This window comes from Solibacillus sp. FSL W7-1472, assembly GCF_037969775.1.
In the GTDB taxonomy this organism is placed as follows: domain Bacteria; phylum Bacillota; class Bacilli; order Bacillales_A; family Planococcaceae; genus Solibacillus; species Solibacillus silvestris.
Window position 1 is genome coordinate 385,514 of sequence record NZ_CP150208.1, and the last position, 51,987, is coordinate 437,500.

The 51,987-nt window shown below is 38.4% G+C and carries 51 protein-coding genes and 1 pseudogene (2 of these 52 only partly in view); 31 read left to right on the forward strand and 21 right to left on the reverse strand.

Annotation, left to right across the window (positions count from 1 at the left end; translation table 11 throughout):
- Positions 1-1,001 carry the 3' portion of a V4R domain-containing protein gene (locus tag MKY07_RS01885; RefSeq protein ID WP_339263625.1) on the forward strand. The gene continues 805 nt to the left of window position 1, outside the view, so only the last 1,001 of its 1,806 coding nucleotides appear in the window; the start codon falls outside the window, past its left edge; its stop codon occupies positions 999-1,001.
- Between the two features lie 105 nt (positions 1,002-1,106).
- Here MKY07_RS01885 and MKY07_RS01890 read toward each other — a convergent pair whose 3' ends face one another.
- Positions 1,107-2,399 (reverse strand): MFS transporter, encoded by a 1,293-nt coding sequence (locus MKY07_RS01890; RefSeq protein ID WP_339263626.1) that lies wholly within the window; start codon positions 2,397-2,399, stop codon positions 1,107-1,109.
- Between the two features lie 557 nt (positions 2,400-2,956).
- Here MKY07_RS01890 and MKY07_RS01895 point away from each other — a divergent pair.
- Genes MKY07_RS01895 through MKY07_RS01915 form a run of 5 tightly spaced genes read left to right on the forward strand, consistent with a single transcriptional unit; the run spans position 2,957 to position 6,931 of the window.
- Positions 2,957-3,430, forward strand: coding sequence for a flavin reductase family protein (locus MKY07_RS01895; RefSeq protein ID WP_251690594.1), 474 nt, complete (start codon positions 2,957-2,959; stop codon positions 3,428-3,430).
- A gap of 14 nt (positions 3,431-3,444) precedes the next feature.
- Positions 3,445-4,239 (forward strand): 2-keto-4-pentenoate hydratase, encoded by a 795-nt coding sequence (locus MKY07_RS01900; protein WP_339263627.1) that lies wholly within the window; start codon positions 3,445-3,447, stop codon positions 4,237-4,239.
- The gene (locus MKY07_RS01905; protein ID WP_339263628.1) at positions 4,236-5,126 is read left to right on the forward strand and encodes an acetaldehyde dehydrogenase (acetylating); all 891 of its coding nucleotides are present in this window, start codon (positions 4,236-4,238) and stop codon (positions 5,124-5,126) included. Before MKY07_RS01900 ends, MKY07_RS01905 begins: the two co-directional genes overlap by 4 nt.
- Positions 5,123-6,115, forward strand: a complete 993-nt coding sequence (dmpG, locus tag MKY07_RS01910) for a 4-hydroxy-2-oxovalerate aldolase (protein ID WP_339263629.1) — start codon at positions 5,123-5,125, stop codon at positions 6,113-6,115. The genes MKY07_RS01905 and dmpG overlap by 4 nt, the downstream gene beginning before the upstream one ends.
- 18 nt (positions 6,116-6,133) lie before the next feature.
- Positions 6,134-6,931 (forward strand): FAD synthetase family protein, encoded by a 798-nt coding sequence (locus MKY07_RS01915; RefSeq protein WP_339263630.1) that lies wholly within the window; start codon positions 6,134-6,136, stop codon positions 6,929-6,931.
- A 329-nt stretch (positions 6,932-7,260) separates the two neighbouring features.
- On the opposite strand, the gene MKY07_RS01920 is transcribed toward MKY07_RS01915, so the two are convergent.
- The 3 genes from MKY07_RS01920 to MKY07_RS01930 are packed head-to-tail and all read right to left on the reverse strand — an operon-like array spanning position 7,261 to position 9,501.
- Positions 7,261-8,004: an amino acid ABC transporter ATP-binding protein gene (locus MKY07_RS01920; RefSeq protein WP_014824863.1), complete on the reverse strand. Its 744-nt coding sequence runs from the start codon at positions 8,002-8,004 to the stop codon at positions 7,261-7,263.
- Positions 8,005-8,016: 12 nt separating this feature from the next.
- The gene (locus MKY07_RS01925; RefSeq protein WP_008406276.1) at positions 8,017-8,682 is read right to left on the reverse strand and encodes an amino acid ABC transporter permease; all 666 of its coding nucleotides are present in this window, start codon (positions 8,680-8,682) and stop codon (positions 8,017-8,019) included.
- 33 nt (positions 8,683-8,715) lie between these two features.
- The gene (locus MKY07_RS01930; RefSeq protein WP_008406278.1) at positions 8,716-9,501 is read right to left on the reverse strand and encodes a transporter substrate-binding domain-containing protein; all 786 of its coding nucleotides are present in this window, start codon (positions 9,499-9,501) and stop codon (positions 8,716-8,718) included.
- A gap of 199 nt (positions 9,502-9,700) precedes the next feature.
- Here MKY07_RS01930 and MKY07_RS01935 point away from each other — a divergent pair, with 199 nt between their 5' ends.
- Entirely contained in the window at positions 9,701-10,564 is an 864-nt protein-coding gene (locus MKY07_RS01935; RefSeq protein ID WP_339263631.1) for an AraC family transcriptional regulator, read from the forward strand.
- Between the two features lie 61 nt (positions 10,565-10,625).
- Positions 10,626-10,799, forward strand: coding sequence for a Fe3+ hydroxamate ABC transporter substrate-binding protein (locus tag MKY07_RS01940; RefSeq protein WP_065217465.1), 174 nt, complete (start codon positions 10,626-10,628; stop codon positions 10,797-10,799).
- 57 nt (positions 10,800-10,856) lie between these two features.
- Here the strand turns inward: MKY07_RS01940 and MKY07_RS01945 are convergent, their stop codons facing one another.
- Positions 10,857-11,183: a four-helix bundle copper-binding protein gene (locus MKY07_RS01945; RefSeq protein WP_339263632.1), complete on the reverse strand. Its 327-nt coding sequence runs from the start codon at positions 11,181-11,183 to the stop codon at positions 10,857-10,859.
- Between the two features lie 160 nt (positions 11,184-11,343).
- On the opposite strand from MKY07_RS01945, the gene MKY07_RS01950 reads away from it, so the two are divergent.
- Both MKY07_RS01950 and MKY07_RS01955 read left to right on the forward strand, forming a co-directional pair.
- Positions 11,344-11,913 carry a YdhK family protein gene (locus tag MKY07_RS01950; protein ID WP_339263634.1) on the forward strand — a complete coding sequence of 190 codons (570 nt, stop codon included), beginning with the start codon at positions 11,344-11,346 and terminating at the stop codon, positions 11,911-11,913.
- 245 nt (positions 11,914-12,158) lie between these two features.
- On the forward strand, positions 12,159-12,833 hold the full coding sequence (locus MKY07_RS01955) for a serine/threonine protein kinase (protein ID WP_339263635.1): 675 nt from the start codon (positions 12,159-12,161) through the stop codon (positions 12,831-12,833).
- A gap of 54 nt (positions 12,834-12,887) precedes the next feature.
- Here MKY07_RS01955 and MKY07_RS01960 read toward each other — a convergent pair whose 3' ends face one another.
- A complete protein-coding gene (locus MKY07_RS01960) occupies positions 12,888-13,427 on the reverse strand; it encodes a PadR family transcriptional regulator (protein ID WP_008406284.1) in 540 nt (179 codons plus the stop codon).
- 98 nt (positions 13,428-13,525) lie between these two features.
- On the reverse strand, positions 13,526-14,710 hold the full coding sequence (locus MKY07_RS01965; protein WP_339263636.1) for an ABC transporter permease: 1,185 nt from the start codon (positions 14,708-14,710) through the stop codon (positions 13,526-13,528).
- Between the two features lie 255 nt (positions 14,711-14,965).
- Here MKY07_RS01965 and MKY07_RS01970 point away from each other — a divergent pair, with 255 nt between their 5' ends.
- The 3 genes from MKY07_RS01970 to MKY07_RS01980 all read left to right on the forward strand — a co-directional run bounded on the left by MKY07_RS01970 (position 14,966) and on the right by MKY07_RS01980 (position 19,284).
- On the forward strand, positions 14,966-17,098 hold the full coding sequence (locus MKY07_RS01970) for a beta-propeller domain-containing protein (protein ID WP_339263637.1): 2,133 nt from the start codon (positions 14,966-14,968) through the stop codon (positions 17,096-17,098).
- Positions 17,099-17,267: 169 nt separating this feature from the next.
- Complete coding sequence (locus MKY07_RS01975; RefSeq protein ID WP_065217462.1) at positions 17,268-17,966, forward strand: ABC transporter ATP-binding protein; 699 nt, start codon at positions 17,268-17,270, stop codon at positions 17,964-17,966.
- On the forward strand, positions 17,956-19,284 hold the full coding sequence (locus tag MKY07_RS01980; RefSeq protein WP_014824853.1) for an FtsX-like permease family protein: 1,329 nt from the start codon (positions 17,956-17,958) through the stop codon (positions 19,282-19,284). The genes MKY07_RS01975 and MKY07_RS01980 overlap by 11 nt, the downstream gene beginning before the upstream one ends.
- A 174-nt stretch (positions 19,285-19,458) precedes the next feature.
- On the opposite strand, the gene MKY07_RS01985 is transcribed toward MKY07_RS01980, so the two are convergent.
- Positions 19,459-20,241 (reverse strand): helix-turn-helix transcriptional regulator, encoded by a 783-nt coding sequence (locus MKY07_RS01985; protein ID WP_339263638.1) that lies wholly within the window; start codon positions 20,239-20,241, stop codon positions 19,459-19,461.
- Between the two features lie 365 nt (positions 20,242-20,606).
- A complete protein-coding gene (locus MKY07_RS01990) occupies positions 20,607-20,867 on the reverse strand; it encodes a histidine kinase (protein ID WP_082990900.1) in 261 nt (86 codons plus the stop codon).
- 410 nt (positions 20,868-21,277) lie between these two features.
- Here MKY07_RS01990 and MKY07_RS01995 point away from each other — a divergent pair, with 410 nt between their 5' ends.
- Positions 21,278-21,805, forward strand: a complete 528-nt coding sequence (locus tag MKY07_RS01995; protein ID WP_014824850.1) for a DUF3841 domain-containing protein — start codon at positions 21,278-21,280, stop codon at positions 21,803-21,805.
- A 162-nt stretch (positions 21,806-21,967) separates the two neighbouring features.
- On the opposite strand, the gene MKY07_RS02000 is transcribed toward MKY07_RS01995, so the two are convergent.
- Positions 21,968-22,222: a GlsB/YeaQ/YmgE family stress response membrane protein gene (locus MKY07_RS02000; RefSeq protein WP_008406295.1), complete on the reverse strand. Its 255-nt coding sequence runs from the start codon at positions 22,220-22,222 to the stop codon at positions 21,968-21,970.
- Positions 22,223-22,363: 141 nt separating this feature from the next.
- Between MKY07_RS02000 and MKY07_RS02005 the strand changes: the two are divergent.
- Positions 22,364-22,746 (forward strand): annotated as a pseudogene (locus tag MKY07_RS02005) (LamB/YcsF family protein).
- Positions 22,747-22,981: 235 nt separating this feature from the next.
- Here the strand turns inward: MKY07_RS02005 and MKY07_RS02010 are convergent.
- The gene (locus MKY07_RS02010; RefSeq protein ID WP_339263640.1) at positions 22,982-24,376 is read right to left on the reverse strand and encodes a polysaccharide deacetylase family protein; all 1,395 of its coding nucleotides are present in this window, start codon (positions 24,374-24,376) and stop codon (positions 22,982-22,984) included.
- A gap of 175 nt (positions 24,377-24,551) precedes the next feature.
- Between MKY07_RS02010 and MKY07_RS02015 the strand changes: the two genes are divergently transcribed.
- Both MKY07_RS02015 and MKY07_RS02020 read left to right on the forward strand, forming a co-directional pair.
- Complete coding sequence (locus tag MKY07_RS02015) at positions 24,552-25,298, forward strand: threonine/serine exporter family protein (RefSeq protein ID WP_008406301.1); 747 nt, start codon at positions 24,552-24,554, stop codon at positions 25,296-25,298.
- 64 nt (positions 25,299-25,362) lie between these two features.
- Positions 25,363-25,848 (forward strand): threonine/serine exporter family protein, encoded by a 486-nt coding sequence (locus tag MKY07_RS02020; protein WP_008406303.1) that lies wholly within the window; start codon positions 25,363-25,365, stop codon positions 25,846-25,848.
- Between the two features lie 35 nt (positions 25,849-25,883).
- Here MKY07_RS02020 and MKY07_RS02025 read toward each other — a convergent pair whose 3' ends face one another.
- On the reverse strand, positions 25,884-27,887 hold the full coding sequence (locus MKY07_RS02025) for an EAL domain-containing protein (protein WP_339263641.1): 2,004 nt from the start codon (positions 27,885-27,887) through the stop codon (positions 25,884-25,886).
- A 310-nt stretch (positions 27,888-28,197) separates the two neighbouring features.
- Here MKY07_RS02025 and MKY07_RS02030 point away from each other — a divergent pair, with 310 nt between their 5' ends.
- Complete coding sequence (locus tag MKY07_RS02030; protein WP_339263642.1) at positions 28,198-29,073, forward strand: GNAT family N-acetyltransferase; 876 nt, start codon at positions 28,198-28,200, stop codon at positions 29,071-29,073.
- A gap of 146 nt (positions 29,074-29,219) precedes the next feature.
- Here MKY07_RS02030 and helD read toward each other — a convergent pair whose 3' ends face one another.
- Positions 29,220-31,442 carry an RNA polymerase recycling motor HelD gene (helD, locus tag MKY07_RS02035; RefSeq protein WP_339263643.1) on the reverse strand — a complete coding sequence of 741 codons (2,223 nt, stop codon included), beginning with the start codon at positions 31,440-31,442 and terminating at the stop codon, positions 29,220-29,222.
- A 19-nt stretch (positions 31,443-31,461) separates the two neighbouring features.
- On the reverse strand, positions 31,462-32,484 hold the full coding sequence (locus tag MKY07_RS02040) for a DUF2804 domain-containing protein (RefSeq protein ID WP_008406312.1): 1,023 nt from the start codon (positions 32,482-32,484) through the stop codon (positions 31,462-31,464).
- A 140-nt stretch (positions 32,485-32,624) separates the two neighbouring features.
- Between MKY07_RS02040 and MKY07_RS02045 the strand changes: the two genes are divergently transcribed.
- The 5 genes from MKY07_RS02045 to MKY07_RS02065 all read left to right on the forward strand — a co-directional run bounded on the left by MKY07_RS02045 (position 32,625) and on the right by MKY07_RS02065 (position 37,436).
- A complete protein-coding gene (locus MKY07_RS02045; RefSeq protein WP_339263644.1) occupies positions 32,625-33,122 on the forward strand; it encodes an amidase domain-containing protein in 498 nt (165 codons plus the stop codon).
- A gap of 187 nt (positions 33,123-33,309) precedes the next feature.
- Complete coding sequence (locus tag MKY07_RS02050; protein WP_014824839.1) at positions 33,310-33,873, forward strand: nitroreductase; 564 nt, start codon at positions 33,310-33,312, stop codon at positions 33,871-33,873.
- A 210-nt stretch (positions 33,874-34,083) separates the two neighbouring features.
- On the forward strand, positions 34,084-36,057 hold the full coding sequence (locus MKY07_RS02055) for a methyl-accepting chemotaxis protein (protein ID WP_339263645.1): 1,974 nt from the start codon (positions 34,084-34,086) through the stop codon (positions 36,055-36,057).
- A 125-nt stretch (positions 36,058-36,182) separates the two neighbouring features.
- Positions 36,183-36,710: a hypothetical protein gene (locus MKY07_RS02060; RefSeq protein ID WP_339263646.1), complete on the forward strand. Its 528-nt coding sequence runs from the start codon at positions 36,183-36,185 to the stop codon at positions 36,708-36,710.
- Positions 36,711-36,809: 99 nt separating this feature from the next.
- On the forward strand, positions 36,810-37,436 hold the full coding sequence (locus MKY07_RS02065) for a general stress protein (RefSeq protein ID WP_339263647.1): 627 nt from the start codon (positions 36,810-36,812) through the stop codon (positions 37,434-37,436).
- Positions 37,437-37,867: 431 nt separating this feature from the next.
- Here the strand turns inward: MKY07_RS02065 and MKY07_RS02070 are convergent, their stop codons facing one another.
- Positions 37,868-38,758, reverse strand: a complete 891-nt coding sequence (locus MKY07_RS02070; protein WP_339263328.1) for an IS3 family transposase — start codon at positions 38,756-38,758, stop codon at positions 37,868-37,870.
- Positions 38,755-39,057 carry a transposase gene (locus tag MKY07_RS02075; RefSeq protein WP_014822792.1) on the reverse strand — a complete coding sequence of 101 codons (303 nt, stop codon included), beginning with the start codon at positions 39,055-39,057 and terminating at the stop codon, positions 38,755-38,757. Before MKY07_RS02075 ends, MKY07_RS02070 begins: the two co-directional genes overlap by 4 nt.
- 260 nt (positions 39,058-39,317) lie before the next feature.
- On the opposite strand from MKY07_RS02075, the gene MKY07_RS02080 reads away from it, so the two are divergent.
- The 3 genes from MKY07_RS02080 (at position 39,318) to MKY07_RS02090 (ending at position 41,947) form a co-directional block, all read left to right on the forward strand.
- Positions 39,318-40,016, forward strand: coding sequence for a CoA transferase subunit A (locus MKY07_RS02080; protein WP_008406321.1), 699 nt, complete (start codon positions 39,318-39,320; stop codon positions 40,014-40,016).
- On the forward strand, positions 40,013-40,648 hold the full coding sequence (locus tag MKY07_RS02085; protein ID WP_339264614.1) for a 3-oxoacid CoA-transferase subunit B: 636 nt from the start codon (positions 40,013-40,015) through the stop codon (positions 40,646-40,648). Before MKY07_RS02080 ends, MKY07_RS02085 begins: the two co-directional genes overlap by 4 nt.
- Positions 40,649-40,921: 273 nt before the next feature.
- The gene (locus MKY07_RS02090; protein ID WP_339263648.1) at positions 40,922-41,947 is read left to right on the forward strand and encodes a M14 family zinc carboxypeptidase; all 1,026 of its coding nucleotides are present in this window, start codon (positions 40,922-40,924) and stop codon (positions 41,945-41,947) included.
- Positions 41,948-42,064: 117 nt separating this feature from the next.
- On the opposite strand, the gene MKY07_RS02095 is transcribed toward MKY07_RS02090, so the two are convergent.
- The gene (locus MKY07_RS02095) at positions 42,065-42,466 is read right to left on the reverse strand and encodes a DoxX family protein (protein ID WP_339263649.1); all 402 of its coding nucleotides are present in this window, start codon (positions 42,464-42,466) and stop codon (positions 42,065-42,067) included.
- Positions 42,467-42,829: 363 nt separating this feature from the next.
- On the opposite strand from MKY07_RS02095, the gene MKY07_RS02100 reads away from it, so the two are divergent.
- The 4 genes from MKY07_RS02100 (at position 42,830) to MKY07_RS02115 (ending at position 46,007) form a co-directional block, all read left to right on the forward strand.
- On the forward strand, positions 42,830-43,531 hold the full coding sequence (locus MKY07_RS02100; protein ID WP_339263650.1) for a hypothetical protein: 702 nt from the start codon (positions 42,830-42,832) through the stop codon (positions 43,529-43,531).
- 117 nt (positions 43,532-43,648) lie between these two features.
- Positions 43,649-44,404, forward strand: a complete 756-nt coding sequence (sigI, locus tag MKY07_RS02105) for an RNA polymerase sigma-I factor (RefSeq protein WP_339263651.1) — start codon at positions 43,649-43,651, stop codon at positions 44,402-44,404.
- Positions 44,404-45,465 (forward strand): anti-sigma factor domain-containing protein, encoded by a 1,062-nt coding sequence (locus tag MKY07_RS02110; RefSeq protein ID WP_339263652.1) that lies wholly within the window; start codon positions 44,404-44,406, stop codon positions 45,463-45,465. The genes sigI and MKY07_RS02110 overlap by 1 nt, the downstream gene beginning before the upstream one ends.
- A gap of 188 nt (positions 45,466-45,653) precedes the next feature.
- A complete protein-coding gene (locus MKY07_RS02115; RefSeq protein ID WP_339263653.1) occupies positions 45,654-46,007 on the forward strand; it encodes a VOC family protein in 354 nt (117 codons plus the stop codon).
- A 175-nt stretch (positions 46,008-46,182) separates the two neighbouring features.
- Here MKY07_RS02115 and MKY07_RS02120 read toward each other — a convergent pair whose 3' ends face one another.
- From MKY07_RS02120 to MKY07_RS02130, 3 genes are all read right to left on the reverse strand, one after another.
- Entirely contained in the window at positions 46,183-46,380 is a 198-nt protein-coding gene (locus MKY07_RS02120; protein WP_014824828.1) for a YwbE family protein, read from the reverse strand.
- A 70-nt stretch (positions 46,381-46,450) separates the two neighbouring features.
- Positions 46,451-47,368 carry a dipeptidase gene (locus MKY07_RS02125; protein ID WP_339263654.1) on the reverse strand — a complete coding sequence of 306 codons (918 nt, stop codon included), beginning with the start codon at positions 47,366-47,368 and terminating at the stop codon, positions 46,451-46,453.
- 73 nt (positions 47,369-47,441) lie between these two features.
- Complete coding sequence (locus MKY07_RS02130; RefSeq protein ID WP_339263655.1) at positions 47,442-49,145, reverse strand: ABC transporter ATP-binding protein; 1,704 nt, start codon at positions 49,143-49,145, stop codon at positions 47,442-47,444.
- Between the two features lie 264 nt (positions 49,146-49,409).
- Here MKY07_RS02130 and MKY07_RS02135 point away from each other — a divergent pair, with 264 nt between their 5' ends.
- Complete coding sequence (locus MKY07_RS02135; protein ID WP_339263656.1) at positions 49,410-50,321, forward strand: HNH endonuclease; 912 nt, start codon at positions 49,410-49,412, stop codon at positions 50,319-50,321.
- 55 nt (positions 50,322-50,376) lie between these two features.
- Here the strand turns inward: MKY07_RS02135 and MKY07_RS02140 are convergent, their stop codons facing one another.
- On the reverse strand, positions 50,377-51,987 hold the 3' portion of the coding sequence (locus tag MKY07_RS02140; protein ID WP_339263657.1) for a DEAD/DEAH box helicase. 1,260 nt of this gene lie beyond the right edge of the window; only the last 1,611 of its 2,871 coding nucleotides appear in the window; its start codon lies off the right edge, out of view; its stop codon occupies positions 50,377-50,379.

The following is a 51,987-nucleotide window of genomic DNA, read 5'->3' on the forward strand; positions in this document are numbered from 1 at the left end:
TCAATAGTAAACACAATATTTCACAGTATAAAGGGGATCAATACTGGAAGCTGACAGCGCCTGTTCTGATAAATAAAAGAAACTATGCTACTTGTTCACTTTTTTACTTTGGTGAAAATCATATAGAGGAGAATGACCATTTATTTTTAGAACGTATTTCCACAGTTGTAGCATTATGCATTTTATACGAAGAGGCACAGTTTGAAGAACAGCAACGTATGCGCAGTTCGTTATTGGAACGCTTAATCCACAATCGTAATATTAAGGATATTGAATCTTACTATAAATTCTTACCCTTTAAATTTCAGCCACCATTTTCAACAGGGATTATTAGTGTAAAAAAGAAAAAGAAAAACAATGAGATTATTGACATTCATGATCAGCTAACACAGCTGTCAATGCTGGCAAAAGAGTGGGATTTGCCTTGTATTTTTGCAGTACTTGGAGAAGATATTGCAATCCTCAATTCGCTAAGTAGTGACAAGCAGGGCTGGGAAAAGAAAATAACAAAAATATTTAATAAAATGGAAAAACAAAATAGTGAGTATAAATACTCAATAGGTCTTAGTAGAACATTCAGTAACTTTAAAGATTTCGAAGGCTCTTTGCAAGAAGCACGTACAGCACAGCGCTTCCCAAACCAAAAGCTACTAACAACATACGAGCATTTAGGAATGCTTGGTGATATTGTAAAACATATGAGCGTTGAGCAGTTACATGAAATGGCGAAAAAGACGTTGAAAGAGTTATATAATTTTGAGGATTCCCGCAAAAAGGAATTATTGCATACTCTTTACGTTTATTTATTAAACAGTCAACGCTTAAAGGAAACAATGGATGAATTGGCATTATCGATTGGTGGTATTCAATATCGTATAAAACAAATCGAGGATCAACTACAAATTTCCCTGAAAAATGCTTCAACTGCAGCCTATACTTTATTAGTCATTCAGGCTTTAATACTGTCAGATTCCTTGAATTTTGAAGAATTTGAACGATAAAAACGAAATCAATTATTTAGTAACTGTTCAGTAAAAAAGACTGTAAATGAAACTCATTTTTGAGTTTATTAACAGTCTTTTTTTATCTGATAGGTCTAGAATACTTTATTGATCTATAGCGACTTCCAATTTTGCCTGTTCTTCAGCAATTCGGCTTTCATTTTCTTTTTCGGTAGCTGTAATTTTTAATTTACGTGTAGCTAGCAGCACGATTGCAGTAGCAACATATAAACTAACGATAACAATTACCCCTGCATTAAAGCCAGAGCGGACATCATCCCCTGCAATTGTAATTAAGTAGCCAGTTATCCATGGTCCTATGATTCCTGCCATACTAGAGATAGACAATGAAATACCAGTTATAGATCCTACTAAATTTTTCGGAATGATTAGTGTCTTAATCGCAGCATTCAATGGCAGTAAACTTGTATTCATAATTAAACCAATGCCTAAGAAAACGCATGCTAAAATGGGAGAAGATACAATAGTTGTCATCGCGTATGCAGCTGCACCAACAATTAATACGGTAACTAATACACGGTCATATGATTTAATGAGACTTTTGTTTCTCTTAAATAAAAAGTCTGTAAATTTACCTGCGCAAATTGCAAATATTGTCCCTGCAATACCCATCCCAGCGAATATTAGACTCATATCTTGCGGCTTAAGACCAACAATCTGAGTTAGGTAAGTAGGTGCCCATGTAAGTACCCAAGTAGTAATCCACATTGATACGAAACCTACAACTAAAATTGATAATACATAAGGGTTAACGAATACTTTTAAAATATGCTTAAAGGGTACCTCTTTGTTTGAAGCTAAAGATTTAACATCTTCTACTAATGGTTGCTTTGGCTCGTCTCTCATAAAGAAGAAGGAGATTGCCCATATCAAGCTTGCTACCCCTAACAATGCGAATGTATGTTGCCAGCCAAAGTTTGTAATCCCCATAACTAAAAGGGGTGCAGCTAAATACGTACCAACTGTTGTACCAGAAGTCATAATAGCAGTAGCGAGCCCTCGTTGTGAACTATTAAACCATCGTGCAAGATGGACGAGACACATACTAAGCGTACTACCTTCAAAGAAACCTAAAACAACACGAAGAATAATTAATTGTGTTAATGTTTCTACAAAATAAGCACTTGCTAATGAAACCGTCCATCCAGCAGCAATCATCATTAGAAGGTATTTCGAGTTGAAGCGATACGTTAATGTACCTAAAACAATACTTCCGATAGCATATGCAGCAAAGAAGCTGCTTCCGACTAGTCCAAACTGATCGTAAGTTAAATTTAGCTCGGACATTATTGGTTCCGCAGCTAATCCTAGAACAGATTTATCCGTATAGTTTAAAACAGAGAGTAAGAATAAAAATCCTAATACAACCCAACGCATGTTAAATCCCCCTTGTATTGTCTTATTTTCCATCACCTTGTTAACAGACAAAACACTAGTAAATCCGATAAACTGCTAGGATAATTTCCCACCTCCATTCGCCCTCATATTAAACTAAAAATGAGGTCATTTTTATCTTTCCGGTTAATACTAGACAAGTGATAGCGTTTACAAAACACTTCAAATGCTTGTACTTTCTTCAAAAATTTCGGGCACCTCTATATGTGTCCAAAAGAAAAATCCGGATCCGAACCTTCCATGAAAAGAATTTTATTTGAAAAAAAATAGTTTTACAAGATAAAAAAATAACGCCGAAATGTATTTTCGAGAAAATAAGAAACAATATTTAGAGAAAAATGAATAATATTTTCTCGGTTAATGAACGCATCAAATACTGATAAAGCTGAAATTTTAACTAAAATTATCCATAAACCTTACTAATGGAGCAACATGTAATTTTTATTGTTTTTATCAGAATTTTCAATAAAAAACGTAATGATAATTTTAAATTGACTCCTTTATGATTGAATTAATCAGTTATGGATGGAGGAATGGAGATGGATGATCGTCTATTTAGAGATGCAATGGGGAAGTTTGCTACAGGAGTAACAGTTTTATTGACAGAAAATGATGGAGAAATTCATGGTATGACAGCGAACGGTTTCATGTCAGTTTCATTGAGCCCAAAGCTTGTTGTAATTTCAATTGGTGAGAAGGCGAAATTTTTAGAGAAAGTATCACAATCGAAAAAATATACAGTAAACATATTAGCTGAAGATCAAGAGCATTATTCACGCCATTTTGCCGGCAGACCGGGAGAAGCAGTTGAATTTGAAATATTAGCTGAGCAACCGGTATTGAAAGGAGCTATTGCTCAACTCACATGTGAAGTTGTATCGGAGCACGTTGAAGGGGACCATACATTATTCATCGGTAAAGTAGTAGATTTACGCCTTGAAGAAAAAGATCCTTTGTTATTCTTTGGTGGCAAGTATCGCAAACTAACTGAATTGGAAACGGTAGAGTCATAAAGGGGGAGTAATCTATGAATATACAAACAATGGCTAAAGCATTGGCAGGGGCGGAACATACAAAACAGCCGATTGCACCATTAACGGAAACTTATGGAAATATTACAGTGGCTGATGCGTATTCGGTACAATTAACGCAAATTCGCCAAAAAGTTAACGACGGCGCGAAGATAGAAGGACTGAAAATTGGTCTAACAAGTAAAGCAATGCAGGAAATGTTAAATGTCTATACGCCAGATTACGGTTTTATTCTAGATACGATGCTTTATGATGAGTTCGAAGGTTTATCTACTGACTCATTTATTCAGCCAAAAGTAGAGTTTGAGGTTGCTTTTATTTTAAATAAAGAATTAAAAGGACCGAATGTGACGGTGCAAGATGTAATTGATGCAACTGCTTATGTTGTACCAGCGATAGAAGTAATCGATAGTCGTATTGTGGAGTGGAAAATAAAATTTGAAGATACAGTAGCAGACAATGGCTCATCGGCAGGTGCAATTTTAGGGAAAAAGCGTACTTTGCTTGAAGATATAGAGGATATTGCAAATATACGAATGGTTGTAAAGAAAAATGGAGAATTTCTAGATGAAGCTACAAGTTCGGCTGTATTAGGAAATCCGCTCAATGCAGTAGTATGGTTAGCAAATGAACTGAGTGAATATGATATTTCTGTTAAGCCAGGCATGTTTGTTTTATCAGGAGCTTTGTCGAAAGCTGTTCCCTTCGAAGCAGGCGATGAATTTGAGGCTGATTTTGGTGTACTTGGAAAAGTAAACGCTATCATTTCGAAGGAAGTGGTGAAAAAATGAAAAAACTCAAAGTAGGAATTCTGGGATCTGGAAATATCGGAACAGATTTGATGTATAAAATTGAGCGCAGTCCATTATTGGAAATGAGTGTTATGGTAGGAATCGATCCGGAATCTGATGGATTAAAACGTGCGGAAAATCGCGGCTACAATATTATTTCAAATGGAATTGAAGGCTTAATGGAACGCCTTGAATTAGTTGATATCGTATATGATGCAACAAGTGCATATGCCCATAAGAATAATAGCGATTTATTAACGGCTAAAGGTAAGAAAGTGATCGATTTAACACCAGCTGCAATTGGACCATTTACTGTTCCGCCAGTAAATTTAAAAGAACACATCGAAAAATCAAATGTGAATATGGTTACTTGCGGCGGTCAAGCTACTATTCCGATAATTCATGCTATCAGCCGTATTGTACCGGTAGACTATGCAGAAATTGTCGCAACGATTGCGAGCCTTTCTGCAGGTCCAGGTACAAGAGCAAATATTAATGAATTCACAAGTACAACATCAAAAGCAATTGAAGTAGTTGGAGGCGCTAAAAGAGGGAAAGCCATTATCATATTAAACCCTGCAGAACCGCCGATTATTATGCGTGATGCAATTCATGTTTTAGTAGAAAAAGAAGGCCATGAAGAAGCAATTCTAAAATCGATTCTGGAAATGGTAAAGGAAGTACAGTCTTATGTACCGGGATATACATTAAAAGCATCACCAATTTTTGAAGGCAAAAAAGTATCTGTATTTGTTGAAGTAAATGGTGCAGCTGACTATTTGCCTGCATACGCTGGTAACTTGGACATTATGACGGCAGCTGCAGTCCAAGTTGGCAATGAAATGGCACGTCACCATTTACAACGTGAAAAGGAGGTCATCTTATGACCTTAAATATATTAGATGTATCATTAAGAGATGGAAGTCATTCTGTGCGTCACTCATTTACAGAAGAACAGGTCCGGGCCGCAGCAAAAGGTTTAAATGCAGCGGGTGTTCGCTATTTTGAAGTATCCCATGGAGATGGACTAGGTGGTTCTTCATTACAGTATGGTTTGTCTAAAACAGATGAATTGAAGCTTATAGAAGTTGCTGTATCAGAGTGTACGACATCGGAAGTTGCTGTGTTATTAATTCCAGGAATCGGTACAAAAAAAGATTTGGAAAATGCATCAAAATTAGGTGCGAAAATGGTTCGTGTAGCAACTCATGTAACCGAAGCAGATGTAGCTGCACAACATATCGAACTAGCACGGAACCTAGGATTGAAAACTGCCGGATTTTTAATGATGAGCCATATGGCAAGTGTTGAAAAAGTTGTAGAGCAAGCAAAGTTATTTGAAAGCTATGGAGCAGAAATTGTGTATGTAACGGATTCTGCAGGAGCGATGTTGCCTAATGATGTAACGGAAAAAATTAAGGCGCTTAAGCAAAATTTACAGTGTGATATTGGTTTTCATGCCCATAATAATTTATCGATGGCAATGGCGAACACAGTTGCAGCGGTAGAAGCTGGAGCAACTTATGTTGATGGAAGTCTTCGTGCATTAGGTGCTGGTGCAGGTAATACGCAAACAGAAGTGATGGTAGCGGTTTTAGAACGACTAGGTTATGAGACGGGTATTGATTTGTATAAATTAATGGATTTAGCAAATGATGTAATTGCACCGCTCATGCAACAACCGCAAGAAATAACTAGTAGTAGTTTAACTTTAGGGTATGCAGGTGTTTATTCAAGCTTCCTGTTACATGCACAAAAGGCCGCAAAACAATTCGGTGTCGATGAGCGGGATCTTTTAATGAAAATTGGACAGATGAAAGCAGTCGGTGGTCAAGAAGATTTAATTTATGAAGTAGCACAAAATCTAACAAGATAAGAAAAAGGAGAGAATCGCATGAAGGTAGTCTATGTGAATGCTAATAACTTACAAGAGATTAAACAACAAGCTCCCAATGTTGCAATGGCACTTGGTTATTTTGATGGTGTGCACTTAGGGCATCAAAAAGTAATACAAACAGCTAAAGAAAAAGCAAATGCACAGAATCTATCATTGGCGGTTCTCTCTTTTTTTCCGCATCCTAAAAGTGTGATATTTTCTGACGTAGAAGTTTCCTATCTCGAACCACTAGATCAAAAGATTGAAAAACTTAAAAATCTTGGAGTAGACATTTTTTATATTGTAGAATTTACAAAAAAATTAGCAAAAGTTGAAGCTAACGATTTTTTAAATGATTATATTATAGGTTTAAATGCAAAAGAGATTATTTGTGGTTTTGACTACACATATGGAACAAAAGCCAGTGGTACGGTGGAAACCTTAGCAGTGTATGCGTCTGAACAGCAAATAGGACTTACTGTTGTAGAAGAACTGAAATGGAATAATCAAAAAATCAGTTCATCTTTAATACGAAAACACTTAAAAGAACGGAAACTTAGCGAATTGCCAAGCCTTTTAGGCAACTTTTATCAAACTAAGTATTGTAAGAATACTGGTTTATTACCGAATTATTCGCTGCCCGATATTGGTAATTATAAAGTATTGATTGAAGATAGCCATTCTTATATTGAATGTGTCGCAACTGTAAAGTGTAAAAAATATATTCAGATTCACCATGAAATATCCGCATTGCCTAATTTATTAACGATACAGTGGATTGATCATTTCAGTTCTAAGCTGACTATTTCTCGCTAATTATAATAGAAGTAATCCACATCCGTCGCAGACTATTTTGCGAAACTACAGAACATGAAATTAATAATGTAAAAAACAGTTGGGAAATTTCTTTTAAAACCAATAAAGAAACCGCCAATACGTTATTAAAATTCCGAGATGAACTCAATATTTTTTATGTAGAAGAAGATAACCAATATCAAAAAACATGGTTCTATTCATCAGAAGGGGATGTCCATTTCTTGGAGGATGAAAGTAAATGTATAATTATATGTGATCATAAGACTGTTTACCCGGTATAATTATAAAAAGAGGGTCCTGTCTAATAGTTAGACAGGACCCTCTTTCGTTTATTTCAGCATTGTCGTTTTTAAAAATTCTTGAGTTCGCTCTTGTTTCGGATGGTTGAAAAATTGATCAGGGTTGCCGCGCTCGATAATTTTCCCATCATGCATATACACGATCCAGTCAGCCACTTCTCTGGCAAATCCCATTTCATGGGTTACAACAACCATTGTCATTCCTTCTTGAGCCAATTCTTTCATCGTTGTTAAAACCTCTCCCACAAGCTCTGGATCAAGTGCAGATGTCGGTTCATCAAATAGCATAATGTCTGGTTCCATTGCAAGTGCTCTAGCAATTGCTACCCGTTGCTTTTGCCCGCCGGATAGTTTATTAGGGTAGACATCGGCCTTATCTTCCAAGCCGACTTTTTCCAGAAGTTGTTTTGCTTTGGAGATTGCCTCCTTTTTGTCAATGCCCTTAACCATAACTGGGGCCTCAATAATATTTTCCAAAACAGTTTTGTGAGGGAATAAATTGAAATGTTGAAACACCATTCCTACCTTTTCCCTTATGTTGTTAAGGTTATCATTTTTAGGGTCGACTTCTTTTCCACCTATAGTAATACTACCGCTATCTTTTCTTTCTAAAAAATTCAGACATCGAAGGAGAGTACTTTTCCCTGAGCCACTCGATCCTATTAAACAAACAACATCGCTTTCGTAAACGGTCATATCGATATTTTTTAATACATGCAAGTCGCCAAATGACTTATTCAATTGATTAATTTTAATCATTTCTTTTGCTTCCATTGCTTACGCCTCCTACCTGTCGCTAATTGCTAATCTCTTTTCGAAACGGTTTACTATCAATGTTAACAACGCCACTAATACTAAGTAGTAGATTGCAACAATCAGTAAATAGGTCATTTCGTCAAAGTTATTAGATCCTAGCGTTGTCGCTACATTAAAGAGTTCATTCATCGAAATAAATGCGGCTAACGAAGAATCTTTCAAACCGATAATAAATTGGTTACCCAATGGAGGGAGCGCACGGCGGAATGCCTGCGGAAGAATAATTCTTCTTAATGTCAGAACTTTGGTCATCCCTAAAGAGCGTCCAGCCTCCATCTGACCTTTATCGACTCCTTGGATAGTACCTCGAAGAATTTCAGAAATGTATGCGCCATTATGAAGCGCCAAAGCAAGTGAAGCAGCCCAAAAATCGGGAAGAAGGAAAAGCCCGCTAAGTCCGAAGTAGAGGATAAAGATTTGAACAATTAGCGGTGTTCCGCGAACTAAAAAGACATATATATCTGAAATGAGTTCTAATACTTTTATTTTAGAAATTTTCATCAGGGCAAAGAAAAGCCCGATTACAATACCTATTAAGATGGATACAACCGTCAGCTCCAATGTTAAGAGCATGGCTTTAAGAAAAACATCTTTTGTATCGATTAATACTTCTATAAAATGTGAAAAACTTGGCACTGTACCTACTTCCTTTCTTATTAGAGGATTGAATTATTCAGGTTTTTTTGTGATGTCCTCACCAAAATACTCCATGCTAATCCGAGAAAGTGTTCCATCTTCCCGGAGTTTATCCAGCGCCTCGTTAACTCGCTTCAATAGGTTGGGGTTATCTTTAGGCAGTACAATTGCTTGTTCACTGCGTTCGATTAATTGCTGCCCTTCAACTTTAAATCCTTCTTTTGCAGCGTTTTTTCCGGTAACAAAATCGGTGATGACCGCATCATGACGACCACTGTTTAACGCCTGTAAAGCTGTGATGTCGCTGTCATAGGTTTTAACATTGTCGGTATATCTGGAGGCTGTATCAGCATAGGTTGACCCTTTTGCTACAGCTACTTCTTTTCCGGCTAAATCATCGACAGTTTTAATATCACTATCAGGTCGGGTAAAAATTTGCGGTCCGGAATAATAATAGGGGGTAGAGAAAGCAACATGTTTGCTTCGCTGTGGATTAATCGTGTGGCTGGCAACAGCTACATCTGCACGGCCAGTTTTGACTCCTTCTACAATTCCTTTAAATTTAATCCGCTTTTGAACCGGTTCCAGACCGAGTTCTTTTGCGATCGCTTCGCCAACTTCGATGTCAAATCCTGACATCGTAAGATCCTCATTATTTACATAGCTAAATGGCTTAAACTCGCCAGAAGCAGCAAAAACAAACTGATCTTTATGTATCAATTCTGATCCGTCGGCAAGCTTTTCCTTTTCCGCACAAGCAGATAAGAAGCAAGCCGCGATAAAACTGAAAATCAATATTAACTTCTTTTCCAACCGCATATTACGTATCAACTCCTCTCATGTATTTCTACAATCTGTTTGGTTAAATATCTTACTAAAAAAGTGAATACCCCTTTTACACGTTATATAAACAAAAGGTGCCAGGGGATGAACCATATTAATACGATTTTTTTGGGTTGTAAATGTCGAGTATTTTTATAATTGCTTTGCTAATATGTATCCATGAAGGAGGGATATGTTGTTAAAAGAATTAAATCAAGTGATTGAATATATTGAAGATCATTTAACCGATGACTTGTCTCTTGAAAGCATTGCACATTATGCCGGGTGTTCCGACTATCACTTTAGAACCGTATTTTTTCATCTTTCTGGGATGACGTTAAATGAATATGTAAAGAACAGAAAACTATCGGAAGCGAATAAGGAATTATTGAATGGCGAAAAGGTAACGAATGTAGCATTTAAATATGGTTACCAGTCCGTCGACGGTTTTACAAGAGCATTTAAAAAATGGTGTGATTGCTTACCTTCAGATGTCATCAAAAAGAAAATAAGCAAATCATTTCCTAAACTCACATTTGTAATAACTGTAAAAGGAGGAGTTTCGATGGAATGGAGAATAGAAGATAAACAAGCGTTCAGTTTAGCAGGGGTAAGTAAGCGTGTGCCTATGCAATTTGAAGGTGTTAATCAGGAAATCGTAGAGCTGGCCAAAAGTATAACGGAAGAGCAGAGAAAAGAAATGCGTGCACTTAAAAATATAGAGCCATTTGAAATTGTGAATGCATCTTATCATGCTGATGCGAATTTCCTGAAAGAAGAAGGGGAGTTAACGCACTTGATCGGTGTCTTAACGACTAAAAATGAGGTTAGTGATCAATTAGAGAAAGTGCAAGTTGAAGCATGTATGTGGGCGGTATTTCCAAATGAAGGTCCGTTTCCATCTACGTTACAAGAAACAATGGCCAAAACATACTCGGAGTGGCTTCCTACTTCTGATTATGAAATTATCAAAGCACCTACGTTTTCGTTTACTAAAATGGATGAAAATAAAAAGGATTATGCTTACAGTGAAATTTGGCTCCCTGTTCGGAAAAAATAAAAGGCAGGATATCCTTGCAGTAAGGCAGAACAAGGCTAACAATTAGAAGGAGGGGATTAGAGTGGCCCTAATAACTCCAAAATGTATGAAATGTAATAATGAAATTAAAGATGATGAAAAAATATTGGTTGAAATGCGTTACCCGAAGCGAAAAGGATTTACAGAAATCAAAGCTTTTTTGAATGTGGAAGGCAAATTTATTTGTGAAGAGTGTTCAGCTGAAATTAAAATTTAATCATATTAAAAAGTTGCTCCATTGGTGAAGGAACCAATGGAGCAACTTTTCGTATGTTTAGGCAACATTTTTACATGCTTCTGCACATTTAAAGCACGCTTCCGCACATTTTTGGCAATGGTCATGATCGTGCTTTTTGCATTCATTTCCACACGCTTCACAAATTTTGGCACAAACGGCAGCCAGTTCGGAAATAAAGGGTGTACCTCTAGAAATCGCCTGTTCCAAGTAGTTGCAAATATCTGCGCACTCTCTGTCCAAACGGATACATTCCGTCATCATCTGAACGTGATCTTCTTTTAAGCAGGCGTCAAAACAGTGGTTGCATGCTGCCATACACTCATGTAAAGTTTGCAGCAATTGTTGATGTTGTTCATGTGACATTTCCCATTCCTCCTCGTTAAGTTTATACATTTCTAATTTTCCCGTTATTTTGTCCAGTAAACTAACCTCAATAGATTCTTAAAAATTTGTAAGGTTATTAAATACCTTGTAGGGGTATAATGAATTGGGGGAGAAAATTAAAAAAAGGAGAAATGCAGCGATGAAAAAAAAGAGATTAGTAACAGGTGCGCTCGTTTTAAGTACAGCGCTCGTTTTAGCGGCTTGTGGTGGAAATGAAGAAGAGTCAAACTCTACAGAAGAAATGGATCATTCAAATATGGAACACGCCCAAATGGACCATTCAAGTTCAGGTGAAGTACCTGAAGGATTGGCGAATGCGGAAAGCCCTACATATCCAGTTGGCAGCGAAGCAATAATTAATGCCGATCATATGGGCGGTATGAATGGCGCAAAGGCAACCATTACCGGAGCATTTGATACAACTGTTTATATGGTTACGTATACTCCAACAACGGGTGGCGAGCCAGTTGAAGATCACAAATGGGTTATTCATGAAGAGCTTGAAGACGCTGGAGAAGCACCATTCAATTCCGGTGAAGAGGTCGTATTAAATGCGGAACATATGGACGGGATGGATGGCGCGGCCGCTACAATTGATTCGGCTGAGCAAACGACCGTATATATGGTGAGCTATAAAGATACTGAAACAGGTGAGGAAGTAACGCATCATAAATGGGTTACAGAAAGTGAACTTTCCCCTGTGGAATAAAGCCCAAAAAATAATTAAGCCTTAGTTAATAAATAGGTAAGGTCCTTCACATAATGGAGTGAAGGGCTTTTTACATATTGAATAAAGCTGTAAATTACATGAACTAGTGTTATTAAATGTTAAAATCAATAAATAAACATATAGTGAATATAAAAAGACGAATTTTATTATGATCGATATAGAATCCCTTTAAAAGTAATTTGATCTTGTATTTTTCTTTTAACACTGATGAAGGGAAAGATGATATGGTAAAAGACTTCGAAAAAGTAATGGAAACTCTCTCAAAAATAAATGTATTATCCAATCCGAATAATGAGCCAGTTACGATTATTGGTGAAGCAGAGAATTTGAAATGTGTAGGAATCGGGACGGACGCGGCAGTTTTTTGGTCCGAACACACCCCGGCTTATGCATTCAAACTATATGCGAAAGACAAATCAGCTAAAGTAATGGTGGAAGAAAGTGTTTATCGGAAGTTAGGCAATTCGCCTTTCTTTTCAACCTGTTTTGGTTCGAACGACAGTTGCCTCGTATTAAGTTACGAGGAAGGGAAGACGCTATTTGAGTGTATCCTTGAAGGCATCCATATTCCGGAACAGGCGATAAATGATGTCGAAGAGGCAAGAGAATATGCGCGCAGTAAGGGCCTGAATCCGCGTGATATTCATTTGAAAAATATACTGCTGCAAAACGGCAGAGCTAAAATAATCGATGTTTCCGAATATACGATGTCAGGAAATGATTGTCGATGGGAACATTTAAAAAAAGGGTATGAGCAATACTATCATTTAATAGATGGGAAATCCGTGCCGATTGGGGTAGTTGAAACCGTTCGAAAGTGGTATAACAGGCGAGGGAAGAAATCATTGTCATTTGAAGAAATTACAACACCTATATTAAAACTTTTCTTTAAAAATTGATAAGTTAAAAAGCCTCGCATTTTAATGATATATTCATCTGAATGCGTGGCTTATTTAAATAGATCCATTTCGTACTTTTTCGATCAGTGAAGAAATCCATTCACCTTCGTTATTAAAACGACTTGTAAAATAGCCGGTTAAAAAATCCCCACCTTCTTTTTTAGAACCTTCCAGCTTAACTTGCATATTCAAGCTTGTAATATAATCTATTTTCTTTTCAAGCTTTTTTAATTTCTCTTCAAGAATCATAATGATTTTTGCACGATCTACAAAGTCCAGATTCATTAATCCAACAATTGTATCTGAGAGAGAATCAGCTTTTTCAAAAAGCTGATAAATTTTTTGTGGAAGTAATGCTAGGCCCTGTTCGGTAATGGCGAAAACTTGCTTATCGGGCCGATTCTCTTCTTTAATGATCTCTGTTGGTTCGATAAGGCCCTGCTTTGTCAAAGATTCAAAATGATAATAGAGCTTGCTTTCCGTCAGGTGCGCCAATTTATCAAAAGGAATCGGTTCTGACAGCTCTTTTTTTAGTTTATATGGATAGCTACTTTCTTTCGCTAACTTGCTCAATATATAAATTTGGATGGACATAGTATTCTCCTATACTTTATACATTTTAATCTCCGCTTATATAAATACAACTCGTGCTAAAAATAGCACGAGTTGTATTTTTCCTTAGTTTAACAAAGTTATGCCATAACTTCATCCGCTTTTTTTAAAGAAGCTGGTTGTTCAGCTGGTGCATCAACTGGAAGCGGCTTATGGAAAACCCAAACAATGATAATATTAATAAGCATTGCTCCGGCTCCCACTGCAGCTAATCCCCATAGGTATGGGGCAGGGCTGATCGAACCAAACATAATCGCTAAATACGATTGAACAGAATGGTACATCGGCGTAATATAGCTAAACCATTCATATGGTGCGTACATCATATCACGTGGAATCGTAGCACCGTTCGCCAATGTTTGCATAAGCAGAATCGGAATGTTAAGAATCATACCGCCTTCACCAAGGATAAAGATTGGAATTGCACACACATTAAATGCAGCCATATATAATAAAATCTGCTGTCCGGCAACAGGTAACAATACCGATGTGTCGACATCTGCAATTAGAAAGGCAACAGTTAATGAAGCGATAGTTGAAAGTATCGCAATTATTAAAGCAGTCAACTGTACATAAAAAAATAATTTTGTTTTACTCGCCTTACCACGGCTCGCTTTAAATGAACCGACTAACTGCATTCCTGCAATCATTGCACCTACATAACAAGCCATTGTTAAAAACATTGGCAGCATACTATTATGCATTCCCGTTGGCACATCATTCATAATGACATAGTTACCAGTGTAGCTATTTTCGATTTGCTCAGCCATTTCGGCAGCGTGTTCTTTCGGAAGGTTGAAGTTCATTAAAATTCCTTGAGCTGTTTGTTGTGAGAAATTTGCACTTAACTCATTATTAATTTGAGTAACTACAGATGACATAGAAGAGGAAACCATTGTAGATGAGGCTTCATTTACTGTGAAATCAATGTTTGTTCCTTTACCGCTTTGTGCATCCGCTGAGAAGTTTTCAGGGATATGAATAACTAATGCAAGTTCATTGTGCTCTAAATCTTTCAGAGCTTGTTTATTTGTTAAGTCTGTTTCGATTGTCTTAAATGGTAAGCTTTCGCCTAGTTGCCCAGCAATCTGATTACCTGATTCGCCTTTGTCTTCATTTACAATGGCAATTTTTAATTCATCCATATTGCCAGGGATTGCTGTGTACCCAGGTAAAAAGATTCCAAGCATCGCTACCGCATAAAATATTCCCATAAAAATAGAAGCAATTGCCCCTTTTGATTTTAAAAACTGTTTAAATTTCACGTATTGTTTCCTCTCTTATACAATCTTAAATTTAAGTACTCTAATTAAAGTACTTTGTTTTTAGTATTCTATATTATTAGTGATTTACATGTAAAGTAATAAGTAGGTCATAAATATTACGATAATGTGAACGGTTAGAAATACAAAATATGATTTATAAAGAGAAGATTCCTTTATAAAAATTGAAAAATTCTGTAACTTTTACACTTTTCCTAAGTCTAATTAAATACAAAGTATGGAAAAGGAGGATTTAACATGAATAAAGGCAAACTTTTTGGAATGGCGCTTGTCGCTTCACTTGTTGCTGTTTTAGCACTCGGTTACTTTATGCTCGCTAAAAACACGGAAGTGCAGGCAACGGGTATTTTATTTGAAGGGGAAACGTATTCCATTACGTTAAAGCAGCCAATTACTGAAAAAAGTTTAACAGATGGGTCCATTCTAGTAGCCGATGAAAATGATAAAAGCGCAAAGGCGAAATTGTCGGTTGATAAAGCCGGGACTACTATATCTGTAGATGGACTGAGTGTAGGGAAATATACGCTCCAAATTAAGCAAACAGCATACGCAAAGAAAGCAAAGTCGCAGCAGGAACAATCTGTTGCACTTGAAGTTGTAAGGAAAGTGGAAAAACTTACGTCAACGGAAGATTTAAAAGATTATTTTAGGGCGTTTGTAGCGCAAGAAAATGCGGCATCTAGTCTCTCTAATGATATGGTAAAAGAGGAATCGGCAATGTCGATGGAAAAAAGTGATTTAAGTAGTGGCGGACCGAGTTATTCTACTACAAACAACCAGGTGGAGGGTATTGAAGAAGGGGACATTACAATAACGGACGGTCAGTCCATTTATACGATTGTCGACAATAAAGTAGTCATTGTTGATGCCAAAAATTTGCAGGTGATGAAGCGTTTAAAGATCGGCAAAGATATTTATCCAACACATTTAATGCTGCATGACCAAACATTAATTGTAGGGTACACAAAGTATGTAGAAACACAAAGAGAGCCGCATTATGACGGGAAATCGGTAACGAAAATTGCTTTCTATGATGTAAAGGATGCAAAAAATCCGACGTTAGTGCGCGAAGTGGGGCATGACGGGGATATTACGAGTATTCGTAAAGCAGGCAACTATTTGTACGTTGTATCAAGCCGTATGCCGAACTATTGGCTGCTGCAGGAAACACCGGATGTAGAGCTCCGTCCATCCACGTACGATGGGGAAAAGGAAACCGTTATGTCGGTCGATAAAATTCGTATGCTCCCTGAAAGCAATGAGCCGAACTATTTGATCGTATCTGCAATCGATGTAAGCAATGTGAAGTCGAATGCATGGAAAACAGAGAGCTTCCTAGGCAACAGCGGTCAACTGTATATGTCTGAAAATGCAATCTATATTGCGTCGATGAATCATTACGGGTTCTGGGCGGGAATCGAGCGCACATCTCTTGATGACACGGTTTCTAGTACAATGCCCGCGAAACAAAATAATGAAACGACAATTTACAAAATTTCAATTGATAAAACAGCGGTAAAGATGACGGCGCAAGGTAAAGTGCCTGGGTCAGTATTGAATCAATTTTCAATGGATGAGCATGATGGGCATGTACGGATAGCTACAACAGAAGGCAGTGCATGGGGAACAACGGCCAATTCGAAAAACCATCTATTCATTTTGGATGAAAACTTAAAACAAGTTGGTGCGGTCAATGATTTGGCGAAAGGAGAACGCATATACTCAGCTCGCTTTATGGGAGATAAAGCGTATTTAGTGACATTTAAAGAAACAGACCCGCTTTTTGTCATTGATACGAAAAATCCAACTGCGCCGAAAGTGTTAGGGGAGCTGAAAATTCCGGGCTTCAGCAATTACTTACATCCAATTGGCGAAAATCACTTGTTAGGTATTGGCTATGATACAGAAGTGAAGATGGAGGAAGGTTCAAAAGAGCCGGTTGTCTATACAAAAGGAATGAAATTGAGCCTGTTTGATGTGACGGATTTCAATAACCCGAAAGAACAGCAGGCGGTTGTAATTGGTGGTCGCGGAACCAACTCTCCTGTGCAATATGACCATAAAGCTCTATTCAGAGATCCACGCCAAAATTATTATGGCTTCCCTGTTACAATTTACTCGCCAACAGATGAGGAAGAGCAGCTAAAATATGAAGGAACAGGTGCTCATATTTACAAGGTAACACCAAAAGGGATTGAGCTTGTAGCCGACATGATCGAAAAGGCGCGTCCTGGTGAACAATATGAAGATTCGTATAATGTCGTACAGCGTCTACTCTATATTGATGATGAGCTGTTTACTGTATCTCGTTCCAAAGTGACGAGCTACAACGGAAAAACATTTGAAAAGCAACAGATGGCAGGTTTCTAATTTAGACTCAACCACAAGCACAGGTGGAATTGTGCTTGTGGTTTTTTCATGTCCGGAAAAAAAGTTAAAGGGGTATTCATGATTTCTTAAGAATTTCTTCATATTTAGCCTTTCTAAATATTAAGATTTGCCCTTTACACTAAAGTTAAGTGAAAAGGAGTGAGCGATGATGATTAAAGTAAAGAACTTACAACATACATTTTCTATCGGTAAACGCGGAAAGGAAAGACAGGTTCCGGTACTTAAAGATGTATCATTTGATGTGGAAAAGGGGGAAATCGTAGCGGTCGTCGGGAAAAGCGGATCAGGTAAATCTACACTGCTTCAGATTTTGGCGGGTTTTATGAAACCGGAACACGGTTCAATTGTAGTAAATGCACAGGAAATTGCAGGATTTAATGAGATTCAGAGTGCAAAATTTCGTTTGGAAAACTTCGGCTTCATCTTTCAAAACTTTCAGCTGATGCCGAGTTTGACGGCATTTGAGAACATTGAATTGCCACTAAAGCTGCAAGGGATGAACGTTTCAGAACGTAGAAAACGAGTTGAAGTAATTATGAAAAAGGTTGGTTTAACTGAAGTGACCGACCATTACCCGAACGAGCTATCGGGCGGGCAGCAACAGCGGGTAAGTATTGCCCGTGCTCTTGTGACGAACGCGCCGATTTTGTTGGCGGATGAACCGACAGGAAGCCTTGATTCAGAGACAGAGCAAGATATTTTAATGCTCATCCAGCAGCTGAACCGCGAATTGGATTTGACATTTATTATTATTACGCATGATGAGGAAGTGGCAATGATTGCGGACAAGCGCTTTCGTATGCATGACGGTCAATTGGTGAAAGAAGGTGAACATAATGCTATTTAAAGATCAGGTGGATTTTGTGATGCAGCATATTAGAAAAAATAAGCTGCGTGTTTTTATGACAGTATTGGCCGCAACAATGGGCTGTGCGTTTTTAATTGTGCTAGCCTCGATTGGATTTGGATTACAAGATTCGATTGAAGATGAAATTCTATCAAGTGAGACGGTGACACAAATAGAAGTGCTCGGTAGTCAAGCGCTGTTTACAGCAGAGGAAGTAGCGGATATACAAGCGGTGGAAAATGTGCAGACAGTGTTAAAAACTACGAGTGTGGATGCTAATGTAGAGGGCTATATGGGAGACCGCGATACATTTACATCATTGCGTCTAGTGGACTTTACTGATTATGCATCGATAGCAAAACCGTTAGCGGAAGGGAAATATCCGGAAAACGAGAATGAGATTGTTGTTGGATATCATTTTGGACAAACTTTATTAAATGAAGCAGACCGCAAATTAATTGAGGAAAAATCAAAGGCAGCAGAAGCAGAAGGTACTTATTACGACGGTGCTGATGAAGGGTACAAGGAATCGCTGATCGGTAAGGAAGTGGAAATTGCTTTAAGTACAAATGAACAACCGGATGTACTGTCGGAACGTATGACGTATAAAATTGTCGGTGTTATGCCAAAGCCGGCATATGAATGGGCAGTCGAAAACCGAATTTATATGATGGACGAGCAACGTGAAGCGATTGAAAACACTTATAACCAAGTAGTTGCAGAAGAAGAGGGAGCAAGCGATTTTCAACTGTTTTCAGAGCGTTTTGATATTTATGCGGAAAGCTTGGAGTATGTGAAGCCGATTTTAGAAGAGTTACGTGAAAAAGGCTACGGCGTATATTCAGTTACAGAACAGCTAGACGAGTTGAATGTCTTTTTCCTAGTATTAAAAGCAGGGCTCGTTTTCGTTGGAACAATTGCTGTGCTGATCGCATCGATCGGTATCTTTAATACGATGACAATGGCGGTTACGGAACGTACACGTGAGATTGGGGTATTAAAAGCAATTGGTGCAAGTCCGAAACTGATTCAACGACTATTTCTAATGGAGAGTACCTTTATTGGAGTCATTGGAACAGTTCTGGCCATTGCAATTTCTTATGTTGTAAGCTTTGCAGCGAATGCACTATTGCCGCTCATTTTAAAAGCAGCAACAGGTGAAGATGGCTTCAATAATGTACAGTTTTCAGCTATTCCATGGCAGCTTGTAGTCATTGCTGGAGCAATCAGTATCGGAGTAGCGATGATTTCCGGATTACGCCCGGCACGTAAAGCAACGAAAATTGAAGTAATGCAGGCGTTAAGACAGGAATTGTAAAATGGAAATGCATGTTTTTGGAAATAATTTTAATTAGTTCAAAATGGAAAATAATTAAATGAAGTTAAGGACCAAACATATTTTTATATGGTTTGGTCCTTTTTAACCTTCAATGAGAAATTGGATATTTATATTATTTACCTTCATTTTTAGATATTACAGAAAATTTTATCTTTAAAAGTCTTCAAATTTCTTCTTTGCTTTCTGTTTTAATTTAAAACCAAACCGACCTGTATGCTCATCGTTTTTAACCAATAATTGATATGCGGAAAGAATTGTAAGACCACGAACCGATATATATAGACCAACAGCTATTAAAAAAACAAAAACCGGATAATAAGGAACCAAAATTCCCATCTGTAATTTGTTCTCTAACGCAAAAGCTAAGAATCCCACCGCCAGTAAACAAGCACCAATCACCATTATTCCGGAATTTTTCCTTTTAAAGCCCTCATATCTCCCTGATAGTTCTTTGAAATAATTGGAATCAAATAATAAAACTTCTTTTTTGAGAATGGAATATTGCCCTTGATCAAAACCTAATGTCGCAAAAGAAATGATCCCTAATGTCCCAATGGCAATAATCAAGAGAACCCCTAGCATTGAATTTGTCCCCATAATTAAGTAAGGTTCAAATGCCAATGCAAAAAGTCCAAATCCCAACGCAATATGTTTAGCGGTTTTTTGTGTGCTTAATAAAAAACCTTCTGCCATCTCTTTGCTTACATAATAACCTGCTTCATTTCCTTCATTGTTTTCAACAGAATCTTTCAATAAGTAATCAATCGATACTTCAAAGAGATTTCCAATTATTAAGATCTTTTCTGTCTCGGGAAATCCTTGCCCATTTTCCCATTTGCTAATTGCCTGTCTTGAGGTATTTAATTTTTCAGCTAAAGTTTCTTGAGAATATCCTTTTTCCTTTCTTAGCTTAAATAGTTTTTCACCAAATTCCATTTATTTCAACTCCATTCATTTTGTTAGTTATAATGTATAAAAACATGGTCGCTCTTTCTATCACGTGGTGAATGCAAATTGTCAACTTGAGGTTGCATTGTTGTTATAACGGGCTTTTAAAGCCTTTTCTCTACATATCTTTAGAAAGCGTTTTACAACAAAAGATGATTAATTAATGATCCTTTCATTTTTCATAACAGGGCATATTGAGGAATGAATTTAAAGTAAAATGGATATTTTTGTTATAAAAAATTAGAACAAATTAATGATTTCTCTTTGAATTAACAGAGCAGAGCATTTATACACTTTTTAGCAAGAGCGCAAATTAATGTTTTTAATTAAGTGCTAAATCAGGTGCAAATAAATTAACCAGTCATGATAATAAAACCTCTAATAGTGACAACTAATAAACTTAGTATTAAGAGTGAAGATAAAAGTACTGTAATTGTTTTTAAACGCCCCTTAACACTAAATATTGCAGTGAAAAATGAAACGATTAACATTGATATTAGTATCAATATATCCCAAGAATCAGGTAATGGATGTAATGCTTGTGGGATAATAAAACCAAAAACAATAAATGCGATGATCATCAACAATGAAATCATACTTAAATATTTTCTCAACTATTCATCACCCCTTCGTAATGTATAATTCTACCATATTGTTTAGGTGCTATTTCTACAAATATTCATAAAACCTTTTAAAGGTTTTTATCTCCATCAACAGAACTAAGAGTTGTAGTAAAAGGATTCCATTTTACTGGGGATAGGATGGAATTATTCCGTTAAGTAAAAAGAGATTACAACCTGAAATCTTTTTATTTTCACAGACCCAAATAATTATCCATTGCTCAAAAATTAAAATCAGGAGGTTAAAGGATTAAAAATAGATTGACTACTAATATAAATTAAAGGGGAATTATAACTTCAACAATCGGGCTGGATTGTTAAATAGTATTCTATTTAAACTATGGTAAATTAACTATAGAGCAGGTGACATTAAATTTAACAGGACTACATAAGAGGAGATAGTTATGATTGTTTATACTGTACAAAAACTAACAACCTATAAATTAATGCGAGAACAGGGATACTTAACAGGAAATTTTAAATACGCTATGTTCCCAGAAGCCTATAAGTGGATGATGGATCAAATGGAAAAGCGGCTTCCTAATTATAAAAGTGAGGTACCGCCAATCTGGGTATGGGAACGAAGGGTTAATCGCAATGAACAGGGACTTTTTAAAAAGGGAACAAAAGGAGTCATTTTAAAGTTAGATATCCCGAAAGAGAACATTCTTTGGTCTCCGTTTGAAGAGTGGCATTCTATATTAAATGAAGGTCCAATTACTTTTGATGAATTAGAATATAATGAGTTTGATAAACGTGGATACTTATTACATGAGATAAAAGAAACATGGGAGAGGTTATTTGATATGGATTGGCTTGAGAGTCGTCCTAAAGAATGGGCAGGCAATTTTGATGATGAGTGGATGCAGGGTGTTACTCCAAAAATTACAATGAATCAGATTGTCAAAGTGGAACGATTTATAGCTAAGTAATAGGTTCTTTATATTGATACTTATTGATTTCACGGAGTGGGGGATTGTTAAGTATAGTAAGAACAAAGTAAAAGCGGCCCTCCCCAAATTGAGGAGGGCCGCTTTAATGCTTACATCTAATTCACTTAATCGTATAAAGATAAATTAAAAGATGTATGAAGCTTACGAAGCTCTACGCATAGATTTCATAATAAAGCTTACAACGAACACAAGTATAATGGCACCTATGATAGCAGGGAAGATATAGAAATCAGAAACTTTAGGTCCCCAACTTCCTAGAAGCATACCGCCAATCCATGCACCAATAATACCTGCAATAATATTACCAATAATTCCACCTGGGATATCTTTACCCAAAATGACTCCTGCAAGCCAACCGATAACTCCACCAATTATTAAAAACCAAAGAAAACTCATACTGTCCATCTCCTATTTCTTATTTTAATTATTTCGCGATAGTGGTTTATAACCTTTATTAGCTTTCTTCAAACATTTCAGAGGAAAAAATTTTCGAAAATTTTAAAGGAGCTAGCGTTTGTACCAATAAACAGTTGAGAAATGTCTAGCTTTGCAAAAGGGTTTCCAACAAGCGCAGCTGCTGCTCCAGCTGAAAATAGCCTGCTCCGCCTGGATTTACTTTTATATGGTTTGGCATCAAGTAAATTAACTGCTGCCGGTGAAAAATTGGGCTTACTTACAGTACATGAAGTGTTTGCGGACCGTACATATCAGGCGGATGGTACATTAACAACCCGCACTATGCCAAATGCACTCATTACTGATGAATCAAAAGCGATTACACAAATATCGAAATGGTGAAAGAGGGGACAGTGACCTCTGTCCAGCAAACGAAAGTAGCGCTCCAGGCACATAGTATTTGTGTGCATGGAGACGGAGCGCATGCAGTGCAATTCGCAAAACACGTACGTCAGGAATTTTAACAGCAGGGGGTAACGGTTTAGGCATTTCGTTCATTTAAGTGAGGACTTGCTTGTTCAAATGTTGGATTGAGGAATATTAGGTGAAATGTGAGGATTATCTTGATGGAAATGAGGGTTAATTGCCCTCAAGTGAGGATTAAATGCGGGCATCTGAGGATTTTCCCAAAATAGTGAGGATTAACGCAAAGAAGAGTGGCGAATATAAACCACCACTCTTCTTAAAATTCACTTTCAATTAATGATATGGCAAAATTTCAGAAACCGATAAAAACTCATAGCCTTCCTTTTGTAAGTAGGCAAGGACTGGCTCCAGTCCATCTGCTGTCGATTGGTGGATGTCATGCATTAACACAATCGCGTTATTATGCAATGCTTCTTTTACCATCGGGAACAACTTTTCAGAATCTCGATATTTCCAGTCAAGAGTATCAATCGTCCAGTTGACAGATTTACATGGGATTGCGTTACGAACATCATCGTTAATGGCACCGTAAGGAGGACGGAATACTGTAGAATTTTCACCGATCGCATGAATAATTGCTTCCTCTGTGGAATTGTACTCCTTTTCAATATCAGTAATAGACATTTTCGTTAAAACGGGATGTGTCCACGTATGATTGCCGATTTCATGACCGCTATCACGCACTTGCCGTACTAAGCCAGGATAATATTGTGCTCGGCTGCCAAGCATAAAGAACGTTGCTTTTGCATTGTACTTTTCCAGAAGCGCTAAAATCTGTTTTGTTACTTCCGGGTGTGGACCATCATCAAATGTAAGGGCGATCCGTTTCTGAGATGAGCCCTTATCACTTTTAGGAATAATCGTATTTTCGGATTGCATTGCTATCTGGAAATCAGATGCTAAAAGCGGGTTGATGAATGATAAAGGAATTTCAACTACTGGTATACCTGCTTCCGGTTTTGTCACTTCCCCTTCATTAAAATAAATGAATAGAGAGTCATTTTTCAATGCAAAATGTTTAAATAAACGCCATTTCGGCTCTGTAGCGAATGCAAGCTCCTTTTCTAATACATACTCTTTGTAAGCCGGATTTTTAAGCATTTCCGATTGGATGTGTGCTGCAAATGTTTTTAGACTTTCTAAATCCTTATTTAATAGGGCGCGAATATCAATCAGCCCGCCTGTTTCATAATCAATTAAAAATGTTTCAACCGTTGTTTGCTTCTCGTCGGCATTTAAAATCATATTATTCGTTAAAACAAAGGAGTAATAATGATCGTGCTCGAATGTTTCAACAGTAATCGTCAGATCGCCTGTTAACTTCTTAGTTTCTTGCTGCAGGCGCATCATGTTTATGTAATATTGTTTTGATCGTTCTATATAAGTCGTAATCTCTTTATTAAAAGCTTCATATTCCGTTAATGGATATTGTACGGTATAAGGCATTTTTTTGTTGTCTGAACGATCTGTGACAATTTTTATTCCCGGGAATTTTGATGCTTCCTCCGTAATGGTATGCTCTTTAGCGGATGTTTTGTCACTGTGCAGAAAAATCGGATCTTCGCTTAAAAAAGTTAAAAAAACGATAATGGCACCTAAAAAACCGATAGCACCAATAAGAGTTAAATCAATCCAAGGACCACGCCGTTTTCTGTAAGGGTTTGTCATGATGCATCGGGTTCCTTTCTAAATGGGGTAATCTATATCATATTGACCAAAACGATGGACATTGTAAATATTAAGGAAATACGCTGTTCTGTCAGCATAAATTGCATGAAAAAAGACTGTTATTTTCCGAGTGCTTCAAGTAATATGAGCTAAGAAGTGGAAGGGGGTCCCTTAAATGAATGCTGAAAATACTGAACTGGCGCTTGACTGCTTTTTGCTTGCAGGTCGTATTATGATTGAAAGCGGTGCTGAAACATATCGAGTGGAAGACACGATGCTACGAATGGCCCGTTCTCAAAATATGATGAATGCACAAAGCTATGTTACGCCAACAGGTATTATTTTCTCTCTAGGTAAAACACAGCCAACTCAAATTACATCGATTCCAACACGAATTACGGATTTACACCGAATTGTGCTTGTAAACAATGTTTCACGTAAGCTTACATCTCAAATGATAACACTAGAGCAGGCGTATGACGAGTTAAAGAAGATCGAAAAAACAAATTATTTCCTCCCTATTTCCATTCAAGTTTTGGCTGCATGTTTAGCAAGCAGTGCTTTTTTATTGCTCTTTAAAGGAACATTATCGGATATCCCAGCTGCCTTTGTTGCAGGGGGCGTCGGTTTATATATTGTGACGATTCTTCATAATATGACCCGCGTGAAATTTTTCTCCGAGTTTTTAGCATCGGTAGGGGTAGGTGTTATTGCATCCCTCGCAGTGCATTTTAATGTCGGTACGGAAATCGACAAGATTATAATCGGATCGGTCATGCCTCTTGTGCCTGGTCTGCTCATTACGAATGCAGTCCGTGATTTAATGGCAGGACATTTCACTGCAGGAATGGCAAAGGGTGCCGAAGCCTTTTTAACAGCTTTTGCGATTGGTTCAGGTGTTGCACTTGTGCTTTCTCTCTAGTTAGTGAATCAATTTCGGAGTGCGATCATTCCAAGGTATGATCGAATGGAAGGAGCGTTCGTTGGTGGAGCATGTTTTAGCTCAAATCGTTATCAGTTTTATAGCGACCGCCTGTTTTGGTGTCATTTTTAATGCCCCGATCAAAACGATCCCGGCATGTGGCTTCGTCGGTGCTGTAGGCTGGGCAGTATATTATGTTCTGTTTGAAGGCGGACTGGATGATGTTCGAGCATCCTTTGTTGGGGCATTTGTCGTCTCATTAGTAGCATATTTCTTTGCACGCAAGTTTAGGATGCCGATGATCATATTTAGTGTGTCTGGTATTATTCCGCTTGTCCCTGGTGGCATTGCATACAGCACGATGCGAAATGTGATGGAGCTCGACTATATTGCAGGTTTGGAAAATGGAATGCGTGCATTTATGATTTCCGGAGCGATTGCGATGGGACTTGTATTTGCTGAGGTAATAATGCAGATCATTTTGCGTTTAATGAGAAAAGGAAGGACTTCGATTCAATCCTTTACTAAAATAAAAAAGAAAAGCTCGTAAAGCACTGATCGTCAGTTGCCTTACGAGCTTTTTGATTACAGTAATAACGAAGAAATTTCTTCTGTAGAGCTTGGTTTGCTTACAAAGTAACCTTGGATGAAATCACAGCCGATGCTTGTCAGGAATTGCATTTGTTCTGCTGTTTCCACACCTTCAGCAACGACCGTCAGATTCATTGATTTTCCTAGTTGTACCATACCGTTTACGAGCTGCTGGTTTTTTTTCGATTTCAGCGAGTGGATAAATGTCTGGTCGATTTTTAAAATGGAAATAGGTAAAAGCTGCATGTAACGGAATGAGCCATAACCTGTTCCAAAGTCATCAAGCACAAAGACGATGCCTTCTTTTTCAAGTGCACGCATTTGCTTAATAATTCCTGTTTCGGCCTCAGCTTCCAATGCAAACTTTTCGGTAATTTCGATTTGCAGTAAATTTGCCGGACAGCCAGTACGTTCAAGTGTTTCCAAAATTGACTTGGCCATATTTTTATCACGGAATTCGCGTACAGAAGAGTTGATGCTCACTTTAATTGCATGGCCCGCATTCTTCCATAGGACCGCCTGTTCACATGCTTTTTCCAGCATAAACGAACCGATATTATTTATTAGACCTGTCTCTTCCGCGATAGGGATCAGTTCATCAGGTGATACTGCGCCGATTTCCTCATCATCCCAACGCACTAATGCCTCAACAGCTGTAATATTACCACTTTTTAAATCAACTTGAGGCTGGTATAGAACATGAAGATTTTTCTGATCTAATGCAAGCAGTAATCGCTTTTCAACAATCGATCTGCGGTTTAATGCAGCATGTGAAGATTTTGATAAAGAGACGATGCTGTCACCGCCCGCACTGCGTACAGAAGCTATCGTAGCCAATGATGCCTTCATTAATTGAGAGAAAGTCATTTGATCTTCCGGGAAGCGTGTAATCCCGCCGCTTAATGATAGGGGAACTGCCACATTTCCGCTGTAGATTGGATTTTGCTGTAAATAATTCAGGAAACCTTGTGTAAACCATTCTGGCAATGGTGTAATTACGACAAATTCACTTTCATTAATACGAGCCATCGTACTATCTTGGAAATACATTTTCATGCGTTTCGTAAATTCTACGATAAGGGAATTTCCGGCTACGCCATCATGCAAATCCTTAATTGTGTAAAACTTATCAATACTTAAGTAAACAAATGAAAAATGCCGGTCTTCTTCAATCATTTCCCCGATAATTTGTTCCAGACGATGAACATTCATCATTCCTGTTTCTGTATCAATATATGCGATTTTCTCCAGCTGAAACTGAATTTTTTTCTCTTTTGTAATATTTCGCTCAATCAGCAAATACTCGTTCTTTTCAGATGTTTGGCCCATCATTGGAATGGCCGTTAAATGTACCCAGTAAAGTTGCTCATCTTTTGTCAATTGCTCGACTTCACCTTGCCAAACTTGTCCGTTTTGCAATGTTTTCCAAATTTCTAAAACAACTTTTTCTGATTCGGGATTTTGCGGGAACAATTGCCACAATGTTTTACCGATGACCCGTTTTGGTGTCCAGTGGCTTGCTGTTAAAAATTGCTGATTTGTTTGAGTGATAAAGCCGTCCTGGTCAAGTGTAACAGTCATAAATGATTGGTGGATCCCATTTTTAAGATCCACTAAATGTTGCTGTTCTTCATCCATTAAACGAACTTCTTCATTTGGAATACAAAGAACAGAAATCGCTTGTTCATTTAAGAAAACTGTCGGCTTCGTATAAAGGGTACATATTTTGGAAGATTGTCCTTTTAATGAAAGAGGGATGTTGTGCAAACATAACGCTACCGAACCGGTTAAAATGGTTTCAATGACATCGTCACCTACTTCTGAAAAAAGCGTGTCGTGTATGGACTTACCTATTAGTTCTTTTGTCTCTTTTGATATATAGTCCAAATGACTGATATTTTCATGGACGAGTGTGCCATTAGGTGAGAGTACAAAAGAAGGGAAAGGGGTATCTAGTAGTGGCTCAGTACTAGTAGAATAGATTTGTTCTTTTGTCATAAGTTAAGTCTCCTTAATTAATTAATTCATATTGCAATTATAATTAAATAACATAGTTTAGTCATTTAAGATGAATTTTTATTTGTAAAAATTAATCGTGCATAGGATTATTATACCTTATTATTGGGTAATAAGTAGTTAAATTTATGCATCTTTACTAGAATAATTGTATCATGAAGTTTTTTTGTTTTTAATGAAAAGAATATTTGTGAAAAGATAAATTTGAAGGGATTCATGCGTGAGTATTGCGTTACTTCGATAGCTTTACTAAAATAAAGAAATTATAGTAGTTAGAATTGGAGTAGAAAGAATGAATTTATCGGCAATAACAGTGTCGTTTCCGTTAGATGAAGAAACATATGAAGAATTACAGAAATTATGTAAAACAGCGGCCGTCTGTGATGGCGTAGTATTAAATCAAGTAATGAATTTACCGATAGCGAAAAGCTATGAAATACGGGGATTTTATGTTCTTGTATATGATGATGAAAAGAATTTATTGGTCGGAGCAGGTACTGCTGTCGATATGATGGGATTAAATACGTATGAATGGTCAATGCTCGTTGCACCAATGTACCGTCACCTTGGAATTGGAACGGCAATTTTGAATGTGCTGAAAGATGGCATGGCGATGCGTGAAAGTGAAGGAGAACTTGCATTAATCATGGAAGGTTCTCATTACGGCAAAGAATTTCTTCAAAAGAATGGGTATTTATACAGCTTTTCTGAAGCGACATTGGAAGCCCGTGCAGAAGTTCTTCAAAAAGAGGGAGCTGTTACCTTACGCCCATTTATGCAAAAGGATACCGAAGCACTTGTCACGATTTTCAGTGATGCGTTTGGCGATATGCGTGAGGAGTCATTGGAATTAATCGAATTTAATACAACGACTGAAGGCCTAGTCATGTGGACAGCCGAAATTGATGGTGAAGTTGTGGGAACAGTGACGACTCGTAAAGAAGGCGAAGTACAATGGATTACGGCATTTGCTGTTTCCCCTAAAAGACAGCGCCATGGAATCGGTACACAAATTTTAAACTTCGTGAAAGATTATGCGCTTCGGTCAGGTGACAAGACAATTTTACTCGATGTGGAAGTCGAAAATATGGCAGCCCTTCATGTATATGAAAAAGCCGGTTTTATGAAGTCATCCCAGCTTGATTACTATATTTATATTGGATTGTAAGCCAGTAGATTTAAGTGCTTACGAAGCAAACGTTCATGATTATATGAACATTTGAACGGTTATGGTTAGTTCATTCCTAAAAGTAAAGCATCAATCGCAATTTATGGCATGCGATTGATGCTTTTAAGTTAATAACCCACTCCCAATCACTTCATTAAAAAAGCCTCTTTCGAAGGGCCAATCAAATAAAGCTCGTGCATGGCGCGGGTTAAGGCTACATATAGCAGTTTCCGGTCAAGAGGGTTGTCATCATACGGTGTGTCAAATGATGTAAGAATGACCGCATCAAACTCTAACCCTTTTGCCAAGTGACTTGGGATGACGAGAAGTTTTTGCTGATCAATTGCTGAATTCTCATCAAGTAACTGAGCCGGAACATCGGAGTTTTCAAGCTGTCCGATTAACTGAACGGCTTCATGTGTTGTCTTACAAATAAGCGCAATGGATTGATGCTGATTGTCGCGGATTTTTACAAGCACGTCTTGAATAATAGCGGGATCAAACCCTTCCGCGACAATAAATTCAGGCTCTTTTCCATGACGGACAACAGGTTCAACTAGAGGTAAATCCTCATCCATCTGCATCAGGATTTCATTGGCAACATCCATAATTCCAATTGTTGTTCGGTAGCTTTTTTGAAGTGTTGCATACGTTGCGCGCGGGAAAAGAGAAAGTACAGGCTGCCACTCTGTCAGGGACCGGTAGCTATGAATTCCTTGAGCGAGATCGCCAACCATTGTAAACATATCCGTTTCAAGGCCGGCTTTTAAGGCAGCAAGCTGAAAATAGCTGTAATCCTGTACTTCATCGATAAACACGACGCGCATTTTCCACTTATCATCAATACCTTTGATCTTTGCCTGCAAAAAGTAAAGGGCAGCCAAATCTTCCAGCACCCACCGTTCTTTCTGGTGAGCCTTTATAAAATGAGCAACATCTTCCAAGGGCCATTCTGGAGCCACTTCACCCAATAATTCACGGTTCGTCAAAAGCTCTCGGTACAGCTGCTTCACTTTCACTTTTTGGAACTTTTTCATATAGACTGTTGCAACGGATTTTGCTTCCTGCTTAATTTTTGGAACGCGGGCATCCCTTTCATCGATTAGCTTTGTCACTGTACGACGACGTTTCTCTGCATCACGCATCCCATTTAGCGCACGACCGATTGCATCTTCATAGCGCGTATTCAATGTAGCGAGCACTGCTGCGGTTTTCCGCTTTACCTCTGTTTGAATCACCTTTTTAATACGTTCAAGCCGTTTTTCCACAGGCATATAATGAAATTCTACCAAAAACAGCTTTCGTAAATGTTCGCCTTTCATAATGCGGTATTTTTCAATGAATACATCTTCAAACAATGCTGCAAGCTGCTGTTCATAGTGCTCGATATAGCGGTTCATTATGAGCTCGTAAAATGGACTGCCTTTTGTTTTCGAAATCATGGCATACTCTTGCTGTACGGAAGGGTTTGCGATGAGCTGCTCGAGTTGTTCATTCGGATTTTGAAGTTTTAATTTTAGGTTCAGTGCATCAAGCACATATTGCGCATATGTTGTCTGGCAAATTTTATCGACGCCAAGCTCCGGTAATACATCGGCAATATAATCGATAAATAACCGGTTCGGTGCGAGAATCATTAACTGTTCGGGATTGAAATGCTCGCCCATCGTATAAAGGAAATACGAAATCCGGTGGAGGGCAATTGTTGTTTTACCTGAACCTGCCGCACCTTGTACAAGAATCGGCTGGCGTAGATGTGCACGAATAATTTCATTTTGTTCTTTTTGGATAGTGGAGACGATTTCCGTTAACCGGACATCGGCTTTTCCTTCGAGCGCTTCCTGGAGGAGCTCATCATTTGTTGTTAAATCGACATCACGGTAATTGATCAGCTCGCCATTTTCAATTTTATATTGGCGCTTGGCAAACAAATGACCGGAATGTGTTTCATCCCGGACATCGTATGTAATATCGCCAAGCCGGCCATCGTAGTAGACGTTTGCGACAGGGGAGCGCCAATCAACAATGATTGGTTCATGTGTTTCGCTGTGGAAAAGCGAGGTTTTTCCGATATAAAGAAATTCCTCATCTTCGTTTTCACGCTGAAAATGGATTCGTGCAAAATACGGTTTTTGACGTATCGCTTCCAACCCTTCTTTTTGATTACGGGCAAGCTCGAAAAAACGGGTATTCATTAAAATGTTCAGGAAGCTGTCACTGGAATCCAAATATTCCACATTGGCCATCGCAGTACGAATATTTTCCTGTGCCGTCTCAATATCTCTTTTTGAGCTATTTAATATCCGGTCCATATAATGGATCGTTTCGTGCAGGCGCTGTTGTTCCTGTTTAAAATCTTGAGCTGTCATTAAATTTCCCCCTCACGCGTTACCACTTTGCAACATGTTCTTCAATGCAGCCAAGCATTTGCTGGATATGCAGTGTTTTGCCATCATCAAGCTGAATAAATCCATCATAATAACCGACCATTTGGTGGACAGAGGAAACGATGAGTTTAGCATTCGTTTCTGCTACACGTTCAAAAAATGGTGTGAAAGTTAAGTTGACGCGTCCGCTGAATTTCGTTTTGATCGTCCACGGATGCATGAAATTGGTACGATCATAGTGAAACAGAACATCTTCATGAATTTTCGTCATATGCCCGTCGATAAAAATGGCATTTTCGGTCATGCCTGTTCCATCCGTCCATTTACCGCCAAAGTTCAAACCAATCCGCTGACCACGAACTCTCTGTGATGCCATGCCCCAATTCCATGTTGCTTCACGAGGCCAAACACCGCGGCCATAATCGAGTACAGCAAAGCTTTCTTCCGGTGTAAACGTAAAGGTGCGGTTCCCGATTTTTACAGAACCCGAAGTTGGTAACGTGTGATGTTTCGCCGTAAATTGGAATGTACGGCGATTCCATGGAATGACCACATTGAGGGAGTCATCGCCTTTCGGATGTGCAATTGTGAGCTCTGCATGCAAAGGGTCACCATCAAAATCAGGCGCGGTCACTGTTAAATGGGTCTCGCGATTGAAGTATGTAAGTTGGATGGACATTTCCGTATTTTTATATTGAATTGTTTCCAGCACTTGCGTCGGCATTTTTACTTTTGCCCCAAGTGGAATTAAAATTGTTTTTTCAAAGTAACGTTGTGTCTCGTATTCGAGGAAATAAACAAAGCATACAGCCGCATAATCCATATGACTGATTGTCGCGGAAAATAAAATTTCCTCACCATATACACACCAGTAATTCCATTTTTTCTTGCGCATAAAATGCCCTGACAAATTACTGTCGATAATAGGTCTACGTGCAAAACCGATTGCTTCCGGATTTAAATTCCCTTTTTTATCGCAAAGGGTTATAGGAAGAAAAATTTCCCTTTCTGCATGTTGTGTCATCATAATTCCCCCTAACCGTTTCATAATTTCAATAAAATAATTGTATCAAAGATTTACAAAAACAGGGGATTTTTGCTCTACATTCACAACACTTTCATAATTAGAAAGTACTCGACATACGCTGTGAAAAAAGGAGAAGATTGTTGCCTACTTATAATCGGATGGCTGCTGTGGCTTATGCAAATAGATGGTGGAACAGCTTTAATCCTGAATATCCGGTATTTCGGGATGACTGTACGAACTTTATTTCCCAATGTTTACGTGCTGGAGGTGCTCCAATGCGGGGGGCACCGAATCGTGGGCAAGGCTGGTGGATGATCGGACAACCGGAGCGCTGGAGTTATAGCTGGTCTGTTGCACACTCCCTTCGCTGGTATTTGGAAACGTCCACGCAAGGCTTACGCGCGACAAGGGTAAGCTCTGCAAGTGAACTGCAGCTTGGGGATGTCATTTTTTATGATTTTACCGGGGATGGTCGGATAGATCATAGTACAATTGTGACGCGAATTGAGCAGGGGGTCCCGTATGTAAATGCACATACATCCAACAGCAGCGACCGCATCTATACGTATGAAGACTCCACCGCCTATACTCCGAACATGCAGTACTACTATTACCATATTGAAGATGAGTTTTGAATGTCTTTATGGGAAGAGAGTGTGGTGAAATAAGCAGAGTTTTTTCCGCTTGTTTAATATGTTGCTTAACCGAATTGTGGTAACCTGCCTTATAATGAACCTTTTTAATAGAATTCCCTCAATGTAATATGTTAAATAGAGATCATTCATGCTAATGTAAGAGTAGTAATTGAAGGAGGATTTGGCGATGACTTTATCAGTAAGAGACGCAGTATTGCAACGTCGTTCGATTAAACTGTTTAACGGACAGCAGGTTGACAAAAAGGCAGTAATGGAAATTTTGGATGATGCAAAATGGGCACCGAATCACGGCAACCGTCAGCCGTGGCGCATTGTAGTAGGTGCAGAGGAGCAGTTACCAAAAGTACATGAACTGCTTCGAGATCTTGCAGTTCCGAAATGGCAGGAGCTTTCAGAAGATGCGCTTGCTATACAAATGAAAAAATTCACATTGGCCGGTGCGTACGCTTTTGTGCTAGTAACAGAAGATGTTCGTCAAAAAGAACGATTGGAAGACTATGCGGCAGCCGCTTGCTATTTACAAAATGTGCAACTTCTGGCATGGGAAAAAGGGATCGGCACGTGCTGGAAAACACCGGGCTTCTTAGACAATCCGAAATTCCGTGAAGCATTAAATGCACAGCCACATGAGCGTGTCATTTCGATGTTCCAGTTCGGTTATTACGATAATGTGCCAAATGTAAGAACACGAAAAGACCTTTCTGAATTCGTAACGGAGTTTGGCCAATAATGGATTGAATGCATGAGGAAGCGGTGACTTCCTCATGCATTTTTTTTGGAAACCTACTCAAATACTTAAATATTATATTTATGCAACAATATTTACTTATACTTAATTGGGAATCGAGATCGTTACATTATAAAATTGAATGTTGTATATAAAAATAATAGATGAGAAATTCATTCGGGGATACGGAGAGATTTCACCAAAGGAGATACTATGCAATTTAAAAGTTTAAAAACCCGGCTAATGATAATCTTGTTGTTAGTTGGAATTATTCCTGTGTTTACTACGGTTACGTACAATTATTTTGCAACATCAAACAGCTTCGAAGACATTCAATTTGATAAGCAAAATGAAATAGAACAAGGTGTTTCACAATACTTTGAGAAAACCGCAGCCGACTTGCAATATTTAGCAGAGCTGTACGCCAAAGATCCGGAAATTCAGCAATTGCTCATGAATACTGATCGTGCTGCTGTTCAATCTGCTGGCGAAGCACTGTTTAATAAATTAAATGCGCAACATAAACTGGCCGTCATGGAAATTGGCGATGAAAAAGGCAAAGTATATTTAAGAGGTCATAACCCTACAAAATTCGGTGATGACAAGTCCGATATTCCGGCAATTCAAGGCGCACTTGAAGGAAATGCTTACAGCGGATTTGAATATGGTTCAAGCGGATTGGCTGTACGAGCATTTGCCCCGATTGAGGTGAATGAGCAAATTGTCGGGACATTGCAAATAGGCCTTGGCAATGAGTTTATTGCAGAAGTACAAAATTTATTCCCGGGTATGTCACTTCAACTTCTTAATGGAGAGGGCGAAATTGTTGAATCATCCGAACAAGCAAATATTGGCGCCAAGCTAAACGGTCAGGCAGTTTCGGATGTTCTTGCCGGAAAATCAAGTCATTATAAAAATGATGGCGACCATATAATAGAAAGCTTTTTACCAATGGAAGACCCGGCTGCAGTTTCGGTAATCGGCGGCATTCATCTCATACAAAATATAGAAAAAACGCAATCCGCAATGGCCAGCATGATCAACATTAGTGTCGCAATTTTAATCATCACAATCATTCTTGCTGTCCTTGTTGCATTTTTCTTTAGTCGCTCAATAACAAAGCCAATCATTCATACCTCACAACTGATGCATGTACTAAGTAGAGGCGATTTGACGCAGCGTATGGATAATCATAATCGTCACGATGAAATTGGCCGGTTAATGACGGATATGAAAGTGATGCAAGAACAGTTGCATGGGACAATTTCGGAAGTTTCTTTTGCATCAAGTAGTGTCAAAGCGCAAAGTACAATGCTTGCTCAATCGACAAATGAAGTATCTACTGGAGCACTGGCGATTGCCGAAACGATGGAGGCACTGTCGCGCGGGATTGAGACTCAAACGAATGAAATCACCGAAGTATATGAAGCGGTAACAGATTTTTCTCAAACATTGAAGGAAACAACCGAGCAAGGAACAAAGCTTGAAACGCTATCGTATAACGTTCTTTCCCTTTCATCGGAAGGTACAAAAATGATGGAAACTTCAAATGGACAGATGGAACAAATTCATGAAATAATGCAGACGGCTATTGAAAAAATGGGGGATTTAGGACAACGTGTTGGACAGATTTCATCATTTGTGAAAATTATTGAAGATGTCGCAAACCAGACGAATCTGCTTGCATTAAATGCGTCAATCGAGGCAGCTCGTGCCGGTGAACATGGTAAAGGGTTTGCCGTTGTTGCCGAAGAAGTGCGTAAACTTGCCGAGCAGGTAGCCAAATCGGTAACGGAAATTACAACGATTGTCGGTACAGTTCAGTACGGAACGAAAGAATTGAGCAATTCATTACAGCAAGGCTTTACGACAGTTGAAGCAGGTTCATCGCAGCTTGCAGATACGGCCGAAACGTTCAGGAAAATCGAACACTCTGTACTTCAAATGGATCAGTTTATGAAGCAAGTGCTTGTTCAGCTACAAGCGATGAACAAGGAAGGGCAGAATATCAATGATTCCATGCAGGAAATTTCAGCGATTACAGAAGAAACTACAGCTAGCGTAGAAGAAACAACGGCTACAATTGTTCAAACAAGTGCCACTATGGGAAATGTTGCGTCAACGACAGAGCAACTCGCTGAACTGGCCGAGAAGTTGGATGCTATCTTGAAAGAATATAAAGTGTAAATTTTAAAAAGCAAAAGGAGTTGCCGTTTCGTGCTGGCAGCTCCTTTAATTATTCTCTTCCGAATAATTTGGAAGATTTGATGGTAACGTAGTATACAATTCTTCTAAGAAAGGGTGAGATATAAATGAAAAAAGTATTATTTCTGCTCGGGCTTCTATTATTGGCAGGGTGTTCGGAAGAAATAGTCGCGTATGAAGGAATGCCGTTAAAAATTGCCGTTTTAGGGGAGTTCAACGACAGTTACAATACAAATATAGATATTGTAGAAATTACATTTGAAACACTTGAAGAAGCGGTTACGAATCCGGCTTTGGAATATGATGCACTTTTTATTACGCCTACTGTTTTTGAACAAGCTTCCCAGGATGAATATATTAAGATATATAAGGATGCACTGATTCCAATCATCTATTATGGTGCAGCGAAAGGGCATTTTGCTTTTACGAAAGAAAACATAACTTACGATACACTGCACTTTCAAAATCTGATAAATGGTTCACATTCAACGCTTTATTTACATAATGAAATACTAGTAGGAGAGGAATTGTCAGAAATCAAATGTGATGTCGACGTATTCAATTTTTACTTAAACGGAGAACGTTATGATATTATGCTGAAAGAAATTTATGAAAAAATTGAAACGCTAACTTGAATTGATTGGGGTAAAAATCCTTTATGCCATTTTTGAAAAGGTTTTGTATGAGGGAGATGGGGAAAAGGTACTTACGAATAATTTAATGGAGGGATGCAAATGTTTTTTGATGAGCCGAAACAGAAGATTGATGTTGCCTATACGAAACAGGAATTGCTAGAAAAACTCCAGGAATTACGTAGACCGGACAATGAATTGGAAGGTACACATATTTACGTTTTAACAAAAGATGTGGACGAATTTCACTCCATCGCACGCGATCAGCAAGTGTCACTTATTACAACAAATGGTGTCCGTAGTATAGTGAAAACAGCATTGACGAGGGAATCGCCAATTGAAGAAAAAATTCGCCGCCTCGGTTTACCGGAAAACAAGCAGCTTGAATACGAAAAAATAATTGAAGAAGGCGGGAAACTGCTCATAACAGGTACCGACCCATTTGATGAAGAAGATTGGACAGGCCATACACTCGATGACTGGATTACAAACCGCTCCAATCCATCGAACCTCATTCGCAAAGATGTAATGGATGAACGCCCTGTACCATTTGAGCCTGAGAAAAAGTATGAAGCGCTACCGAATACAAGTGTTGCAGGAGACTTTGGACGCAGCAATGATGTGGATGATCCGGATATTATTCCGTTAAAAGACGATCAGCGCATTGTTCGCGACCCGAATACAAAAGAAATTGGAATTTATCAGGCACCGCATGAAAAGGAAAATTAAAATGGAGAGTCAGACTGTTCTTTAGGGCGGTTTGGCTTTTTTATTTGGGGTGGGGTGGAATTTATTAGAACAATTGAAAGGGTTATTAGAAAATGTGGGAGCGTTATTAGAAAGTCCGGGGGAATTATTAGAAAATCGATGGTGTTTTTGTCAGCGTAGACTGTATTTTTGCTCGGATCAGGTGTTAGGAAAGGCGGGAGCGGATTTTATTAGAAAAGTTGAGGAGGTTATTAGAAGAACGGAGGGGGATATTAGATAATGAGCCGAGGATATTAGAACAAAGGACGGACATTTTAGAACATCTGGTCTTCCGTCAATATTTCGGACAAACGTTAAGAGACTTTTTTTGCTACCGCCCTTCGGTTGCTCTGCTTTTCATCCCTCCATGCCCAGACCTGGGCATGGAGGGATGAAAACCCTGTAAGAGAACTTTATGAGACATTTTGACAAACTGACTCCTGTTGATTTCTCTCAAATTGGTTTGGTGATAAATAACCGATTGTTGAATGACGTCGTCGTTCATTGTAAAAGTTTACGATATATGACTCCACGCTCTTTCGTGCTTCTTTTTTGGATTCGAAACGGTGACGATAGATCCATTCTTTTTTGATTGTGGCGTGGAAGGATTCAATACACGCATTGTCATAGGGATCTCCTTTACGACTCATGCTAATTTTAATCCCATGTTCTTTTAAAGTGCTTGTATAGCTTGTGGCACAATATTGTGCGCCTCGATCTGAATGATGAACTAATCCCTTCTCGGGTTTTCGAACTGCTAAAGCATGCTTCAAGGCTTGATCTACTAATGTTTCTTCCATATGATCTGCGATGGCCCAGCCGACGATTTTACGAGAATATAAATCCATGATTGACGCAAGATACACCCACCCCTCCAGTGTTCGGATATAAGTTATATCTGCGACCCATACTTTATTTTTCTCTTTTACTTGAAATTGACGTTTGACTAGATTCGGATAAATAAATTGATGGTGATTGGAATCCGTTGTTCGTTGAACAGTTCTCGGGATTATGGCACTTAACCCAAGGTTTCGCATCATATTCGCAATTTTCTTTTGCGAACAGACATAACCTAAACTCGCTAAGTCTTGCGCAATTCGAGGGCTACCGTATGTACCAAAACTCCTCGCATACGATCGATGAATCTGATGGGCAATTTCTGTATCACGTACTTCTTTTTCCGATAAGGGCTGTATCTGTTTTTTACGCCAATCATAATAACCGCTTTTTGAAACCATCAATACTTTACACATCATCGCAATGCCAAAGTCGTTTTTATGCTTTTCAATGAATGCATAAATCACTCGGGGTTTTTCGCGAAGATGTGCATAGCCTTTTTTAGAATTTCATTCTCTTCTTCCAAATCACGTAACTTCTTATCAAACGCTGCCTGCAACTTATCTACTTCGCTAGAAGTAAAGTATCGTGTGACATCCTGATTTTTCGATTCACGATAATCTTTAATCCATTTATGGATCGTTGAAGACCCAATTTCAAACTTAAATGCCAGATCTGAAACTTTTGCGCCATCTTCTAAAACAGACTTTAAAATGTATTCTTTTGTTTGTGCGTCTAATCGCTTACGAGTTTGTTTTTCTTTCATCGGTTCCACGTCCTTTTTTAGATATCTTAATCTTAAAGTGTCTCTTAAGACGTGTCCATTTTTTATACTAACCTCACATCCCGGGAATATATTAGAAAACCGGCAGTTTATTAGAACAAATCAAAATATATTAGAACAAATCAGGATTTATTAGAAAACTGCCGCTTAAACCGCCAACCCGCAAATAGAAAAACAGATTTTTAGAGGGAATCCAGTCTTTTTGTAGAATATTTTGTATGGATGTGAAAGGGGATAAAGACATGGACAAAGTAGTAGCTTCTGTACAACAGGCGATTCAGGCAATAGACGATGGAGCTGTATTATTAGTGGGGGGCTTCGGGTTATGCGGAATTCCGGAAAATCTAATTCAGGCGGTAAAAGATAAAGGAACAAAAAATCTGACGGTTGTCAGCAATAACTGCGGTGTCGATGATTTCGGGCTCGGCATTCTGTTACAAGACAAGCAGATTACGAAAATCATTGCTTCTTATGTAGGGGAAAATAAAACATTTGAACAACAATTTTTAAATGGTGAGCTTGAAGTGGAATTAACTCCACAAGGCACATTGGCGGAACGCATTCGTGCTGGTGGTGCAGGCATACCAGGATTTTACACGGCAACAGGTGTTGGTACGCCAATCGCAGAGGGGAAAGAGACGAAGGAATTCGACGGCAAAACATACTTGTTAGAACGCGCGATTACAGGAGATTTTGCGCTTGTAAAAGCATGGAAGGCGGATCGCTCCGGAAATCTTGTGTTTCGTAAAACATCGCGCAACTTTAATCCGCTTTGTGCGACAGCGGGTAAAGTGACGATTGTCGAAGTCGAGCAACTTGTCGAAACAGGCGAACTGGATCCGGACGAAATCCATCTGCCGGGCATTTATGTGCAGCATATTGTCCATAGCGAGTCATTTGAAAAGCGCATTGAACGCCGTACTGTAAGGGAGGAAGCATAATGGATGCACGCATGAAAATTATCCGACGCGCAGTGAAGGAAATACAGGACGGAACATATGTAAATTTAGGCATCGGCATGCCAACTTTGATCGCAAATGAAATCCCGGAGCATTATAATGTGATGCTGCAGTCGGAAAACGGACTGCTCGGAATAGGGCCATACCCGACTGAAATAGAAGTCGATGCCGACCTGATCAATGCCGGGAAGGAAACGGTCACAGCAAAAGTGGGCGCGACATTTTTTGATAGCGCGGAAAGCTTTGCGATGATTCGTGGCGGACATATTGATTTGGCTATTCTCGGCGGAATGGAAGTGTCGGAAGCAGGAGACTTGGCTAACTGGATGATTCCAGGAAAGGTAGTAAAAGGGATGGGCGGAGCGATGGACTTAGTTGTCGGCGCGAAAAAGGTCATCGTCATTATGGAACATACGAACAAATACGGTGAGTCGAAAGTAAAACGTGAATGCTCATTGCCATTGACAGGAAAAAGCGTTGTTCACCAGTTAATTACTGATCTGGCAGTATTTAATTTTCAAGATGGCAAGATGCAGCTAGTGGAGCTTCAGGATGGTGTGACTTTAGAGGAAGTGGAAGAAAAAACAGAGGCTATGTTTGAAGTGAAACTGTAAAATCATGCGCAAAAAGCAGCTCAGCTTTTTGCGCATTTTTAATTTCCATACAACAGGGTTTAGTGACTTTTACTCTATAAAAACTTGAAAAGAACAGCGAAATAGTGAGTAAAATAATATACACCATTATTGGTAAATTAAAACAAATGCTCTATGTTTGATGCAATTAAATTGATAGATTCCCTCTATATACGATTATTGAATTGGTGGATATTCTTATAGTATGAATTATTATTTTAATAATTTTGAAAATTAAAGTAATGGAGGGGTCTTATGAAAAAGAAAGCGTTAGCACTATCCTTAACTGGTATTTTGGCACTGGGAGCTGTTACACCAGCTTCATTAACTGCCTATGCTGTAGGTGAAGGACCGAACTATGGTGGAAATGAATCGATTCAAACGTCAATCCTATATACGTACGATGAAATGGTTAATTATCTTAAAAAGCAAGATGCGAAACAAGATGCTATGCAACTTGAGGTGATTGGTCAAACGGTAAAAAAACGAGATATTTACATGGCAAAATATATTAAAAATCCAAATAACCCGACAATCCTATTTTTGACACAACAGCACGGTAATGAACAATTAACTACAGAAGGTGCATTAGAATTTATCAAGCATCTTGGCACAGGTAAAACAAAGGGTGTTCTTGATAAGGTCAATATTCTTATTGTGCCAATGTTAAATGCAGATGGTGCAATGGGAGATGTCGACTTTTCTCTTGATGATTATATCGCTGACGGAGGCCGAAATCTAACTCGATACAATGCGGTAGGGGCAGACTTAAATCGTGATCATGTTGATAAAGTGCATCCGGAAACTCAGGCTCTTCATAAAAATGTCTTACAAAAGTATGATATTGACTACATGATTGACCTGCATCACCAAGGTACTCAGGCAAGACGAGACGGGAAATTAGTGTCAGGATCTATGCTTTATCCTACGAATGATAAAGTGAAGCCGGAAGTATTAGAAAAATCGAAAAAATTAGGAGCTGTTGTATTTAATGCTGTTGATTCTACGGGATGGGGACATTTAGCTAAATATAATGGCGGTAATGGTGAGAATATCGGCCGTAATGGTGCCGCAGTTCAATATGATATTGCTACACTGCTATTTGAAATGCGCGGAATGTCCGATCACTTTAATGAATCGGCAGTTATCGGTCAAAAAAGTAATGGTTACTTAATCAAACAAACGATTACAACACTTGATGCTGCGGTTCAAGCAATAGCAGATCGTTCAATTGAAAATGCAGATATCAGTTTCTGGGACACATTGGATACTCAAAGATAACGGGAAAATGAGTCCAAAAGCCGTAACCGCTTTTACGGTACTTGTATCCTTATGAACTGAAAAAGGAGCAAGAGAGTCTTGTTATGGACATCTTTTGCTCCTTTTCTCTATTCACTGTTAATCTGCGTTGTTCATTAATTTAGCATCTAGTGATAATGGAGACCGATCTGCGAACATGAAATAAATGCCTAGAGCTACGTAAACAACCTCTAATTCATATCCAGCGTAAGTACCGTCACCAAATAATCCAAGTGATAATTTAGCTGTGAAGATTGCACCAATCATAATCACTGAAAATACAGCGCCGATTACACGAGTACCAAGTCCAAGAATTAATAATAAACCACCGACTAATTCAACAATTGCCACTACAAATGCAAGACCACTCATTAAACCAAGTGATTCGAAGTAACCTGCTGTATTCTCGATGCCTCCTTGAAACTTAACAAATCCATGGTAAAAGAACATAAAACCAACCACCACTCGTACAAATAATGATACCCATTGTTGTCTTGTCATAAAAAAATCCCCCTGATAACTTTTTGTAAATTACTTATTAAAAGTAAGTGTAAAGGTGTAAAATAAAGCGATCTACAATAATGTAGGTCACACCTAATTGATTACTTTTCGTAACTTAGTGTAATAAAGTAATCTAATTGTTTCAATGATATCAGCGTAACTAAAAGAAAAATAGGTATTTTCGACCGAAGATAGCGGTTAAGGACGAAATTCTGAGATATTGTTTAGATTTGTAAGGGGGGCAATGATATGTGTAAAGGGTTAGTTATAAAAATTTATTTACCGACCCCCTAAAAAAGTAAATGCTATCCGAATAACTGGTATGTCCACAATTGGGGCAAAAAAATATTGAGGTGATTGACAATGCAAAAATGGAAACAAACAAGTGTAGCATTACTTATTGCAGGGTTAGCGGTAACTGGGACAAGCTATGCGTTAGCTGATGAAAAAGAGAATGAAGCTATTGAAATGACTCAACAAGAAAATGAATTGACTTCGGATTTAGTGAAAGAGCCAATTGAAACTGTTCAATTGCCAGTTGTTGAAAAGGTTGAAACAGACAAAGCAACAGAAGAAAAGGCAACAGATGAAAAAGTAACTGAAGATAAAGCGACAGAAGATAAGGAAGTAGAAGAAAATGTGCTTCCAGAAGCTCCGGAAGGGTATACAGCTGGAAATCTGGATGCGCTTGGAAAAGCCTATGAAAAGGTTCAAAATCCAACTGCTAAAGCAGCAATTAAACGGAATATGGAACGTTCCATTGAAAAATGGGAGAATAAACAGTCAGAAACTAATGAACAGCCAAAAGTGGAAGCTCCTGAACAACCGGAAACAATAGTTCCTGAGCAAACAGAGGTAAAACAAGAAACAGTGAAGCAAGAAGTGCCGTCAAAACAAGAACAGCCTGCTAAAGTGAAACAGGAGAAAGCTGAAAAAACTGAAAAGGCTCCTGCTCCTCAAGCACAATTAAATGCACAACAAAGAGAACAAAGACAAGAGCTGAGAGCAACTCAAAAAGCAGAGCGTGAAGCTTTAAAAGAAGAAAGTAAAGCGAATAAAGAATAATAAAAGAACTGGAAAAATGAAAAGAAAAGCAGATTTTTAATATAAAATTACTTTTCAATTTAAGTTATACCCATTAAAATCAGGGCAATCGATACTAATGGGAACGGAGGGAAATCTATGTTTTTGTCATTCATGCAAGAAGTATTCAATAAAAAATCATATGCAGCATTGAATGAGCTTGTATTGAAGGCAAAGAATGGGGATGAGAGGGTCATGAATGACCTTCTCATTGAATTTACTCCGTTTATGAAAAAAACGGCTTCTTTCGTATGCAAACGATCCATTGATGAGCATGATGACGAATTCAGTATTGCGATGAGTGGATTTCATGAAGCAGTATTACAATTCAATCCAGCAGAGGATTCATCGTTAACGACATTTTCACATTTGATCATAAAGCGGAGGCTTATCGATTATTTTCGAAAAGAAGCAACGAGAAACGATGTCATTCATTTATTGAAAGACGTGAATGAAACTTCAGACTTAGATGTCCAACAGTACGTATTCGATCGATCGTCAATCGTCTCCTATTCAAAAGAACAACAGGCGGAAGAACGTCGTGAAGAAATCATAGAATATACCAAACTTTTAAAGAATTATGGTCTATCATTTCAAGAGCTGGCCATGTCATCTCCAAAACATACAGACTCAAGGAAGACGGCTATTCATATTGCGCAAATCATCGCAGAAACACCTGAATTCTATCATTACCTTATTGAAAATAAAAAATTGCCGGTAAAAGAACTTGAATCGACTGTGGAGGTTTCAAGAAAGACAATCGAACGACAGCGGAAATATATAATCGCAGTTGTATTACTGCTTAATAGTCACTTTGTGTACATAAAGGAATATATAAAAGGGGAACTTATATGATGCGGACATACAGGGGTGTTGTTTTCGAAATAGAAAAAAAATATACTGTATTTCTAACGGAAAAAGGCGAATTTTTACGTGGAATTCCAATTGGTGGACCGCCCAATATTGGAGATGAAGTCGATTTTCATCTAATAAATACGCCTTCTCTTTTTAGTGGAAGAGTGAAGCCGCGATTATGTGGAACAGTTATGATAGCGGCAGTCCTTCTTCTTTCTATCGTAGCATCTTTAATTCCTATGGGTGATGAAGTGATGGCCTACGTTCAATTGGAATCAGACACGGCAATGGAACTTGGTATTAATGAATTAGGAGAGGTCATTGTTTTACGATATTTGAATGGTACATCTGTTGAGACTAAAAAGAGCCCTGATCATTGGATAGGTGACTCAATCAGTAACGTGCTGGACACAGCTCTGAAGAAATTAACGGCAAAAGGTATCAGTGAGCAAGTAAATATTACAATTATCTATGAAAATAGCAAAAACCAACAGAAGGTACAAAAAATCGTTGGAAATGCAGTTCGGGATGTACAAAGCGCAAATAAAGAATTGACTATGAAAATTGGCGAAAGCACAGCGGAAGAAAGAGCGATGGCCAATATGCAGGAAATGTCGGTTTATAAATTCAAGGAAAGCCAACAAGTTAATCCGGCGAAGGAAATAAAGCCGTCTTCGGAAATTGATGAGGACCGGAAAAATAATCCAGCAAATGAGCAAAGAGAAATGGAGACTCCTATCAATAAGGAACCAATCTCTTCAGTGCCGGCTAATGAGAAGGTTAACCGGAATGAAAATGCGAAGGAATCAAGTGGAAATAAAGTTCAGAAATCGAACGGAACTGTTGAAAAGCCAATTATGGAACAAAAGGAAAAAACCAAGGAGACTCCTGTAGAGAAGGGGAAATCAAGTCACCCTGAACCGGGAAATGGAAATTCCAATAAAGGTCAAAGCCCTGCACCACAGCAACCTAAAGAAAATAAAAATGAACAGAAGCAATCGGAAAACGATAATTCAGCAAATGCTGCTTCAAAAAACAAAGACCAACCTAATTCACCTTAAGTGTGCTTTAGTTTAATAAATAGATTGGCAATATAGAAGTACTGAAACAGGCTCTTATCCTTGAACAGGATAGGGGCTCATTTTTCATTTTATGAGCATTTAGTGTAATAAGGAGACTAAAAATAAAAGGAATTATATTTAGAATGCCGAATAATTAATGAGCCCAAAATTGAAAAGGCAGGTGTTTTATGAATAATCCTATCTTAAAACAGATTGGAACAGTCTTTATCCCGGTAAGCAATATTGAAAAAGCGAGGGATTGGTATTGTGATATTTTAGGGGTGACAGCAGATGGAGAAATTCAGTTTGGTCATCTTTATGTTCTACCAATGGAAGGTACAGGAATTGTGTTAGATAGCAAAATTTATTCAGTAGAAAGGGTATTTAAAACTCCAACATTCCACTTAAATACGAGAAACATCGAAGAGGCGTTTCGCTTTATGAGGAAAAAAGGCGTTGAATTGATTACAGAAATTGAACATAACCACTATTTTAATTTCAAAGACCCGGATGGGAATATCTTAATGGTTTCCCAATGCTAATGGGGGATAACTGGTGAAAAAACTCCACTACCTACGAATGTAAGTAGTGGAGTAATTTTTAATTTAACAATTTAATCCTCATTTGCAATAACATAATCCTCAATGAGTTCCAAATAATCCTCAAAATTCGAATATAATCCTCACCTATGTCACTAGGGCGAGGAAAGCTCAAAACTTACTTCGGATAGGTCTGACACACACGTCCAATTTGTCCATCAGCCAACCGCACTTTAATGCCGTGGGGATGGGAGCTGCTGTTTGTCAGTAAATCCTTTACGATACCGCGTGTTGTTTTGCCTGTACGCTGGTCTTTTTTTAGTACGATATCAACTTCCAAGCCAGGATAGACATCGCTTCGATTTTTGCCGTTCATAGTAAAACGTCCTCTCATTCATAAGTTTCTTTAGTATAGCATGAAATGATAGAGGACCCGATACTACACACTACTTCGGCAAATGCTTCAAAAAATTCGCAGCTGCAAACCCGCGTACTTCCTGTTCACTATAATGCTTTAACAGCTCATTAATGAGATTTTGATGCATCCCGGCATGTTCGAGATGGGGGATTTTCACATCAATACCGTCAAAATCTGAGCCAAGGCCAATCAAATGCTTCCCGCCAAGTGAGCAAATATAGTCAATATGACGAATCAAGTCCGTCATGCTCGCTCTGTTTGTGCCGTTTATAAATTCAGGATAATACACAACATGAATCGGCGCATTTTTTTCAATCATTGCTTTTATTTGTGCATCGTTCAAATTGCGCTCATGATTGCAAATAGCCATTGCGTTTGAATGAGAAGCAATTACATAATCGGCATGCTCGATGACATCCCAAAAGCTTCGTTCATGTAGATGGGTAACATCGGTGAATAGCCTGTGCTCATTATTCAGCTTGATGATTCCTTTGCCAAACGGTGTAACGCCAATCTGTGATGTACTATGTAAGCCGTCAGCTGCTTCATTGGAGTAATTCCATGTAAGTCCGATCGATAACACGCCAAGCTCACGGAACTGATGCCAAAAATCAATGTCGCCACCGAAAAAATCAACGCCTTCAATTGTTAAAAAAGCGCCAGTTTGTCCTGGAAGGAGCTTATCAAAATCCGTCCATTTCTTAATATGCACAACTTGTTCACTTAGCACTTGCTGCTGAAAATGCGCAATCTGTTTGAAAGCAGCAGCCCGTTTTTCCTCCAAAGTTAAAGTAGGGTAAACATAAATCGCAAACGCCTGTGCCATCACATTTCCTGCGCGAAGTTTATCGGCATTTACATCAAGCAGGCCATCGTCAAACCGGTGACCATCCTGCTGCATGCGCCATAATGCATCACAATGTAAATCAATTACTGGAATATTCATCAAAAAACCCCCTCTATTATGGTGAAAAAAAGGTGAATGACCGCAATCATCCACCTAATCTTAATACTAATCTTTATGCATGATGGAGCCCTGCAAAAATACCGCCTTTTGCGACAAGCTCTTCATATGTCCCTTGCTCTTCAATGCCATTTGGTGTAACAACGAAAATATAGTCCGCATCGCGAATGGTCGCTAAACGGTGCGCAATGATCAATGTCGTCCGGTTTTTCGCCAAATCATTCAACGACTGCTGGATAATCCGCTCAGTCGCCGTATCTAAGGCAGATGTTGCCTCATCCAAAATTAAAATTGGCGGGTTTTTCAGGAACATGCGCGCAATTGCAAGACGCTGTTTTTGTCCGCCCGATAACTTCAGACCACGCTCACCGATTTCCGTCTCAAAGCCATCCGGTAAATTCTCGATAAATTCTAGCAAGTTCGCCTGCTCGGCCGCTGCTTTAATGTCCTCGAAGCTTGCGCCTAATTTACCATATTCGATATTTTCACGAATAGTACCTGTAAATAAAAATACATCCTGCTGTACTGTACCGATTTGCTTGCGGAGCGACTGCTGTGTTAAATCGCGGATATCATACCCGTCAATCGTAATTGCACCATCCGTAATATCGTAAAAGCGGGGGATCAGTGCACTGATCGTCGTTTTCCCTGAACCGGATGGACCGACAAAGGCAACCGTTTTTCCTGCTTCCACCTTGAACGATAGATTGTTGAGAACTTGCTTGCTGTCCGCATATTTGAAGTCCACGTTTTTAAACTCGATATCGCCGTTTAATTGGTCAACATCAATTGCATTTGGGCGGTCGACAATCGTCGGCTCCTGGTCAAGCAGATCGCAGAAACGTTTAAAGCCGGCCATTCCTTTCGGATACATTTCAAGTAATGCACTGATTTTATCGATTGGTCTAATTAATACATTCGTAAATAAAATAAAGCTCGCAAACTCCCCGGCTGAAAGATTGTCGTTAAATGAAAGCCAAGCGCCAACGACAAGCACGAGCAATGTAAGTAGACGTGTTAAAAAGTAAATGCTTGAATGCGTACCGGCCATTACCTTGTAGGCGTAGATTTTCGCTTTACGGAATAGAGCGTTCTGATCTTTAAAGCGGTTCGTTTCGAATTCTTCATTTGTAAATGATTTCACGACGCGAATACCGGAGAAGCTGTCTTCCACACGGCCATTGACGTTCGCGATTTCACTATACATAACGGCCCAGCCTTTTTTCATCCGTCTGTTGCTCCAATACATGACCGCAATTAAAAACGGAACGAAAATCAGAATAATTGTCGCAAGGGTCGCGTTAATATTGAACATTATCGTAAACGCTCCGATAAATGTCATCATTGCGATGAATAAATCTTCCGGACCATGATGTGCAAACTCCCCGATATCAAATAAGTCATTCGTTATACGACTCATTAAATGACCTGTTTTCATATTATCGAAAAACGTATACGGCTGGCGCTGTACATGATTGAACAGCTGCTGGCGCATATCCGTTTCGATATTGACCCCGAGTTTATGCCCCAAATAGTTCACGACATAGTTCATGCCTGTACTTAAAATATACGTCAGTAAAAGAAGCGCACTGATTTTTGTAATCATGCCCCAATCGTTCGTCGGGAGCAGATCATCGATAAACCATTGCACAGCCATCGGGAAAAGCAATTCCAAAACGGCCACAAATACCGCACACGAGAAGTCGATAATGAACAATCGCTTATGCGGCTTATAATACGTAAAAAATCTTGCTAGCATTGTAGTTCCTTTCTGTTAAACAACTCAAAACTGAGTGCAACCGGTTGTATTAGTTAGTGAAAATGATTCTTACTCGGATTATAACATTTTTTAGGAGTTTTTCGAGGGGCGAAATAGTGCGGGGATGGAAAAAATTGAAATTATATCTCAAGTGGTACTTGGGTAGAGAATATATAAACGTTAAATTTATTTTTAAGCATGTTAGTTATGGTAAGAAAAAAGAAATGGTACACTTAAAAGAAGCAAAGAAATGAAGGTGTATGTATGAATTTTTATATAGTAATGCAAGGGCGTACATACGATGAGGCGAAGGAAAAGCAGGTCGTATGGTGCTCAATTTTAGATAGTAGTGGACAAACACCCCATTCTTGGGAGCGGATGAAGGAAGTAAAGAAGGGCGATGCAATTTTTCACTGTGTGAAAGGGGAAATCGTCGCGATTAGTACCGCTCAGGAAGATTGCGGGGAAGGTGTGAATCCTCTTGATCATTCAGGAGTAGTTGGGTACCAATTCCCGGCAGTATACGAGGAATTAGATTTTCCGGTTTCAATAAAAGAACATTTTGATGAAATTCAGCCACTACTTCCAGTAAAATATTCACCGTTCCAACATAATGGTGACGGCAACCAAGGATTTTTATATCCTTGTAATGAAATGCTCGCGATCAAGCTGCTGGAGCTTATGAGTGATGCCAATATTTATGAGGAAAATGAAGAGCAGCTGGAATTTGCCATTGGTCTCATTGCCCAAAAGGAACGCAATACGCTAGCGCCTGTTTTAATCGAAACAGAAGCAGAAGCAAAGGTGAAAATCCGTAAAGGGCAACAAAAATTTAGAAAGCAACTGATGCCATTATGGGACAATCAATGTGCATTATGTGGCATCTCGTTACCTGGATTATTACGTGCAAGCCATTCAAAACCATGGAAAGATGCAACGAATGACGAGCGACTTGATCCATACAACGGTATTCTACTTTGCCATAATCATGATGCATTATACGACCAAGGCTATATCGCGTTTGATGGAACAGGGAAAATCCACATTTCCTCTGAAATTGACCAGATGGATTACGTAAAATACGGGATTCATGAGAAAATGCGCGTTGCGAGAGTAGAAGAGAATAAGAAATATTTTAAGTGGCATAAGCGGGAGATATTTAGAGGTAATGAATAGTTAATAAAAAAGCAAGGTGTTTGCCAAAAGTTAAATGGTAGCACCTTGCTTTATTTTATTCCTCTACTAAATAGTGGTAGATGTCGTATTGGATTGGTTGTTCGAGTACCATTTCCATTGTAACGACGGGGTAATATTTTCCTTTATCCAAAATTCTTTCGGGCTTTGCAGAGCCTGGATTTACAGCACACCGACCAAGGTAATAGAAATCTTTACCTTCACCATTGTCTTTTTTTACAAACAGGTACACGTTTGTCCCATTTTCAACAGAGTGGATAAGAATTTGCATTTCCTTTGATTTATCAATATATCGGTTTTTTGTTGAGCACCATTTAAATGTATCTTCTGATAAAAATTCATCCATATAATTTGTTTCAAGATTGTTTTCATCATTTTTATGATAATTTACGAAAATAGGGAAATCGCCATTTTTCGGTCGACCACCATTTAATGTACCTTCCTCGTTCTTTTCCCAGTCTAGTAAGCGGCATACTTCGCGGCGTGAGTATTTTTCATATAGTTTAAATGGCTCGTAATTATTAAATTGTTTGTTTTTAATAAAGGCACATTCAAGTAAATCAACAAAGTATTGTTTGAAATTTATGTCTCGTAGTGAAAGTTGCAATTCCTCATTAAACATATAGTATGAATTTGATTTAATAATTAACGGTTTATTTCCGAATTTTTTATTGTCAGCCTCTACGAAAAAGTTTAAAGAAAACACATTTTCAATGCCTTCAATTGTACCTTTATGAATATAAGCATTATGAGCTTGCAATGCTGCAAGATAGCTTTTTTCTGAAATAGATTCTTCTTCTAAAAGAAGCTGTAATAATAAAATTTCATGAATTCTTTTCCCTGATAAAAAGTCCTTCCCTATTAATGCGAGGACAGATTTTTCATAATCGGTAATTGAGGAGATATTTTCTTTCATTTTCAATAAAAACTCATAATAGGTAGGAGTGTAGCTAATAATGACTTCGGGATCTAACGAATTTTGTTCAATAAAATCCTTAAGCATCGGAATACGTCCAATCCGATTTTTAAGCTCAGAATAGCTATCCTTTAACATTTTTAATGTCGATAAATTAGCGTTATTTATCGCTTCAAAAATTTGCTTCTTCGCGATTTCCTCAAAATTAATTGTTGAAACCCCTTGAATATAATCCGTGTTTACTGTGTTGCGGCGAACATTATCTTTGTTCATCGACTTATCACCAGATAGGGCAATCGGAATTAAATAGTTATTTTTGTAGTTGCCGATAAAATCAATGATCGTTACATATTCCTTCACATTATGTTTCCGTAATCCTCGACCAAGCTGCTGAATGAAAATGATGCTAGATTGTGTTTGGCGAAGCATTACAATTTGGTTAATGAAAGGAATATCGATACCTTCGTTAAAAATATCTACTGTTAAAATATATTCCAACTCACCATTTTCTAATTTAGCAATGGCTTCTTCGCGTTCTTCTTGAGAGTGATCTCCGGTCAATGCAGTCGTTTTATATCCGCGCATAGTCAGTAGGTTGGATAGAGTACGGGCTTCTTCCTTCGTACTGCAAAACATTAATCCACGAACGCAATCCCCAGAAAATCCGTAATAAGAAATTTTTTCAATAATATGGTCAATTCGTTCACGATGAACTAACTTTTGTAAATCTGC

Bases quoted from the DNA above. Each gene is read 5' to 3' on its own strand.
- MKY07_RS01890 (WP_339263626.1), bottom strand. From the start codon at position 2,399: ATGCGTTGGGTTGTATTAGGATTTTTATTCTTACTCTCTGTTTTAAAC.
- MKY07_RS01895 (WP_251690594.1), top strand. From the start codon at position 2,957: ATGGATGATCGTCTATTTAGAGATGCAATGGGGAAGTTTGCTACAGGA.
- MKY07_RS01900 (WP_339263627.1), top strand. From the start codon at position 3,445: ATGAATATACAAACAATGGCTAAAGCATTGGCAGGGGCGGAACATACA.
- MKY07_RS01905 (WP_339263628.1), top strand. From the start codon at position 4,236: ATGAAAAAACTCAAAGTAGGAATTCTGGGATCTGGAAATATCGGAACA.
- dmpG (WP_339263629.1), top strand. From the start codon at position 5,123: ATGACCTTAAATATATTAGATGTATCATTAAGAGATGGAAGTCATTCT.
- MKY07_RS01915 (WP_339263630.1), top strand. From the start codon at position 6,134: ATGAAGGTAGTCTATGTGAATGCTAATAACTTACAAGAGATTAAACAA.
- MKY07_RS01920 (WP_014824863.1), bottom strand. From the start codon at position 8,004: ATGGAAGCAAAAGAAATGATTAAAATTAATCAATTGAATAAGTCATTT.
- MKY07_RS01930 (WP_008406278.1), bottom strand. From the start codon at position 9,501: ATGCGGTTGGAAAAGAAGTTAATATTGATTTTCAGTTTTATCGCGGCT.
- MKY07_RS01945 (WP_339263632.1), bottom strand. From the start codon at position 11,183: ATGTCACATGAACAACATCAACAATTGCTGCAAACTTTACATGAGTGT.
- MKY07_RS01950 (WP_339263634.1), top strand. From the start codon at position 11,344: ATGAAAAAAAAGAGATTAGTAACAGGTGCGCTCGTTTTAAGTACAGCG.
- MKY07_RS01955 (WP_339263635.1), top strand. From the start codon at position 12,159: ATGGTAAAAGACTTCGAAAAAGTAATGGAAACTCTCTCAAAAATAAAT.
- MKY07_RS01960 (WP_008406284.1), bottom strand. From the start codon at position 13,427: ATGTCCATCCAAATTTATATATTGAGCAAGTTAGCGAAAGAAAGTAGC.
- MKY07_RS01970 (WP_339263637.1), top strand. From the start codon at position 14,966: ATGAATAAAGGCAAACTTTTTGGAATGGCGCTTGTCGCTTCACTTGTT.
- MKY07_RS01975 (WP_065217462.1), top strand. From the start codon at position 17,268: ATGATTAAAGTAAAGAACTTACAACATACATTTTCTATCGGTAAACGC.
- MKY07_RS01980 (WP_014824853.1), top strand. From the start codon at position 17,956: ATGCTATTTAAAGATCAGGTGGATTTTGTGATGCAGCATATTAGAAAA.
- MKY07_RS01985 (WP_339263638.1), bottom strand. From the start codon at position 20,241: ATGGAATTTGGTGAAAAACTATTTAAGCTAAGAAAGGAAAAAGGATAT.
- MKY07_RS01995 (WP_014824850.1), top strand. From the start codon at position 21,278: ATGATTGTTTATACTGTACAAAAACTAACAACCTATAAATTAATGCGA.
- MKY07_RS02000 (WP_008406295.1), bottom strand. From the start codon at position 22,222: ATGAGTTTTCTTTGGTTTTTAATAATTGGTGGAGTTATCGGTTGGCTT.
- MKY07_RS02010 (WP_339263640.1), bottom strand. From the start codon at position 24,376: ATGACAAACCCTTACAGAAAACGGCGTGGTCCTTGGATTGATTTAACT.
- MKY07_RS02015 (WP_008406301.1), top strand. From the start codon at position 24,552: ATGAATGCTGAAAATACTGAACTGGCGCTTGACTGCTTTTTGCTTGCA.
- MKY07_RS02025 (WP_339263641.1), bottom strand. From the start codon at position 27,887: ATGACAAAAGAACAAATCTATTCTACTAGTACTGAGCCACTACTAGAT.
- MKY07_RS02030 (WP_339263642.1), top strand. From the start codon at position 28,198: ATGAATTTATCGGCAATAACAGTGTCGTTTCCGTTAGATGAAGAAACA.
- helD (WP_339263643.1), bottom strand. From the start codon at position 31,442: ATGACAGCTCAAGATTTTAAACAGGAACAACAGCGCCTGCACGAAACG.
- MKY07_RS02040 (WP_008406312.1), bottom strand. From the start codon at position 32,484: ATGACACAACATGCAGAAAGGGAAATTTTTCTTCCTATAACCCTTTGC.
- MKY07_RS02050 (WP_014824839.1), top strand. From the start codon at position 33,310: ATGACTTTATCAGTAAGAGACGCAGTATTGCAACGTCGTTCGATTAAA.
- MKY07_RS02055 (WP_339263645.1), top strand. From the start codon at position 34,084: ATGCAATTTAAAAGTTTAAAAACCCGGCTAATGATAATCTTGTTGTTA.
- MKY07_RS02060 (WP_339263646.1), top strand. From the start codon at position 36,183: ATGAAAAAAGTATTATTTCTGCTCGGGCTTCTATTATTGGCAGGGTGT.
- MKY07_RS02065 (WP_339263647.1), top strand. From the start codon at position 36,810: ATGTTTTTTGATGAGCCGAAACAGAAGATTGATGTTGCCTATACGAAA.
- MKY07_RS02075 (WP_014822792.1), bottom strand. From the start codon at position 39,057: ATGAAAGAAAAACAAACTCGTAAGCGATTAGACGCACAAACAAAAGAA.
- MKY07_RS02080 (WP_008406321.1), top strand. From the start codon at position 39,318: ATGGACAAAGTAGTAGCTTCTGTACAACAGGCGATTCAGGCAATAGAC.
- MKY07_RS02090 (WP_339263648.1), top strand. From the start codon at position 40,922: ATGAAAAAGAAAGCGTTAGCACTATCCTTAACTGGTATTTTGGCACTG.
- MKY07_RS02095 (WP_339263649.1), bottom strand. From the start codon at position 42,466: ATGACAAGACAACAATGGGTATCATTATTTGTACGAGTGGTGGTTGGT.
- MKY07_RS02100 (WP_339263650.1), top strand. From the start codon at position 42,830: ATGCAAAAATGGAAACAAACAAGTGTAGCATTACTTATTGCAGGGTTA.
- sigI (WP_339263651.1), top strand. From the start codon at position 43,649: ATGTTTTTGTCATTCATGCAAGAAGTATTCAATAAAAAATCATATGCA.
- MKY07_RS02110 (WP_339263652.1), top strand. From the start codon at position 44,404: ATGCGGACATACAGGGGTGTTGTTTTCGAAATAGAAAAAAAATATACT.
- MKY07_RS02115 (WP_339263653.1), top strand. From the start codon at position 45,654: ATGAATAATCCTATCTTAAAACAGATTGGAACAGTCTTTATCCCGGTA.
- MKY07_RS02120 (WP_014824828.1), bottom strand. From the start codon at position 46,380: ATGAACGGCAAAAATCGAAGCGATGTCTATCCTGGCTTGGAAGTTGAT.
- MKY07_RS02125 (WP_339263654.1), bottom strand. From the start codon at position 47,368: ATGAATATTCCAGTAATTGATTTACATTGTGATGCATTATGGCGCATG.
- MKY07_RS02130 (WP_339263655.1), bottom strand. From the start codon at position 49,145: ATGCTAGCAAGATTTTTTACGTATTATAAGCCGCATAAGCGATTGTTC.
- MKY07_RS02135 (WP_339263656.1), top strand. From the start codon at position 49,410: ATGAATTTTTATATAGTAATGCAAGGGCGTACATACGATGAGGCGAAG.